Origin of the sequence: Paenibacillus sp. FSL F4-0236 (genome assembly GCF_038000135.1) — a bacterium.
Taxonomy (GTDB): domain Bacteria; phylum Bacillota; class Bacilli; order Paenibacillales; family Paenibacillaceae; genus Paenibacillus_AQ.
This window is the reverse complement of sequence record NZ_JBBOBK010000001.1, coordinates 461,373-519,043: the sequence shown is the minus strand read 5'-3', so window position 1 is coordinate 519,043 and position 57,671 is coordinate 461,373. Positions and strand designations below refer to the sequence as shown.

The following is a 57,671-nucleotide window of genomic DNA, read 5'->3' as shown; positions in this document are numbered from 1 at the left end:
CACGTGCCAAACGAATCGCACTCATCGTCGCTTCCGTTCCGGAGTTAACCATACGTACGATATCTACAGAGGCTACACGTTCGACAACCGTTTTTGCCATTTCAGTTTCAAGTAAAGTTGGTGCACCAAAGCTTGTCCCTTTTACCGCCGTCTCCTGCAATGCCTTTACAACCTCAGGATGCGCATGACCCATAATCAGCGGTCCCCATGAGCATACATAGTCGATAAAGCTGTTGCCGTCGATATCATAAATACGCGATCCGATCCCATGATCCACATAAATCGGAGTCAAGCCTACGGATTTGAACGCCCTTACAGGGCTGTTCACCCCACCGGGAATATATTGTTTTGCTTCATCAAAAGCCTTGCGGGACGCTTCCTCTTTACGCGCCATTGGCTCATTACTCATCTATCTTCACTCCTATTCTGTTCTTGGTCACACAGGTATAGATTAACCACGCAGCCAGCGCGCAGCATCTTTTGCAAAATAAGTAATAATAATATCCGCTCCGGCCCGTTTCATGCCAGTCAGCATTTCCAGCACAACGGCTTGCTCGTCAATCCAGCCTTGCAGCGCTGCTGCTTTTACCATGGAATATTCGCCACTCACATTGTAAGCCACGAGAGGTAAATCGAACTGGTCGCGGATCGTACGAATCACGTCCAAGTAAGCCAGAGCTGGCTTCACCATTAACATATCTGCACCTTCCAGCACATCGGATTCTGCTTCACGGAGCGCTTCGCGCAGATTGGCAGGGTCCATTTGATACGTTTTGCGATTTCCGAACTGTGGTGCTGAATCCGCAGCTTCGCGGAAAGGGCCATAAAATGCCGAAGCATATTTGACCGAATACGACATAATCGGCACATGCTCAAAGCCATTCTCATCTAGTCCCGCACGAATCGCGTGTACGAATCCATCCATCATATTCGAAGGGGCGATAATATCTGCTCCAGCTTTAGCTTGAGATACCGCCGTACGGGTCAAAAGCTCTAGCGATGCATCGTTGATGACATCACCGTGTACCACACCATTTACCGTATGCGTATGCACCATCCCGCAATGTCCGTGATCCGTAAATTCACAAAGGCAGGTATCTGCAACGACCAACAGCTCAGGGTACCACTGCTTGATCAAGCGAGTAGCCTCTTGCACAATTCCATCCTCTGCGAAACCGGAAGAACCGATTGCATCCTTCGTTTCAGGAATCCCGAATAACAGTACAGCCGGAATGCCTAGTGCGGCAATCTCGTCCACTTCTGCTTTTAAAGTATCCAGCGAAAAATGGTACACGCCCGGCATCGAGCTAATCTCATTCTTCACACCTGTTCCATAAGTCACAAATATAGGCTGTACAAAATCCAGCACATTCAGTACTGTCTCCCGCACCATACCACGAATTCCAGCAGAACCGCGTAGACGACGGTGACGTGTAATTGGAAAGCTCATTTGTTCATCCTCCTGAAAATAAAATATATAGACACAACGGACATTTATAGTTTGCCCGTCTAACTGCCAGTTAGTTAACAATCTGATTTCATTGCAGAATGTGCAATAGAAAAGACTTAGAATTGAAATTGATTCTTAATTTAAGAGATTCTATTGTACAAACTACAACCAGTCTAAGATTACTTATATTAATAGGGCTATAGCTCACCTATTTCTATGAAACTAATTGATTCTAGTCTCCGCATTCCATCGACAGAGTTCCTGCACCAGACTATTAATAGTTGCTTCTTCAGGTAGCAGTCCCGGGGTAAGCCCCGCTTCCACGGCAGTCTGCTCGGTTAATGGCCCGATGCAGGCTATTTTCACGTTAGCTAGCAATGGGAGTGGATCTTCGAGCCCCATTCTTTTCAGAATGTGGATGAAATTGCGCACCGTTGAAGAACTGGTAAAAGTCACCGCGTGAACGCGCCCCTCCTCCAGCAGCTTCAGCAACTCGTCGTCATCCTCACCCGTCACAACCGTCTCATAGGTATCGACGTCTGTGACTTGAAGGCCAAGCTCTCTCAGCTTGTCCGGCAGCCAGTCGCGCCCCAGATCGCCGCGCGGCAACAGCACGTTCTGCCCCGGCAGCAGCTGGGGACCGAACTTCTCAATCAGACCTTCCGCCTGAAACTTCGCCGGAAGCTCCTCAGCAATCACCCCGCGCTGCGCCAGCGCGGCGGCTGTACCCGGCCCTACCGCTGCAATCCTTGCCCGGTGAAGCCCCCGAATGTCCGCCCCCTGCTCCGCCAAGTGGCGCCAAAAAAACTCCACGCCGTTCGGGCTAGTGAAGAATACCCAGTCGTACGATTCCAGCGCGCCAAACGCTGCTGCAATCTTCTCCTTCTTCTCTGCGCCTTCCGGCATGATCGTCTCGATCACCGGGAACTCGTAGGGTTCCCCGCCGAGTTCCTCAATCATATCCACCAGCTCGCTCGCTTGGCTGCGAGCCCGTGTTACCACGATGCGTTTGCCGAACAACGGCATCGCCTCGGCCCACTTGAGCTGCTCACGCTGCAGCACCACGTCGCCAACGACGATGACGGCCGGCGGCTGAAAATCCGCCGCCTTCACCTTCGCCTCAATATCGGCGAGGGTTCCCGTCAGCGTCTCCTGATCTGCGCGGGTACCCCAACGCACCAGCGCCACTGGTGTTTCTGGCGGGCGCCCATGCTTGATCAGCTGGGCGCTGATATATCCTATTTTAGCTACGCCCATCAGGAACACTAACGTCCCCGTGGCATTCGTTACTTTATCCCAATGAATGGAATGATCCAGTTTATCTGGACTCTCATGTCCGGTGATAATCGACAGGGAAGAAGCATGATCGCGGTGCGTGACAGGTATACCCGCATAAGCAGGTACGCTGATCGCCGACGTGATACCCGGTACGATTTCGTAATAGATCCCATTTTTGCGCAGCAGCTCCGCTTCTTCACCTACGCGGCCAAAAATCGTAGGGTCCCCACCCTTCAGCCGCACCACTGTTTTCCCCTGTAAAGCCAGATCAACTAACAATTGATTAATCTCTTCCTGCTTCATCGTGTGGCGATCCGGCAGCTTGCCAACATAAATCTTCTCGCCGCCGGGCTTCATGCATTTCAGCAATCTAGGACTTGCCAGCCGATCGTACACCAGCACGTCGCTTTTTCGAATACACTCGAGGCCTTTTACAGTAATCAGCTTTGCGTCCCCGGGACCTGCACCTACCAAATAAACCTTCCCCGTCAATCCCCTCATCCCCTAACGTCTGACAGTATCTTCTCCGCTCCTCTTGCAATCAGCTTCTTAGCGACTTCTTCGCCGAGCTGTACCGGGTCTACCCCAGTGCAAGTTTCTTTCAAAATCGTTGAACCGTCAGGTGTTCCCACCATTCCGGTTAAGGAGATTATTTTGTGCTCCGCAGTAGTGGCTTCCGCGGCTGCGTCAAGCACCGCATAAGCGCCAATTGGCACTTGGCAGCCGCCGTTCAGCGCGCCAAGGAACGTACGCTCCGCCGCCACCGTCAACGCTGTATCGGCGTCGTTGTATAACGCCAGCAGCTTCCGCAGGTCGGCGTCATCTGCGCGGCACTCGATGCCGAGTGCGCCCTGCCCTACAGCGGGCAGGCAAACTTCCGGCGGCAGGTAGGCGCTCACGCGATCCTGCCAGCCCATGCGCGACAGCCCCGCGGCTGCAAGCAGGATCGCGTCGTATTCGCCGCTCTCCAGCTTGCCCAACCGCGAGTCAATGTTGCCGCGCACGGGCTCAATGACCAGATCAGGCCGCAGCGCAGCTAGCTGGCTGGAACGGCGTAGGCTGCTTGTGCCTACGCGTGCGCCCTGAGGCAACTCGTCTAGCGAGACGCCTCCGTTAGAGATCAGTGCATCGCGCGGATCGACGCGCTTCGGCACAGCACCGTTGATCAGCCCCTCCGGCAGCTCGGAGGGCATGTCCTTCATACTGTGCACCGCCATGTCGATTTCCTTTTCCAGCATGGCCTGCTCGATTTCCTTCACGAACAACCCTTTGCCGCCTACCTTGGACAAGGTGACATCTAGGATGCGGTCCCCTTTGGTAACAATCTTTTTCACTTCAAAAGTGAATCCAAAACCATGCTCCTCGCTCAGTCGCTCCAGATCCGCAATCACGTGCCCTGTCTGCGTCAGCGCAAGCGCACTCTGTCTACTCCCCACAATAATCTTACGCATTGTCCATTCCTCCTGATTACGTCTGCCTCTTACTCTTCACCATAGACCGTATATTGTAATCCAAACTAACCAAAAGCTACTCCGCACTATTAAAGGGCATTTTTGCCCTTTATTTAGCTCCTTCGTCGGTTATAGCTCAATTTAGGGGTATTTTTACTCCTCTTTTGGCTGATATGAGCGTTTTAGTGCAATTCAGGGGTATTTATACCCTTCATTTATCTCTATCGGCGACTATTACTCAATTAAGGGGTATTTTTGCCCCTCTTTCGACCATTTCAGCCACTTTCGCTCAATTCAGCGGTACTTATACCGCTCTTTCAACCATCCCAGCTACCTATTGCCGTACTCATACCACAATCCGAACTATCCCGACCAGTAGCTATTTTTACTCATATCATTAATCTAACCTAGTTTTGTAATCTTCACAGTGTCCACGCGCACTTTTACTCTACCCGATGACTAGCAATCCAAGCATCTATATCCTCCGGGCTCCACGCGATAAAGCTACCATTCTTCATCTCATTCAACACATCGAGCGTCCCAAGCTTCCGCAAAAGCCTTCCACGAACTTCAGCAGAAGATTCTTGTTCCTTAATCCGGGTTCGCATGGTATGTATAAAATCCAAATATGGCTCATACGCCGCATCCAGCGCCTCTTCAAGCACACTTTTAATCTTCGCAGCCGCAAGCGGACCAGCACCCGAAGTAGATACAGCTACCGTCAAACGCCCCTTACGTACAACTCCGGGCGTGATAAAATCCCCCGCTTCCGCATGGCTAGCCACATTCACATGAATGCCAAGTCGCCTAGACTCCTGCGCAACCTCTTCATTAACTGCTCTATCGTTAGTGGCTGCATATACGAGAAAGGCCCCACGGAGATCTCCGGGAGCATAAGGGCGGTCATGCCAGGTCATGAGACCCTTTTTCACTAGAGAGGCAAGCGTATCTGTCAAAGAGGGACTAATCATCTTAACCACCGCTCCAGCTTCCAGTAGCCCACTCACCTTCCGTTCAGCCACGGCACCACCGCCAATAACCACAACCTGTTGCTTTTCACAATCCAGCATTATGGGCAAATACCGAGTCATGCTCTTCACTCCCCGCTCCAACCGTGAAAACCAGATAAAGAATTCAACAAAAAATTCAAGATAATAAAAGCATATCCTAAAATCGCCCAGCGAGCCATACTTACTCCACTTTTCCGCCCGGATTTCTTAAATATAATATAAAATATGTAAATTCCAAGGCCAATAAGTGTCGTTAGTACTTTTAAATCCTTCAATAATAGTGTCCGTCCCTCAGAAACAATAGATAAGCTAGCCACCACCAGAGAGATTGCCAGCAAAGGAGTCCCCACCAGAATAGCGGTGTAAGAATATTTATCTGTAGTCTCTAAGTTCGGTAAACGACGAATTCGGTCACTCCATTGCTTACTTTTGAGTCTGGTGTGCAGGAATAAGTACAATATTGCAAATACCGTCCCAAGTGTCAGTGCGGCAAAACTCAAATTGGCCAAAATTACATGCATTGTCAACCAGCCATACACCGAGCTCCAAGTCTCAAGCGTATGTCCCCCCGCCGTCAGCCACACCCGATTTAGGAGAAAAACACAGAATCCAGCCATACTAAGCAGCAGAATCGTAAACTCCCCTCCACGTGTGAAAGCCACCGCAAGCGAAGTCAACACAATACTAAATGCAAACCAGAACAAGAAATCATAAGGTGTGAAAATGGGCAGTCCCTTTTCCTGAGAGAAACGAATCCCGAGTCCTGCAGCTTGCAAAAGACCCACAACAACAAGAAGCCCCGTGCCTAACCGCTTCCCACTCGGGTTGCGATAAAGGCAATCCGAGAAAACAAACAGCAGGCTCAGGGCATATAGCAGCAGAGCGGCATCATATATTCCGTTCAGCAGTTGCATATCACTCACCTACCCAACAGGCCTGCCGGAGCAAGCACCGTCTTAGGCACAGAAAAATCGCCGCTACCGGCAGTACGTTCTGTGGAACTAGACTGCTTAACCGGGGCGGAATCTCCGCCATCTGAATTGGATTCGAGCTGTTCCTGTAGCGCAAAGATTTTGGAGAAATAATCAAGCGCTTCATTTCCCTGCTTACCACCGGACATCTCTTTAATTACATTGATTGGATCATGCATCATCTGGTTCACAATGCTTTTGGTCAAACGACGAATCACCTTGCGCTGATGCTCGTCCAGCTCAGGCAGCTTATTAAACAGACTCTCCATCGTTTCCTCATGAATCGCATTCGACTTATCCTGAAGCGCCCGGATCACCGGTCTTACGCCAAGCGTCTTAAGCCACAGCTGGAACTCATCCATTTCCTCGCTGATCATTACTTCAATCTTCGCAGCTTCACTCCGGCGCATTTCCAGGTTACTCTCCACTATGCCCTCCAGATCGTCAATATCATACAAAAAAACATCTGGCACATTAGCCGACGCAGGATCAATATCACGGGGTACAGCTATATCAATCATAAAAAGCGGCCGCGAAGGGCGACGCTTCATAGCATTCGCTACCTGATCTGCCGAAAGTACATACCCATCAGCTCCCGTTGAGCTGATCACGATATCTACTTCATTAAGAGTTTTTAACGCATCTTCAATCGTGCTCGGCTTACCCGAGAACTTCTCTGCCAGTTCAATCGCACGTGACAGCGTACGGTTAGCGACAATCACCTCAGCCGCACCACTACTATATAAATGCTTTACAGTGAGCTCGCTCATTTTGCCGGCGCCGAGAATCAGCACTCTTTTACCAGTGAACATACCAAAAATCCGCTTGCCCAGCTCCACTGCCGCATAACTGACAGATACTGCGCTTTCGCCGATTGACGTTTCACTATGTGCTCTCTTGCCGAGTGTCACCGCTTGTTTAAATAACCGATTGAACCAAGTTCCAGTTACACCCTCAGCCTGAGCCGTGAGAAAAGAACTTCGCACCTGTCCCAGGATCTGCGTCTCGCCAATCACCATGGAATCCAGGCCGCAGGTCACGCGGAACAAATGCGCAATCGCCTGCTCGTCTTCATATATATACATATGCTGTGCAAATTGCTCGTTTTTCACTCCAAACCACTGCTCCATAAAGCCGCGGAGGAAATAACCTCCCATATGAAGGCGGTCCATGACCACATAAATTTCCGTACGGTTGCAGGTGGCTACTACGACCCCTTCCAGCACACCCTTCGTCTTCATCAGTTGATGAAGCGCTGCCGGAAGATCACTCTCCGCAAAAGCAAACTGTTCCCTAACCTCCACGGGAGCCGTACGATAATTCAGGCCAACGACGACGATGTGCATCGATAGTTCACCATCCTAGTCTCTATTCATTACTGTGTACAGTTATATTAAAGAATATTTTACATAATATTCACTTTCACAACATCTCAAAACACTGTGTTAAGTATATCACACGAAAATACGACTTTTTATAGATTTTTTGAACGCTTTATGAAATCCAGATAATAATTATTATAAATAAAAAACCGCAGGTTCGCTACGGTTAGGATGGGTTATTTTGTGATTAATTATTAGTTGGTGGAAGTGGGTAGGGAATAATATGAGATATTAATTCTAAAAATCGTCTTATATCCTCCAATAATACAGCCCTGAATCAATGAGTCAAAATTTCTCGGGTTTGGTAACTTTTATTGAGGCTACTTCTCCACTTTTTACAAAATGTGAAGATAAATGATGAGCCAAAAGAAAAAGCTTTACCAATGGGGAAAAGTTTGAATCCTCGTTGCTCATTTAGCCTTTGGTGAGATTAACGAAACCAGTTCTTAATCTGATCAAGAATACTTTTTGCCTCTGGCCCATTGTAACCAAAGGTGTTGCCGATCATTTTTACATACTCGTTGAACGTTGTTTCCCTACTCTTTCGGTCACTCCACCAGCGTTTAGCGTTATATCCTGATGCAGGACCCACATACGTCAGCTCAATCTCCGATTTTTTGTACACACGACCAAAAAGAAATTTCACCCTCCGCATGTGAAAGTCAGAGGAAACAACAATCGCAGATTTAAAACTGTATTCTTTCATTATAGGAAGAGTGTACTCGGCATTCTGATGAGTGCTTTTTGCCACATTCTCAGTATAAATAACATCCTGGGGTATGCCTAAGGCTAGGGCGGTTTGGACCATGTCACCCGATTTACTCGTTGCCTCTTTAGCATTGGAAAGAATTACATAAGGAGCATAGCCTGCTTTATATAACTCAGCAGCCTTTTCCACACGACCTTGGCCTCCGCTAAGTACGATGATTACATCTGATTGTTTGGGAGGGTCAGATAGAGCTAAGAAGCGGCCTGCACTGAAGAAACCAGTAATTAACAATAGTAAGCATACGAAAAGGACCAATCTTTTATTCATTAAATTACCTTTTCTTTTCTTAACCGTTAATTCGTGCATAAATCACTTATGCGATTCGTTACTAAGGATTTGTTGCCACCATTCAGCATTATCAATATACCATTGGATCGTCTGCGCAATTCCGGTCTCAAAAGTATAAGTTGGCTTCCAACCTAAATTCTCAAGTTTCGTTGGATCAATGGCGTAGCGTTTATCATGTCCTAATCTATCTGTTACAAATTCAATCAAATCTTCAGATTTCCTCAAGGTACTGATAATCGTCTTAACTACTTCAAGATTAGTTCTCTCATTATGACCACCTACATTATAAACTTCACCGCATACTCCTTGGTGCACGACAAGGTCAATGGCCGCACAGTGATCCCAGACATGGAGCCAGTCGCGAATATTTTTTCCATCTCCATATACAGGAACCTTCTCTTCGTTTAATACTCTTGAGATGGTTAGTGGAATCAGTTTTTCAGGAAAATGATACGGGCCGTAATTATTCGAGCAGCGTGTTATGTTCATTGGTAAACCAAAGGTCTCATAATACGCACGGACTAGTAAATCAGACGCCGTTTTACTAGCACTATAAGGACTGTTAGGCTGCAAAGGTGTTTCTTCGGTAAAAAATACAGTAGGATCAAAATCGAGTTCGCCATACACTTCATCCGTAGAGACATGGAGGAATTTAGTAATGCCAAATTTTTTAGCTGCATCCAATAGTATCTGTGTCCCCATAACATTCGTACGAACGAATATCGCAGGATCAGTAATTGAGCGATCCACATGACTCTCCGCAGCAAAATGAACAACATAATCGAATTTCTCCAACTCAAAAAGAGACAATATTGCCTCTCGGTCAGCAATATCAGCTTGAACAAACCGATAGTTGGATTTGGACTCAATATCCTTATGTTTTGTTAGATCACCCGCATAAGTTAGCAAATCCAAATTCACAATATCATAATGCGGATATTTATCTACCATATACTGTACGAAGTTGCCTCCAATAAATCCGGCACCACCCGTAACCAGCATCTTTTGCTTACTCAATGAACGCACTCCCGATCTATTAGCTTTATTAGTTATTGTAAAAAAAATTCAAATTAGCCTCTTTTAATAAAGGCGCCTTCTCATCTTTGGCAGATAATACCGGTGTAATATGAAGAGGCCATTCAATGCCAATAGAAGGATCATTCCACAGAATACCACCATCACATTCCGGGGCATAAAGCTCATCGCACTTATACTGAACCTCTACGTCTTCTGTTAGCGTCATGAATCCATGAGCGAACCCTTTTGGAATAAGCAGTTGCTTCTTGTTCTCAGCACTCAGTTCAATGCCAAACCATTTACTATAAGTAGGACTACCTTTTCTGATATCTACGGCTACATCAAAAATAGCACCACGTGTACAACGAACCAGCTTTGTCTGTGCTTTAGGATGTAATTGATAATGCAAACCACGTAATGTTCCTTTAGTTGCAGAGTAAGATTGGTTATCTTGTACAAAATCCATCTCAATACTGTGCTCTTTAAACTTAGCTCCGCTATATGTCTCCATAAACCAACCTCGGTGGTCCCCAAAAACAGCTGGCTCAACGACTAATACGCCTTGCAATATGGTTTCTGTAATTTTCATCGCTGCCACACTTTCAGTTATTAGTATTGTATTTTACCTGTAGCTACCTTCATCAAGTATTGACCATACCCAGTCTTACTCAACTTCTCCCCGCAATTCCACAAATGTTCTTTGGTAATCCATCCATTAATATATGCAATTTCCTCAGGAGCGGCGATCTTGATTCCTTGATGATCTTCAATAGTCCGTACAAAATTAGTTGCGTCGACAAGACTTTGATGAGTTCCGGTATCTAACCAGGTAAATCCCCGACCTAGAAGTTCCACATCAAGCTGACCAAGATTTAAATAAGCTTCATTAATGGAGGTAATCTCAAATTCCCCACGTGAAGAGACCTTAACATTCTTAGCAATTTCAATAACTCTATTATCATAGAAATATAGACCAGTAATTGCGTAGTTAGATTTCGGCTCAGTTGGTTTTTCTTCCACGCTCAATACTTTTCCATCATCATTAAATTCCACTACACCAAAACGCTCTGGATCTTGTACATGATAACCAAATACAGTAGCTCCTCGCTCTTTAGAAGAAGCACGTTGTAGCATTTTCCGCATTCCATTTCCATAATAGATATTATCGCCAAGGATCATAGCAACCGAATCGTTACCAATAAAAGACTCACCTAAAATAAAAGCCTGAGCTAAACCGTCAGGACTTGGTTGAACTATGTATTGTAGAGATATACCAATTTGTGAACCGTCACCTAATAAGCTTTCAAATCTAGGTGTGTCCTCTGGAGTTGAAATAATTAGAATCTCTTTAATGCCCGCTAGCATTAATGTGGAAAGTGGATAGTAGATCATTGGTTTGTCGTAAACGGGGAGTAGTTGTTTACTCGTAACCATTGTTAATGGGTATAGCCGCGTGCCACTGCCGCCTGCTAGGATAATGCCTTTCATAACATCCCTCTATTTCTAAAAATAGTTATTAATAATCAGGTATAACTTTTAAAATCGAATTGTACTAACGAATAAATCTATGATTAAACTCTTTTTTATAATAATCTTACCATAATCTCTGATAATTCTTTAACTCGATTTTTCCAGCTAAAAAGATCATTGGCCGTATTTCGTTTTTCATAACTAAATTTTGATTGTAATTCTAATAAAACTTCCTGAATGGAAGATTGACTATTTTCAACTTTCCAATATGTTGTACCACTTTCTTTAAGAATTTCATCAACTGAATCTTTCTCACCATTCAAGTTAGATAAATATATAATTGGAGTTCCACTACCAATATAATTAAATGTTTTTCCAGGAACTTGAATATTATTATTATTTCCAAATAGTAGTAAATAATCAGCGGTACATAAATACTTCATACAATCTCTGTGATTCATCCATGGATGAAATTTAATCAAATCATCTAGTCCCATATTTTTCACAATATCCAAAAAATCTCTGTTAAACACTCCAATAAATTCAAATGAACATTGCCTTAAATGACCACTTTCATATAATTTCTTTAATGTAAGAAAAAATAAATTTGCATCTCTGCTCTCGGGTTCTAATCTTCCAGTATATAGAAAACGAACTTTTTCATTGTTTGCAAGAGGCACCGGTAAAGAAAAATCATCCTTGTCATATCCCATGGGAATCACTTTCAATTTACTTGGCTCAACTTTATATTTATCAATATAAAGTTCTTTCGTCAAATCTGTTGTTACGCTAATAATATTTGAGTTTGATATAACTAAAGATTCGAGGAATCTTTCAATTAAATACCTTACTCCTTTTCTGGGATTTCCGGGATCGTAAACCCATGGATCGCCATAATCAGCTATTAGAGGAGTTTTCCACTTTTTCGAAATAAAAAGTGCGATTAGGTGAGATGTATAGGGAACGGCTGAACTTAATATAATATCGGGTTTCTTTTTTATTTTCTTTCTTATAAATACGTCGACCAATGCTCCTGGAAGCCATTCAATATAAGTATCAGGGATAAGCAACTTCTTTTTCATACTTTTTTTTTTACTCCCTTTAACAGTTCCTGAAACAGAGCGTTTTTTTCTATATGCATATGCATGTAATGGACCAGGGAACGATCTTGTAAAAGACACGTGACTTGGAATACTTTCTTGTAATGAATTATCAATTAGTGGAGTTCCAGGATATATTCTTGTGGTTAATATTTCAATCTCCCATCCTAGCTCAGCTAATTCTTTAATAAAGTATTTAATTCTTGTAGCATGAGAACCACCATTTGGTGGAACAGCTTGCGCCACTATTAATACACGCGGCATTATTCCCCCACCTTACTTTCTTTTTTTTTATCATTTTTTTTAAAAACAACCGCTAAAAATAGTGATAGCGTAATTAAGAAAAGAGAATTGTAAGTAATCCATACATTCTCTCTAAATGAAAAAATCACTCCCATCAGCAAATAACAATATATATATAAAATACTGAATTTCTGGATATTCAAACTATCTTTCGAATAACGCGTCTTATAAAATAAATACGTTATGACATATGCTACTAAAAATATGACAAGAAATGATCCCCAAATTCCGAAATCCATTAAAAAATAATAGTTATAAGGTACGGTATTAAAAGGAATTGGAATATTTACAAAAGCTATACTCATATCAACATTATTAAAATGATATCCTATTGAATTAAATATATTATAAAAATTTGCAAAAGACATATTGCCATTATCTTCTCTTTTTATATTCATTAATATTTCAAATGAGGGAATGTTACCAGTGATATATACGTATATATCTTTCAACCCTCCAAGCAAACCATTGCCCATACTTTTATTCAGCATAAACTGTGAATATGAAAATAAGAACAATAAAAACATAGATAATGAGAACGTTTTTATTGTGATTCTAATTTTTTTCGTGATTAATAATATTAAAAGTACCAAAATAGCTGTTTGAAATAATAAAGCTCTCCTAGGGGACAGTAAGAAAAAGAATTCGACAATGCTAAGAAGAATAATTATTTTTTTTCTGTTTTTTGGAATAAAAGATATTATATATACATTAAAAGGTATGGCTATTTGTGGTAATGTATATAATCGACCCATAAGACCTCCAAATTGACCCAAATTACCATAAGCCACTTCATAGTTCCACTGTCTAAATACCCCTATAATACCAGATCCTAAATTTACGGATTTTAAAACTAGGCTTATATAGCTTAAATATCCAATACCACTTAGCAGAAAAAATAGATAAGATATATAAACTACTTTTTTGGAATAGTTAGGATTATGTGGAGTAGGAGTAGGGTTAAGAACTGAAATATTAATTTTGTTTCGTGAATGGAGTAGCATAAGAGTAGCAGTTATACTTCCTAGTGCAAAAGCAAAATGTATAACTAAGAAATTGAACCATGCTTCCTTAGAGATCTTGATATATCCAATTATGGAGAATATATCATCAAGGCACCAAAGTCCAATAACCAACAACCATATCCCTACATAAACCAGCAAAGGATGATACGGATTTTTTTTCCACAGAAAGACGACTGCAATAAGGAAAACAATTATGACAAATAATACTAACCACATTAATATACTCCATTCCTTTGTTTAACTAATGTTTTTAGTTTTCTCCAATAAAACATTAACAAATATGATATATATATTGTTAAGTACACAATAAATAAAACTAACTTATTAACTATTGTTCCACTGCTAAAACCACATTTTGTAATTAAATAAATACCAATAAGCCCCAAAATTAAAGCTAAAAATATATTAATCCAGATTTTCCATGGAATTATCCATGGAAGAAATTTTTGAGATCCGTAGTATACAAGCCCACTATATAGTAAATAACTTATTAAAGTCGCCCAAGCAGCCCCCACTATACCAAATATTGGGACAAATATTAGATTCAAAAAGATATTTACAACTGCAGTAATTATAGAGTAAATCATCATCTTGAACGTTTTATCAGAAACTTCATACACTTTATGACCATATATGGATAATTGCCATAATACAAATCCTATAGATATAACACCTATCAATTGGTTACTAGTAGCATATTTATTGTTGATAAGAAGTGATACTATTTCATTTCCTATCAAAAAAATCAAAACTATAACAGGTATTGCTCCTAACAAATAATAAGTTGTCATCTTTGAAATAAGATTTTGTACTTTTGAACTTTCATTTAATTTTTTATATTTCATTATGATAGGGGACAAGGCTAATATAAAGGGTGTACTTACTAGTCCAATACCTCCATATATTAAAGTATAATTTGCAGAATATATCCCTACCTGCTCTGAACTATAAAAAAAGCTAATAATAAATCTATCGCCAGAATTCAAAAGTTGAGCACTCAGAAAAAACATAAGCATTGGGAGTCCATAAGAGAAGAAAGCTTTGATTTGCTTGTTTGTCTCTAAATGATTATAAGATCGTAATGCTTTAAGCAGATCAAATTTTATATACATAAACATAGGAATAGTAACGATAATTAAAGCTAACATATTTCCAACCAGTATTTGCTGCGCTGAGTTTTCTAATAACCAAATAAGAAATATCGGAATGATTAACTTTAGCACAGAGAGTAATAAATTAAATAAACTGTACATACCTGCCTTCAATTGGCTCTGTAAAACAACTAAAAATATAAAGTAGAAGATATTAAATATAGTAGAAAATACTATAATTCCATATAAATAAATATTTGAAAAGAATATAGGAGTTAACAACAAAGAAATAACTAGTATTATAACTAATAATAAAAATAAACTAATAAGAATAGAATTTTTTATATTTATTACCTTATCATCTTCCTCCACCCCTGGTAAATATCTTGCGATCGATTGTTTTAACCATTCTGCGAATACAGACGTTAATATGTTTATAGCCGAAAGTCCCAACATATAAATTCCGTATTCAGATGTTGTTAATATCTTTGTAAATACTATTGTCGAAAGAAGTGTTAATAAAGCAGGTATAAGTGTTCCTGGGATATATCGAATAACTTGTTTGATAATACTCATGATTTTTCCACCTTAAGTCTTTCTACTAAACGGAAATCAATTTTACACTCATTTTCCACTAAGAAATCTGATTCCTGCTAAATTTCACGCGAAACTTCCAGGAAATTAATATATATTTCCGTAAAAGTTTATTTTACTTATTAAAATAATTTATTTAATATATATTTTTGTATTTTTTTCGAATTAAAATTTTCAAGCCAAAGTTCTCTTGAGCGTATAGAGTAACCTTCCCATATATCAACTTCCGAACCCAGACTAACTATAGCATCTACCCATTCAGTCTTAGTGTTAATTAGAATACCGTTTCCTTTAGTAACAACATCTTTATTCATTCCCACATTGGATACGATAACAGGCAAACCACATCCTATAGCCTGAACTGCTTTAAAAGCACATTTGCCTAGAGTTAACTTATTTTCTGATAGCGGCATTATTCCAATATGGCTCTTAAGCATTTCGCTAAATGCCAAGGATCTACTCCATTTAATATTATCAACTATTAGATATTTAGTTTTAACCCCTAGCTCTCTATCACTAATAACTCTAAGAATTACCTTTTTATTTGGTATTTTCATCGCTGCTTTATCAAGTTCAATAATTATTTGTTCCAAGAAAATCAAATTACTTTTAGTCCCTACCCATACTAATATCAGTTCATCATTAAATTTTCTTTTTCTTTCTTCATTAATATTCTCTAAGTGTATATTTTCCATCATTTTGTCAGTTGTATTTAAAACTAAAATATTTTTATTTTCTTTCACTTTAGATTCCAAAAAACGGTTACCCACTATAACTAAATCCGCATATTCATTGAGTAATTTCCCTTCAAATTTTGATATTTCCTTGGCATCAAATATGTTATCATCAAAATCCCAATAAACTTTATCTGCTCTTCTAATGGCCCTACCTAATAAAAGTTTCCCGAGAGGTGTTATTGTTCTAGGAAAACATTCTCTTTGAACAAATACTTTATAAGGGGCATTTACTGTAGAAATTTTTAAAAGCGCTATAATCCTCCGGAAATATCCAGGTATAAAAGAAAACAGTATTAAATAAATCAAATTAATAATACGATTTTTCGCCTTAACTTCATAAAATAAATTTGATTCGTATTCAATGATTTTACAATTCACCTCTATAGATTCATCTATATATTGATAAATTCTATAATATGTACTAGGACGATATTTTTTATTTCTTACAAATATATAAGTTCTCATTCTTCCCCCATTTACTAGTTAAAGAAATAAATTCAACGTCATTTTTAAACAATTTATCACAGATTAAACTTATACCAATTCACTGCCAATTCAATACCAGAATTAAAATCATACTCCGGATTATATCCTAAAAGTTTTTTCGCTTTAGATATATCTGCATTCGAATGCTTAACATCACCAGCTCGGTCTGGTCCGAAATTAGGTTGAATATTTTTTTCTAACAATTCAGATAGCTTATTATACAAATCTACCAAGAACACTCTACCACCAAAGGCAATATTATAAACCTCGCCTGCAGCCTCCTTAGGAGCAAGCATCCCTTTTAAGTTTGCTTCTATTACATTTTCGATATAAGTAAAATCTCTTGACTGTCCTCCATCACCATTTATAGTAGAAATCTCATTATTCAATAGTGCTTTTACAAATTTAGGAATGACAGCAGCATAATAACCGTGTGGATCTTGTCTTCTACCAAAGACATTAAAATATCTAAATCCTACTGTTTCTAGTCCATATATCTGAGTGTACAATCTTCCATATTCTTCACCAACTTTTTTAGTGAGTGCATAAGGAGACAATACCTTACCTACCCTATCTTCAACCTTAGGAAGATTTGGTTCATCACCATAAACTGAGGAACTAGATGCATAAACAAATTTCTTTGCTTTATTTTGTCTTGCTGCTTCCATCATATTTAGTGTACCCTTTATGTTAATTTCCTCATAAAGAAGCGGCATTTCAATACTCCTTGGTACACTTCCCCATGACGCTTGGTGTGTAATAAAATCAATACCCTTGCATGCTTGCATACAAGTATCCAAATCTCTAATATCCCCTTCTAAAAGTTCAAATAAGGGGTTTTCTAAGAAAGGAGCTATATTCTCTCTCTTTCCTGTAGAGAAATTGTCTAGACATCTTACAAAGTATCCCATATCTAAAATAGCTTCACATAAATTAGAACCTATAAATCCAGCTCCACCAGTAACTAAAAATCTACTACCTATAGGAAACTCCAAATTTTTATATCCCATTTTTATAATCTCCAATATCGGTAATTTAAGTTTTCTGTTTCTATTCGATCTAGTACTGCCTTTACATCAATAATTATTTTTTTGTTATTGTCTACTTTTTTAAATAGTTTATCTAAATCATTTAAATCCATATCCAAAAACTGTTTATGTGATACCGCAATAATAATGGCATCCATATTATTTATATCTCTAATATCCGTGAATTTTATCCCATATTCTCGTTCTGCTTCTAAACTATCTGCAACTGGGTCATAAATAACAGGATTTATTTTGTATTCTTTTAATTCATTGACTATATCAATAACCTTGCTGTTTCTTGTATCAGGGCAATCTTCCTTAAATGTAAAACCTAATATTGCAACCTTTGCGTCATGTATGGACAAATCTGCTGTAATAAGGTTTTTAACAACATTCTCGGCAACATACTTACCCATTCCATCATTTATTCTTCTCCCAGATAATATGATCTGTGAATGATAACCCACTTCTTCTGCTTTATAAGTCAAATAGTATGGATCCACGCCAATACAGTGACCCCCTACTAATCCAGGACTAAAATTCAAAAAATTCCACTTGGTTCCTGCTGCCTTTAAAACAGCTTCCGTATCAATCCCTAGTTTATTAAATATTATTGAGAGCTCATTCATAAAGGCTATGTTGATATCTCTTTGCGAATTTTCAATTACCTTTGCTGCTTCAGCAACTTTGATACTTTCCGCTTTGTACACTCCTGCTTCTATAACCATACTGTATACATTTGAGATTTGTTCTAATGAATTCCCATCCATCCCTGCGACTACTTTTACAATAGTTTCAAGCCTATGTAATTTATCTCCTGGATTAATTCTCTCTGGAGAATAGCCAACTTTAAAATCAACACCACACTTTAAATTGGAAGTTTCCTCTAATATTGGTACGCATATATCCTCCGTCACACCTGGATATACAGTAGATTCAAAAACGACAATTGAGCCCTTGGTAAGATTTCTCCCCAACGTTCTACTAGCAGAGATAAGTGGTGTTAGATCAGGAGTTTTATCCTTATTTATAGGTGTAGGTACTGCTACTATATGAAACTTTGCATTTTTCAAGTATCTTTCTTCCCATGTGAAATATGCTGATGTTTTAGCTATTTCTTCATTTCCTACCTCTTTGGTTACGTCGATTCCTTGTATGTACTCCTCTACCTTACTACGTGAAATATCAAACCCTATAACATCTGCTACTTTAGCAAAAGCTATGGCGAGCGGCATACCTACGTAACCAAGCCCAATAATCGATATTTTTTCTTCCTTGCTTCTAATACCCTCGTATAGTGAAGTCATATAAGTCCTCCAAACAATTTTATAAATCGATCAAGATTCCAGTCCTAAATGTTTTATTATACTATCATTTACTTTTATTACATCGTACTTCTGTTTACATATATTAAGGCTTTCCTTTGCTTTGCTCTTCAGATCATTTTGATTCTCTATCAAATAAATCATTGAATTAGCAAGACTTTCGACATCTTTAACAGGAACCAGAAAGCCATTTAGACCATCAACTACTGTTTCACGACACCCAGGAGCATTCGTTGTTATAATTGCTCTCCCCATTGCCATTGCCTCCAACACCGTCCTAGGAGTTCCCTCTCTATAAGAGGGGAGGACAAATACAGATGATTGCTCAAGAAATGGTCTAACATCCTTAGTTTCACCAAGATAATTAACAATGTTAGAAACTATATATGGTTGTATGTCATCATAAGCTAACGCATTAGGATTCACATCAAATGGTCCGACTAAAGAAAATTCAACTTTAGGATAAGTTTTTTTCACTATTTCAGCAGCTTTTAAGTATTCTATTACACCTTTGTCTTTGATAATTCTACAAATCATTAAGAATGATATATTTTTAGGTAATGGTACAGGATGAAAATGAGCTAAATTCACACCTGAGCCATTAATTAGACCTGTCTTCCCACTACTAACAAGTTTACTAGATACAAATTCGTTTAAATCATCTGGATTTTGAAATAAAACCTTATCGCAACTTTTCAATGCGCTCCGATATAAAAATTTACTTATAGTCTTAACGATAAAAGCTTTAAAACCACTAGCTATAAAAACATAGCCTAGACCAGTTAGCATTGAATAAATTTTCCCCACACCTGCTACACGCGCTGCGATAGAACCAAATATAACCGGTTTAATAGTGTAACTAAAAACTACATCCGGTTTTTCTCTCTTAATTAATTTATAAATTTCCTTTATAAGAACAATATCATTTAATGGATTAGTTCCAGTTCTTACAATTGGAAGTTGTACAAATCGGGCTCCTAGTTGCTCTATTTCTGCTTCAAATCCAGTTTCGGGCCCTACACCAACTACTTCATGTCCATTTTTCACAATCGCTTTTATTAAGTCTCCTCTAAAGTTAATTAGCGATGGTGTATAACCAGCAATTATTAAAACTTTCATTTAATAAGTACAGAATCGAAAACTTCACTCAATATATTCGCAACTCTTCTAATATCATCTTGAGACATCCCAGTTCCTGAAGGGAGACAGATACCTGTTTCAAAGAGACTTTGAGATACATCTTCAGCATGTCTAAAATAATGATAATTTTGAAATAGAGGTTGTAGGTGCATTGGCTTCCAAACAGACCGGACTTCTATGTTGTTTTTTTCAAATTCATCTAAAATAACTTCTCTAATGCTAGGGTGCTTGGAAAAAATAGTGAACACCGACAACCAATAATTTGGTTCACCTGCATCATCTATAGGCATAAATGCAATCGGTAAGCTTTTCATTAATTGGTTATATTCTAAATTTATAGATTTCCGATTCCTTATAAAGCTATCTAGAGCTTCCAACTGCCCCCGCCCGATTCCCGCACAAATATTGGACATTCTATAGTTATAGCCAACTTCTTTATGCTCATAATACCTTGAAGCTTCTTTTGACTGTGTAGACCAAAAACGTATTTTCTTTATAGCCTCTTCGTCATTGGAAACAACCATGCCACCACCTGAGGTAGTAATAATCTTGTTACCATTAAATGAAAAAATACCAATATGACCAAATGAACCACATTTTTTCCCTTTGTACGTTGCACCTAGCGCTTCTGCTGCGTCCTCTATAACTGGAACATCATACTTTTCACATATCGGAAGTAGCAAATCATAATCAGCACTCTGACCATATAAATCAACTATAATAACTGCCTTAGGCATTTTATTTTCTTTTTTAGCCCACTCAAACGCTTTCTCTAAAGCAATAGGAGACATATTCCAAGTTTCTGGTTCAGAGTCAATAAAAACTGGATTAGCATATTGATATAGAATAGGGTTACAGCTTCCTGCAAAGGTTAGGGCTGAGCAAAACACATAATCTCCTGGACCGACACCAAAATACTTCAGTGCTAAATGAATACCTGCTGTGCCAGAAGATAAAGCCAATCCATGATCTACGCCTACGTACTCGCATAATTCTTCTTCAAATTTATCAACATTTGTCCCCAGGGGAGCTATCCAGTTAGTATCGAACGCTTCTTGTATGTACTTCATTTCGTTCCCACTCATATGAGGGGGGGATAAAAAAATCCTTTCCGACATCGCTTTTCATCTCCAAGTTTTTCTTTATTTTTGCAGGCACTCCTGCCACCATTACATTGTCCGGTATATCCTTTATTACTATGGTTCCAGCAGCTACAATTACATTAAATCCGATAGTTACATTATTTAGCACTTTAGAACCTACACCCAACCAACTACAGCTTTTCACATGAACAGTTCCACAAACATTAACACCTGGAGAGATGTGCACCCCATTTTCTAATATACAATCATGGTCTATAGAAGAAGAAGTATTTAGAATACAACCTTTACCAACTTTAGTACTAGCATTTACTACTACTCCAGCCATAATGACACTGCCTCTTTCTATCTGGCTGAATCTGCTTATTGTACTAGATGGATGAATGATACTCGGAATTTCATAGCCTGCACGTTCAAGTCTTTCCAGCCATATCATTCTTGTCACATTATTTCCTATGGCTACAAACGCTGCTGAATAATCTTCTCTATGATCCATATAACTTTCAAATCCACCCAATACAGCTTTCCCCAATACATCATTAAGCTCTTTATTATTATCTAGGAAGGCTATTTCATCCCAATTGCCAGTACTCAACGCCGCATCAGCAACAACCTTGCCATGCCCACCTGCTCCCAAAATCAATAACTTAGACATCCATACTCACCCAGCTTTCGCTCTTTCTACTTAGATATCTAGTGTACTTCCAGAGAACATCGGCATCGTATCATTCTGAGAATTATTTATTCCTTCTCTTACTAGAACGTTTTTTATGGTTTTAAAGACAATTTTAGTATCCAAACTGAGACTAATATGATCTACATACCAAACGTCATATTGAAATTTTTCTTCCCAACTGATGGTATTCCTACCGTTCACCTGGGCCCACCCAGAAATGCCAGGGACCACTTCATGTCTACGATTTTGTTCAGGAGTATAATGTTTAAGATATTGCACTAGTAAAGGACGGGGACCAATAAAGCTCATGTCGCCTTTGAGAATATTGAATAATTGCGGTAATTCATCTATACTACATTTCCTCAAAAAGGAACCTACTCTAGTCATTCTTAGTATGTCAGGTAATAGATTTCCATCTTGGTCAATCTCTAATGACATTGTCCTGAACTTATACACTGTAAATATCTTTCCCATCTTACCAGGTCGCTTCTGACGAAATAAAACAGGACCTTTCGAACCAATCATGATAGCTATTGTTGCTGCTAACATAATAGGTGAAGATAAAATGATTAAAAAACAAGCTGTGATCCAATCAAGTGTTTTTTTTACAACTAAGTAAGGCTTCATCTATCCCTCAACCTCTACATTTATATTGATAAAGAAACAGCGGATATTTAATCCGCCATTCCCGCAGCCAGATCTTTCCCTAACTGAAGCTGTGATTTAAATTCACTTTTATATTGACTAATAATTTCTGTACTGTACCCATTGCTGTTCAGTTTTTGTTCAGCATCAGCAACTATACTATTGAAGCTAGCAGTGAATGAGGCTAGTTGTTGTACCCCTTTAGCTTTTATACTTTTCTTACTCGCCTCATCTGTTGCTCCAACATACTCAAATGCAATACTCATTAATGTCGATTGACTTTGATTTTTAAGCGCCGTAAGCTTAGCTTCTGTGTCACTAGTGATAGTTTCATATGAAACCTTTCCAGTTCCTGCAGAACCACCACCTGGTGCACCTGTTGTATCCGTTGGCACTGGTGTCGCTACTGGAGATGGGTCCTTGCCATTGTCATTGTTTGTCGACCCATTAGGGGCTTGTTCCTGATAAGCCTTGGAAGCTGCAGTAATGGTCTTCGTCTTCTGATCCCAGCTAATGTTATGACCTACAGATTCCGATAAAAAACGTAGAGGCACATATAAAGAACCATTCAGGATGAAGCTGGATTGACCTGTAGGCAAAGCCTTGATTGCATCGTTAAATACATAACTTGCCTTAACTTGATTGAGGACAATATTCTTCGCTGCTGCTGAAGTACTATTCCCGTTCTTTGCATTCATTAGATATTCTTTAATCACAACAAGCTCTGAGCTGCTAGGCTCTGCTACGGTAACTTTAACGTTTTTAGCATCCCAAGCTACACTCTTCTGTAAAGCATATGACATAAAGCGCAATGGAACATAAGTTGTATTGTTGTACATGAATACATACTGGCCTGCTGGTGGCTGAATACTCACGCCATCAAAAATCATATTCACGGTCATGCTCTGCACTTTAACCGTAGGATTTGCAGTCTTAGTCGTTGCACTTGGAATCACCGCCGCTGCCGATACAGATATAGGTGCGGATGCTGTTAATGGTGCTAAACCTATTGAAGCAACTAATGATAAAGCTACGACTGATAGTGTTGCTTTAGTCATATTTATTCACTTCCCTTTTCTTTAGCTTTTAATTGTTCTTCTTCGGTAATGATTTGGTCACGTGTCTTCCCTTGACTAACGCCGTACTTCTTAGCAATTTGAGAAAGCTCATTGTATTGCTCTGTAGATACTTTACCTAGGATGATACTACGTGCTTCACGTTTCTCATCAGTCGTTAAGCCACCCTTTGCCAAATCTTTAAGACGATTAATATCTGATACACTAAGTTGACCAAGTACGATAGAAGCTACATCAGCTTTATCCTTAATCGTTACATTCTCTTGAATTTGCTTAGCTTTATCCGTGGAGACCTGTGCTGTATAACCATCTTTTTGTTCTGATGATGGAACTTTGGTCGGTTCACTAGTAGTAGAAGCTGTTGTTTCTCCACTAGGTTTATCGTTATTGTCACTACTTTGATTACTACTTCCCTCATCATTTGCTGGTGGAGTAGTAGGTACCGCGGACTCTACAGGTTCGACATTACCATCATCAACTGTATCAGTTGGAGCTGTTCCTTGATCTTGACCACCACCAACATTATCCTCAGACTCCAGATCAAAGCCATCTGCCATTGAATTCATCAGCTTATCCACAGCATAATTAGCAGCGAACAGACCACCTACACCCAGAACTACAATGATTGACAGCGTCCATAAAAGGATCTTTTTCCATCGTTTATTGAACATTTAAGTATCCCCTTTATGAATAAATTAGCTGATAGCAACTTGGGCAACGGGCTGCATCGGTACAATCTGATTGATTATTTCGCGAATAACTTCAGGTTCTTCAGCGAGAACACGTTCCAAACGTTTAAATTCCAGTTCTAGCTGATTCAGACTTATCACATTAGGTCTACCGATAAAGATTCTCCCATGATCTGTAGAGCCTAAATTCTCTTCATCTGTTAATAGTTCTTCATATAACTTCTCGCCCTCACGAATACCGGAGAACTGAATATCAATATCCCTATAAGGTTCATAACCAGAGAGAGTAATCAAATCTTCCGCTAACGTTAGAATCTTTACTGGTTCTCCCATATCCAGAATGAACACTTCGCCACCTTTGGCAAAAGAACCCGACTGGATTACAAGCTGAACAGCTTCTGGAATCGTCATAAAATATCGGACCATTTCCGGATGAGTAACCGTGACTGGTCCACCAGCAGCAATCTGCTCTTTAAAGGCCGGGATTACACTTCCACGACTGCCAAGCACGTTCCCAAAACGAACGGCTGAGAACTTTGTTCTACTTGTGGTATGCAGGCTTTGTACATACATTTCAGCAATACGCTTAGTTGCACCCATCACACTCGTTGGGTTAACCGCCTTATCAGAAGAGATCATTACGAATCTCTCGGCACCATATTTATCTGCACAATCCGCAACATTTTTGGTGCCAAAAACATTATTTTTAATGGCTTCCGAAGGATTACGCTCCATTAAAGGAACGTGTTTATGTGCTGCTGCGTGAAAGACCACATGCGGTCTATGGCCACTGAATACATCCATCATCCGACTGCGATCCTGCACATCTGCTATCACGGTTACAATGTTCAACTCCGGAAAACTCTTACGAAGCTCCATTTCAATTGTGTAAATACTGTTCTCACCGTGTCCAAGTAACATTAGCTTGTCCGGACCAAAAGGAGCAATCTGCCGGCATAACTCTGAACCAATAGAGCCCCCAGCCCCCGTAACTAGCACCGTCTTATGATGTACATAACCTAAAATACTGTTCAAATCAGCTACGATCGGTTCACGACCTAATAAATCTTCTACGCTAACATCCCGAAGTTTCTTAACTGATATTTTCCCAGCGATCAGATCATTAAGAGCCGGTATAATCTTCAGCTTTGCTCCAGTCTTTTTGGCAAGATTAATAATTTCAGAAATCTCAGTACGTGAAACAGAGGGCATGGCGATGATAATCTCATGAATTTCTCTTTCTTTCACAATAGCTGGGATTGCATAACGATTTCCAATTACAGGAACACCCATAATGTACATATGGTATTTATTCGCATTATCATCAATGAAACCTACTAATTTGGTATGCGCAAAAGAGGGTCCCATCATTTCCCGAGCAATTAATATCCCACAATCACCAGCACCTACAATTAGTGTATGGGTCTTAGTGTCTTTGTAATTGATTCGATCATTATGGAGTACTCTCCACAAAAACCGAACCCCTCCTACCAATAAAAGAATAGTCTCCATCGACCGAACTTCTATGGCAAGAGGTACTCTATCCGGCAAAATTAGATACGCCAGTGCAAATGAAAATAAAGACCCTACTACAATAGCTTTAGAAACCGATATAATTTCACCGATACTGGCATATTGCCACATTCTTCGGTAAAGACCGAAGTATATAAGGCTTCCACCAAATGCAAATGTTGCAATCAAACCAAATTGCAGCATCTGTACAACGTATTCCTGAAGAGCATGGTTAGGGTACCGAAACAAATAAGATGTCACAATACTGAACCAAATGATCGCAAGATCAATGAAGAATAAAAGAATCACTCTAGATTTCGCTGTCATTTTCAGTGCCTCCAAAAATAACATTTTTAATTATGAATAAATCAATTTCCATAGTAGTAGTAATAGTACCCTTCACTAGCTTTACGTTTTACATTATTGAGAACAACGCCGAGCATTTTTGCACCCACGCGATCCAGATTAGCTTTAGCTTTTACTGCGATATCGCGTTTCACCTTACCATAGCTGACAACCATAATAACGCCATCACTCTTCGAGGCCACAATTTGTGCATCCGTAACCGCTAATAATGGTGGAGTATCAATAAGAATGACATCATACCGCTGACGCAAGTCCTGTAAAAGAGTGCTCATCCGATTAGATGCCATCATTTCCGCCGGGTTGGGCGGGATTGGTCCAGAGGTCATAATTGAAAGATTATTAACGCCAGAGTCTTGGACAGTGTCCTCAAGAACTGCCTGTTGAGACAGTAGGGAGGATAAACCAAAACGGTTACTTAGTGTAAAAGTCTTATGTGCCGTCGGCTTCCGCAAATCGGCATCAATCAACAATACTCTTTTATCTGCTTGTGCGTAAGCTGCCGCCAGGTTAGCAGATACCGTAGATTTACCTTCTTCCGGTCCGGATGAAGTGACCATAATCACTTGAATGGTCTGATCTACAGAAGAAAAATCAATATTCGTGCGCAATGCGCGAAACGCTTCAGAGACAGGAGAGCGTGGGTTCGTAACGGTGATCAGATGGCGTTGTTTATTTGGAAGCTGTGACATGTTCGAGGTCCCCCGCCTTTCTGGATGATTGTTTCTGTGTTTGTGCGGCACCTTGCTTGCTTTCATCTTGACCCAATCTTGTAATCATAGCTATGGTAGGCAAACCAAGATACTTCTCAATATCAGCTTCTGTCTTCAGGGTGTCATCCATATATTCCAGCAGGAAGGCAATCCCTAATCCAATCATCAAAGAGACGATAAAAGCAATAGCCATGTTCAGTAAAACATTCGGTTCTACCGGCCGTGGCTTAACAGTTGGATTCACTTTAGCTTCATTCAGAATCGATACATTTTCCACATTAAATAGACTTGGAATTTCTTCTTTGAACACAAGTGAAATGGCATTCACGATTTCAGCAGCCCGCTGATAAGAATTATCTCGAACGACAAGTGTCATCACCTGCGTATTATTTACGGAACTCACATTAACCTTTTTTAATAGCTCTTCCGCAGTAATATTGAATTGCGGATAATCCTTTGTAACAATATCAAGGATGGCCGGAGTCTTAATAATTTCCTTATACGTATTAATTAATTGAATATTGGTATTAATCTGGTTTAAATCAAGCTGCCCCACCGCTGACTGCGTCGGTGTTTGGTTAACGATAATCTTCGTGGATGCCTCATATACCGGGTTTTTAATATACAGACTATATACACCAGCAATACCGCACACCAATACAACTATGCTGAAAATGAGCCATAGTCTCTTCCTGACGATCTGAAAATAATCGCGAAGATCCAATTCTTGTGATGACAAGTGTAATTACCTCCAAGCTATTTCTGAAATATTTCGTTACTATATTACAGCACTTCCCTATTGGCAAAAAATTGCCCCCTCTCACCTACATGAGAGGAGGCTGTATACTATACTTTTAAATTTACTTACTTGAAGTTAATAGTACGGTAGATAATTACTGCTGCTTCAGCACGAGTAGCCGTATCGTTCGGGTTGAACTTACCAGCATTTCCGATAACCAAGTTATGATCTGCTGCGAATGCTACGCCATCTCTCAAAGATGCACTGATCTTAGCAGCATCGGAGAATTGGCTAATTGCCGTTACATTCGTTGTTGCAGCTGGATTGATAGATTTCACTGCGCGGGAGATCATTGTTGCCATCTCTGCACGTGTGATGGTTGCATTAGGATCGAACTTAGCCGCACTGCGTCCAGTAATGATTCCTTTTTCTGCTGCAACTGCTACATATGGTGCATACCAAGCAGATGAACTTACATCACTAAAGCTTTGTACGGCAGAGTTGTTCTCCAGATTAAGCGCACGAATCAACATTTTAGCGAACTCTGCACGAGTTACATTGCTCTTCGGTGCGAATTTGCCTTCGCCCACGCCTTCAATCGCGCCTTTTGCAGCTACGACTTGAATTTGTTTGCCAGCCCAAGCTTGTACACTAGCAATATCCGTAAAGTTTACTTTATTCTCAAGCACTGCATAGGATGAGAAAGTATCACGTGGTTCTACGATGAACTCTCCATCAAGCACACCACCTTGGAATTGCAGGCTACCGTATACAAGCTTCGCTACGGACAGCAATTCTTTATCAAGACCATCAGTATTCTTAAGCGGAAGTTTAATGGTAATTGGTTGTTTGAATGTGCTTGTTGCTACACCGTTCACGCTAAGTGCAAATTCATACACATCCGAAGCCAATTTCAGTTTGGTAACAGAAGTTACAACTTCTGGTTTAGCGGTAGTTACTGTCAATGCAATAGCTGTGCTGAACTGACTTACAGGAATCGTTACTGTTACACCATTGAACGTAACCGCGATATTTGCAACACCTTTAGCTTTTGCAGCTTCAATAATTGCTTGGGAAAGCGGAACTTCAACTGTAGTAGCGCTTACTGTTCCCAGATTCAGGGTCAAAGTAAGACCTGTTTTGCCAGAATTCGCTGCAACTAGCTTATCCAACTCTTTAATTACATCGGCATCTACCAATTTCAATGTTGCTTTACCGTCAACAACACTTACTAGCTTGGATACGTCGTAGATTCCTGGAGTTGGAGCAGGAGTTACAGGAGTTGTAACATTTCCATTTCCACCATTGCTACCACCATTACCGTTACCGTTACCGTTGCCGTTGCCGTTGCCATTATCGCCCAATCCATACGCTTTAACGTAAGCAAGTGCAAGTGATTTCGCCGCAGGCTTCGCAGATTTAATCGTATTATTCAGGTTCTTCAATGTTTGCTTCACATCACTAGCAGTAACTCCAAGATTTTGCAACGCTTGGCTTACTGTAAGAGCTCCTGCTCCTGTAGTGTGGCTCAATACTTTCGCAATAGCCTCATCCAACAAAGTATCGTAACCAGATTCAGATTTGAGAATTTCCAACAACTCTGCAGTTGTCTTGCTGCTAACCAGTGTACGAAGTTCTGTTTCTACACTGATTAAGAATTCAGAAACACTATCTACAGTAAGACCAGACACACCCGCTTTAGTTGCAATTTTGCTCAACAGGGCAATATTTTTGTCGTCGTTACGGATAATTTGAATTCCGGAGAAATCGTTCCCATAGACATCATATACTACACTAGTAACGCTTTGGAACAATTTAAGTGATGTCTTTGTTTCTACTTCATCCAATGAAAGCTTGTTCAAGACTGGAGCAAAAATCTCTGCGAAAGTTGCCTCGTCCAGCGCAGCAACCTCATTTTTCAAATTATAGAGGTAAACTACATCTGTTGCAGAGAGTTGCTTGTAAACATTAAGAACTTTCTCCTTAACTGCTGTACTGCTGCTAACTGTAGCTGCAGATGCTGTACCCACTGCTCCAAGACTTCCCAACGGAAGACCCGCTACGGATGCTGCTACCATACTTGCTGCCAATGTTGATACTACTAGTTTCTTTTTCAAAGTCACTAAATATCCACCTCTTTATATGTATTTAAATTCCTTTTGTTACTATAGTCCTAGACTATTTCACCTTATGTCTACACTATTACGTATATCAACGATTCACCCAATAAAACCCATTCTACCACTATTAGGTAGATTAGTCAGCCCTTTCGGGAAAAAATCCCAAACAATTTGTGTCGATTCCCCCTTTTTTGTACGTGATTACCACGAATAACCTCTCCATTTGCCACAATTTGCTGAGAGTTCTCGCGCATATAGTCGCGCATCTCAGGACCTAATTGTTTCTCTAAAACCACATAAGCAGCATTTAATCCAAAAGGACGATGAACACTGTCATGTGCATCAGAGGCCAACACATGTACTGCATTTCTACGACATAACTCCAGGGATAGCTTCTGAAGTTTATTCCCGAAGACGCCTGCAAGACTTTGTGCGGTTACCTGACCAAGTGATCCCAACTCTATCAATCTTTCTAACTTAGAAGGATCGGCAGCTACTTCAGCATTACGCTCCGGATGGGCGATGACCGGAACGAACCCTTGAATGATCAACTCGTGACAGATTTCTTCCATGTTGCGTGGGACTCGTGAAGAAGGCATTTCTAGCAAAATATACCGCGAGTCTGCAAGACTTAGCAGTTGCCCCCGCTCCAGATCATCCAGTAAATCTCCGTACACTCTGATTTCCTGACCTGGAAGAACAAGCAGTGGATTGCCATGCTGACGAAGTTTCTCATTCATCAGATCCACTGCTTCTCTTATACTAGCGGAGTTATTCATATATTGACCGTTGGCGTGATGTGGTGTGGCAATGACGGATGTAATTCCGTCCCTATAGGCGTCTTGCGCCATGGCGAGAGCGGATTCCCAATCAGTAGCTCCGTCATCCATAAAGGGTAAGATGTGGCAATGGATATCTTTCATATGTTATCTATCGGTCCCTTCACATAGAAAATTTAGTTTTACCCACAAAAAAATACAACCATTCCCAAATGGAATGGTTGCTTGATTGTAAATGAGTTCTTGTCTTATGCTTCAGTAGGTTCCTCTTGCTGAGGTTCATTTCCATCTATTTCAGCATTTTCAGAATCTGGAGAGGAGAGAACATACCCATCGATCAATCCCCAAAGTTCTTCTTTACCAAGGCCAATCTCTGAAGAGAATGGAATGAAATTATCCCCTGGCAGCACGCCAAGCTCCTGCTTCATGATCTTGATATGCTTTTGCCAGCGAGTCTTCGGAATCTTATCCGCCTTAGTCGCTACTACACACATAGGAAGATCATAATGCTTCAACCAGTCGAACATCATCTTATCATTGCTGGTCGGCGGATGACGCAGATCCACGATGAGCAGAACAAGCTTCAACGTATCGCGCTCAGAGAGATATTTTTCCACCATCTTGCCCCATGTTGCACGTTGCGTCTTCGACACTTTAGCATATCCGTAACCTGGAAAGTCAACAAAATACATGCTGTCTTCATTGATACGGTAATAGTTCATATGCTGGGTCTTACCTGGAGTGGAGCTTGTCCGAGCCAGATTCTTGCGGTTAATCATTCGGTTAATGAGGGATGACTTCCCTACATTGGAGCGCCCTGCCAGAGCAACCTCTGGCAAAGCATCATCAGGGTATTGATCAGGGCCAACGGCACTGATTATAAATTCGGCAATATTAACTTTCATAGGACTTCCTTTCTAATGCACACTACTCGGTGGCTCACTGCTAATTTCATTATGATGCTCAACTAACGCATGATGCAAGACCTGATCCATGTTAGATACTGGTATGAACTCCACATCATTACGTACGCTCTCTGGAATTTCTTTCAGATCACGTTCATTGTCTTTAGGAAGAAGGATCTTTTTATATCCAGCACGGTGTGCAGCTAAAGACTTCTCTTTCAGTCCACCGATCGGCAATACACGTCCACGCAGGGTGATCTCACCGGTCATGGCCACATCTTTCGAAACATAACGCTTCGTAAGTGCGGAGATCAATGCGGTAGCAATCGTAATCCCTGCAGATGGGCCATCCTTCGGAATCGCACCTTCAGGAATGTGGATATGAATATCGATCTTCTCATAAAAATCGGGCTGGAGTCCCAGCTCCTCCGCCTTCGAACGTGTATAACTGAAAGCGGCCTGCGCCGACTCCTTCATTACATCGCCCAGTTGTCCAGTAAGTGTCAGCTTACCCGTTCCTTGCACGACAGTCACTTCGATCAACAGCGTATCGCCACCAACCTCAGTCCAGGCCAGTCCAGTTACTGTGCCAATCTGATCTTCAAGCTCCGCCATACCGTAACGGTATTTCGATGCACCTAAGTAATCCTTGATGTCATCCGGCAGAATGACTACACTTTCTTTTTCCTTGGACACAATCTGTTTCGCGGCTTTGCGGCATAACGCTGCAATCTGCTGCTCCAAATTACGCACACCGGATTCACGAGTATATTCACGCACGATACGCAATAAACTGTCGTCTTCGATGATCAGCTGGTCTTCTGCAAGACCATGATTCTTCTTCTGCTTCGGCAAAAGATAACGGCTACCGATCTGCAATTTCTCCAGTTCCGTATAACCCGGAATGAACAGCATTTCCATCCGATCGAGTAGCGGACGCGGAATGTTATGCACTACATTCGCTGTTGTAACAAACATAACGTTTGATAAATCAAACGGCAACTCGACGAAATGGTCACTGAACGTATTGTTCTGTTCTGGGTCCAATACCTCAAGCAATGCTGAGGATGGGTCACCACGGAAATCTGCAGCCATTTTATCAATCTCATCTAGCAGGATAACCGGATTAATCGTTCCTGCCGTCTTCATCCCTTGAATGATTCGGCCTGGCATCGCACCCACATAAGTCCGGCGATGACCACGGATCTCCGCTTCATCACGCACACCGCCAAGCGAAATGCGAACGAACTTACGATTGAGTGAACGGGCGATGGAACGAGCGAGTGAGGTTTTGCCCACACCTGGAGGCCCTACAAGACATAGGATCGGACCTTTTAGCTTCTTCACCAACTGCTGAACAGCTAAATATTCCAATACCCGCTCCTTTGGTTTTTCCAAACCGTAGTGGTCCTCATCGAGTACCTGTTCTGCCTTCTTGATGTCAAGGTCATCTTCTGTCTGTTCATTCCAAGGAAGACCCAGCAGCCAATCCACATAATTGCGAATTACGCCACCTTCCGCTGAGCTCACCGGCATTTTTTCCAGACGATCGATTTCTTTCTCCATCTTCTCTTTCACGCGTTCAGGCAAATTCTTCTCTTCCATGAGATTCCGCAGTTCTTCCGCTTCTCCCACCCGACCTTCCTTCTCGCCGAGTTCTTTCTGGATCGCTTTCATTTGCTCGCGCAAATAATATTCCTTCTGCGTCTTCTCCATCTGCTTCTTCACACGTTGATTGATCTTGCGTTCAAGCTCCAGCACTTCACGCTCATTATTAAGAATATCAAGAAGCTTCTCTAGGCGTTTACTAACATCAATCGTCTCTAGAATTTCTTGCTTATCCTTAATCTTTAGCGACAAATGACTCGTAATAACATCCGCAAGACGACCAGGCTCCTCAATATCGGATACAGCAGCCAGTGTCTCTGGTGTCACTTTTTTGGATAACGTTATATAGTGCTCGAACTGATTAAGTACTGTACGCATCAGCGCGTCACACTCTTGATCGCCATCTTCCTCTTCTGGTAGCTCGCGCGCCATAACCTCATAATACTCATCATTATCGATATAATTAATAATTTCGGCTCGTTCTACACCCTCAACCAGTACACGAATCGTACCGTTTGGCAGCTTCAGCATTTGCCGCACATTCGCGACAGTACCGACCCGAAAAATATCGTCCTGACCAGGCTCTTCAATATTCACTTCCGACTGTGAACACAGAAGAATTAAATTATCTTCAACCATAGCTTTTTCTAGTGCCCGAACTGACTTCTCACGGCCCACATCCAAGTGAAGAACCATGCTTGGGTACACAAGAAGACCTCTTAGCGGTAATAAAGGAAAACGACGACCTTTTGTTTTATTTGTCATCATCGCTTTCGCACCTCCCATGGCTCTCAATTAATCTCATATGAATTCATTCTAACAAAAGCAGCCCCAAAACACCAACAAAGTACTTGCAATTTAAGAATAAACAACCTTATTATCCTTAAAAAACGGCAACGTTTCTCCAAGAAATGTAAGGATTATGGAAAGTGTGAATCTATACTTTAAAAAAGGAAGCAGCAGACACGCCTGCGGCTCCCTTTATTTCACAGTGGCAAGTCACGATTTACTTATCGAAACCATAACACCCTAGCTTACATTTTAGGTAATAATTTAAGCTCAACCCTTTGCAGACTCGCCAGCGGCATCAGCCTTCAGAAGTGAAGGTGCTGCTGAGAATAGCTCTCCAGCTACTGCTGGAAGCCTTACATCTGCTGTATCAGCGCCAAACAGATGACGGAATACTTCTTCCACCGTTTCCATTGGAATGACGCGTAATGGGGCGAGGTCAGCGAATAGGGACTGCCAGTTTTCTTTTGGAATAAGCACCGTAGTAGCTCCTGCCTGAAAAGCAGCCTCCACCTTCGCAATTACACCACCAACAGGCTTCACACGCCCATGTATGCCTATCTCACCAGTGATCGCTACGGTATTATCCACGGGAAGACCACGAATGGCGGAGACGATAGCAACTGCCATCGCAACCCCTGCTGAGGGTCCGTCAATAGGTGTTCCACCTGGAAAGTTCACATGCAGATCATAACGGTCTGGTTCCAGATTCATAGTACGCAGTACGGTCAATACGTTCTCAACGGAGCCTTTAGCCATGCTCTTTCTCCGAATCGTGCGAGAACCTCCACCAATCTCTTCCTCATCTACTACTCCGGTTACGTTCAATCTACCTTGACCGTTCTGCGCAGGTGCTGCGGATACTTCGATCTCGAGCAAGGTTCCCATTCCCGGTCCATACACTGCAAGTCCGTTAACCAATCCAATCTGCGGCGCCGAAGGAATCTTGCGCTCTGTTCGAAGTGGAAGCTGGCTACTGCCTGCCACCCATTCAACATCAGCAGCATTTAGCGTATCTCTCTGCTCCGTCAGCGCTAATCCAGCTGCGAGCTGAATCATATTGACCGCCTCCCGGCCATTTGTTGCATATTGCTGCACAACAGTGACTGCTTCAGGGCTTGGCTTCAGTCCGATCTTCTGTATCGCGTCACGCGCGATGACCGCAATCTCATCCGGCAATAGCGGACGGAAATAAATCTCCATGCAGCGTGAACGCAGCGCGGGAGAAATCTCATCCGGGGAACGCGTAGTAGCTCCTACTAACCGGAAATCAGCAGGTAAACCATTTTGAAAAATATCATGAATATAAGCCGGAGTATTATTGTCCTCCGAATTATAATACGCGCTCTCTAGCAGAACCTTCCGGTCCTCCAGCACCTTTAGCAGCTTATTCATCTGAATGGGGTGAAGCTCACCGATCTCATCCAGAAAAAGAATCCCGCCATGCGCCTTCGTCACCGCTCCTGGCTTTGGCTGCGGCACACCTGCTACGCCCATGGCTCCAGCACCTTGATAAATAGGATCATGCACCGATCCGATTAACGGGTCGGCAATACCACGCTCATCAAAACGAGCGGTCGTCGCATCAATTTCAGTGAATTTGGCGTCACTTTTAAAAGGGGAAAGGACATTTTTTTTCGCCTCTTCCATGACCACGCGCGCCGCTGCAGTCTTGCCGACTCCTGGCGGACCATAAATAATCACATGCTGCGGATTAGCACTACATAGTGCGGCCTTCAGGGCGCGGAGCCCATCTTTTTGCCCAACAATATCTCCAATAGAAGCCGGCCTAGTTTTCTCCGACAATGGTTTGGTTAGTGAAATCATACGCATCTTCCGTAGTTTATCCAGTTCCTTACGCGACTCTCGGTCTACCGCCGTCTTGTTTGTCTTCTGACCCCGCAGCAGATTCCAAAAGTATACGCCGATAACCAGCGCGAAAAAGAGCTGCACGATCATCACAACTATACTTAATTCCATAGGTCATCCTCCTGTTTCGTTCAGTCTACCTTTCCACCTTTGGCTACTATTAGGTAGTATAGCCGTTTCGGTAATTAGTAAACGCACAATTGAGGATTTGTTGAATTGTTGGTGTAGGACAAGTAGCAGGAATTTATAAATGGGGGTTGAAAGTTCTAAGGAGTGCTAGATGCACCTCAGATTCTCCCCCCTCTAGCAGAAAGATAGAAGCAAGAACAGCTGTGGACCTTGCAGCTAAGTTCAGTAGGTACCTATTTCCGTCGACTGTTTCGCTCGGGGCGTTGACTCATCTATAGAAGAAACTTAAGTTAGTTCTCAAAGCTGAAAATTAAGGGAATTCCTCCCTGATTATCCGGTGTTTATGACCTCCAAGCTAACAATTAGGGAAAACCTCCTTGATTATTCGCTGATTAGGCTGTAAACAGGGGAAATCGCCTGTTTTTTAGGGAGGTTTTCCGTAAAAAGCTCGACTTGGAGCGATTTTAGGATTATTTCAGGGAGGTTTTCCCTAATTACTTCTTATTGATCCAGACCTCGCTACACACTACGCACCTTATTGCCTACTCTCTCCATACCACGTTACTTATCACGCAATTAACCACATTCCTTATCACATCCCTATATCACGTTCCAAATCAAGCATATTGCCAAGCTCCTATCTCACTCCTACCGCGCTCCATACCAAGCTCCTTATCTCCCCTTACTTCGCACCTTAACGAGCCTTCACATCCCTTCCTCCATTCGCACCTCCAACATCCCATACGTATATTTCGCCTAAATTAACATCCAATCAACCCTCAAACTTATTAGCTCAATCCCAGTAATAAAGGACATCACGAGCCAGCCTATACTCAACATTTTTAACACCGATCCCTCTCCTCACAGGCTTCAACCAGCCCTTTTCACACAACTTCATCAACATCAAACGTACCGTTTTGGGGTCTATAGCAAAATAATCCGCTACATCTTTGGGACGAACTGTCCCTGCTCGGCGAACCACTAATCGCATGATTTCCTTCTCAGCAAATAGTAATTTTCCATGCGGTGCATCTACAATTAAGTAACGGCTTAGCACCACACGCAGCAGTGTAATGCATAGCTCTGGGCGTTGTTCCACATCGTCATAGGCAAATGAAATTACTTGGTAACCCATTCCGTACAGAAACGTCTCACGATTTAGCTCATTACAATACTTCAGCCTGTCCATGTCCCTCACATGCGCTGCATACCCTTTGATCTCAAACAAGAGCTTGATAGGCCCCGGCAAAAAAGCATAATCCGCGAAATAAGATCGTCCGCGCCAATCCAGCACTTCATACTCCGGATGTAGATCATTGAAATCTCCACGAAGCGGCCACCATACATTCTGTAAAAACATTTCTTCGGCATGACGATGCCCTCTTTCTAGCCTTCCTCGCCGTTCCCCATTCCTGCTTGCTAGATGTTTCTCAATAAATGCTTCATGGGCTTGTTCATAATGCATTCAATGTCCCCCCTTAATCATTAATTCCACGCAAAAAAAACGCCCTGTTCCCACCACCGGATATACCGGGGTGTAACAGGGCGTTCTTCGCCACTTATTATGAATTGAATCATTAATTCGTAAAAGACCAAATTACTTTGATTGCACCGGAGGTGCAAGATTAGCGTGAGCACGCCCTGGAATTTCACCAGTTTCCTCATACGCTACAACAATCGCATCGATTTCCTTCTTCAGCTCGTTCACGAGTTCCGCTTCAGGCACCTTACGAATCATCTGACCGTAACGGAACAACAAACCTTCCCCACGGGCACCAGCAATACCAATATCCGCTTCACGCGCCTCACCAGGACCATTAACGGCACAGCCGAGCACGGATACTTTAATAGGCACCTTAAGCTTCGAAATGTATTCTTCCACCTCATTAGCGATGGAGAAGAGATCTATATCAAGTCGTCCGCAAGTCGGACAAGAAATGAGTGTTGCCGCGTTAGAGATCAGACCAAAGGTCTTCAGCAGCTCGCGTGCCACCTTAACTTCTTCCACTGGATCAGCGCTAAGCGAGATACGCAGGGTGCTGCCGATGCCCATAGAGAGCAGTGCACCGATACCCGCGGAGCTTTTTACTGTACCGGCAAACAAGGTGCCGGATTCTGTGATCCCGAGGTGCAGCGGATAAGGAATAACTTCCGCAGCCTGACGGTAAGCTTCGATGGCCATTGGCACATCGGATGCTTTTAAAGATACGATAATGTCGTGGAAATCCAGCTCTTCCAGAATCCCAATATGGTACAGTGCACTTTCTACCATAGCTTCTGGAGTCGGATATCCGTATTTCTCCAAGAGATGATTCTCCAAAGAACCGGCATTTACACCAATCCGAATCGGAATTCCTTTTTCTTTACACGCTTTAACTACTGCTTCTACCTTCTCCCGACGACCGATATTGCCCGGATTAATCCGTACTTTATCGATGCCGTTCTCAATAGCCATCAGCGCGAGCTTATAGTTAAAATGAATATCCGCTACGAGTGGGATATGAATCTGCTTCTTGATCTCCTTAATCGCGGCGGCTGCCTCTTCATTGTTGACAGTAACGCGTACCAGTTGGCAGCCTGCTTCCTCAAGCCGTAAAATTTCGGCTACAGTAGCCTCCACATCAGCTGTTTTGGTTGTACACATGCTTTGAATCGCAACCTCGTTGTTTCCCCCAATAATGAGCCCGCCAACATTGACAGGACGGGTTTGGTGTCTCAAGAACATGATTTTTCTCCCCCATAACGCCAAAGCTCCACCCCTTCGCAACCGCTAGTGAAGCGGGATAAGCGGAAGAAAGGTGGAGACAGTGACATGTATTGTTAAGGTAAGCAGCTTACGCGCTTTCCTCTTTCTTTTTGTCTTTCTTAAGGTTCAATTCAGGCAAAGCCTTCTCTTGAACGACCTGCTCCGTGATCACACAATCCTTAATATCATCGCGTGAAGGAACTTCATACATCACATCAAGCATGATACTCTCAATAATCGCGCGCAGTCCACGGGCTCCCGTATTGCGTTTGATCGCTTCCTTGGCAATCGCTTCGAGTGCCAACGGTTCGAACTTCAGCGCTACGTTATCCATTTCCAGCAGTTTGATGTATTGTTTCGTGAGTGCATTCTTAGGCTCGGAAAGGATACGCACCAGCGTATTCTCATCAAGCGGCTCCAAAGTCGAGATGACCGGTAGACGGCCTACAAATTCAGGGATTAATCCGAATTTGAGCAAGTCTTCAGGCAATACCATCGACAAATATTCGCCAGGCTTGAGATCCTTTTGTCCTTCAACTGCTGCGTTGAAGCCAATGACTTTTTTACCGATACGGCGTTTAATCATTTGCTCCAGACCGTCAAAGGCACCGCCCACGATGAACAAGATGTTCGTCGTATCAATTTGAATAAACTCTTGATGAGGATGCTTACGACCACCTTGTGGAGGTACGGAAGCAACCGTTCCTTCGAGAATCTTCAGAAGTGCCTGCTGTACACCTTCACCGGATACGTCACGAGTAATAGACGGGTTCTCGGATTTACGTGCCACTTTATCAATCTCATCAATATAGATAATGCCGCGTTCGGCTTTCTCCACATCATAATCTGCCGCTTGAATCAGCTTAAGCAGAATGTTCTCAACATCCTCGCCGACATAACCAGCTTCCGTTAGGGAAGTAGCATCTGCAATCGCAAACGGAACGTTGATAATCTTCGCCATCGTCTGTGCGAGCAAAGTTTTACCCGAACCTGTTGGACCGAGCAAAAGAATATTACTCTTCGTCAGTTCAACATCTTCGATTTTGCTTTGGCTGTTCACACGCTTATAGTGATTGTAAACTGCAACAGACAGCGATTTCTTCGCTTGCTCTTGACCGATTACATATTGATCCAAAATATCGCGGATTTCCTTTGGTTTCGGAATATCCTTCAGATCAAGCTCTTCCTCATGACCGAGCTCTTCTTCCACGATTTCCGTGCAAAGCTCGATACATTCGTCACATATATAAACGCCCGGTCCTGCTACAAGCTTACGAACCTGCTCTTGTGATTTGCCGCAAAAAGAACATTTCAATTGCCCTTTTTCATCATTAAATTTAAACATCTAACCACCCCTTTAAGATTTCATCGGTGAAGAAAGAACCTGGTCAATAAGCCCATATTCCTTGGCTTCTTCCGCGCTCATGAAGTTATCGCGGTCTGTGTCCCGTTCGATTTTTTCAAGGGGCTGACCTGTGCGATCTACATAAATTTGATTCAACTTCTGTTTCGTCTTGAGGATCCAATCGGTATGAATCCAAATGTCGGACGCTTGACCTTGAACACCACCGAGCGGTTGATGAATCATAACTTCGCTGTTAGTCAGCGCGTATCTTTTGCCCGGAGCCCCAGCTGTTAAAAGGAGCGATCCCATGCTTGCCGCCATCCCTACACAAATGGTTGAAACATCCGGTTTGATATATTGCATCGTATCGTATATACCCATGCCGGCTGTTACTGAACCACCGGGTGAGTTGAGGTACAAGTGAATGTCCTTCTCGGGATCATCTGCTGCAAGGAACAGCAGTTGAGCAATAACCAGATTGGCGACATCATCGTCAATCGCACTGCTTAAGAAAATAATGCGATCCTTGAGCAATCTGGAATAGATATCGTATGAACGTTCCCCACGACTTGTTGATTCCACAACCATTGGTACCAGACTCATGCCACCAACCTCTTTTCTCTATACAGATTAGTCTTATCGTTTCAAAAATATTTTAACACGTTCACGGCCCGATGTCATTTTTTCACTACAGCAGACCTGTCCACCGCTTGTGATAGTGACGTCATCACGCCAATTTCCTTAATACCATACGCTCATACGGATACCTATGTAATCACATATATCTGTGCCCGAGGATAAAAATAAGGCACGTAACGAAACTTACGTGCCTTATCATATCTGTATGGAGGCCGATTGCTCGGCCGTTCTAGGTAGTTTAAAAAATCTTACTCAGCTTTAGTGTCTTCAGCAGCTGCTTCTTCTACTGCTTCAACTTCTACACTATTGCTAACAAGGAAATCAATGGTTTTGCGCAAAGAAAGTTCTTCGCTCAAGCTGCCCAGTGAACCGTTAGCTGCCAAGATGCTGCGAATTTCTTCTGGAGTACGTTTGTAAGCTTCAGCCATAGTAGCCAACTCTTCGTTAACTTCTTCTTCGGAAACTTCAATGTTCTCTTGTTTAGCGATAACTTCCAGTACCAGGTTGTTGCGAACGCGTTTTTCAGCATCGCCTTTCATTTGGTTCTGCAAGTCTTCACGAGTTTGACCCGAAAAGCTAAGGAACATATCCATGTTCATACCTTGTTGACGAAGACGAGTGTCGAAGTCACGAACCATGTTCTCAACTTCGCTGTTGATCATTGCTTCAGGGATCTCAACTTCAGCGTTTGCTGCTGCTTTATCAACAACTGCGTTCTCGCGAAGGCCTTTCAGTTCATCCTGTTTACGGGATTCGAGCTGAGCTTTCAGATCTGCTTTGTACTCTTCCAAAGTTTCGAATTCACTTACATCTTTAGCGAACTCATCATCAAGCGCAGGAAGTTGTTTGCGTTTGATTTCGTGCAGTTTTACTTTGAATACTGCTTTCTTACCCGCAAGGTTCTCTGCATGGTATTCTTCAGGGAAAGTAACTTCAACATCTTTGAAATCTCCAGTGGACATTCCCACTACTTGCTCTTCAAATCCAGGAATGAAGGAGTTGCTACCAAGTTCAAGAGAATGACGCTCAGCTTTTCCGCCTTCGAACGGTACGTCATCAACATATCCGTCAAAATCGATCACAGCGATGTCGCCGTTAGCTGCTGCTTCTTCTTCAACTACTACGAGTTCAGCATGACGCTCTTGCAGACGAGCAAGCTCAGCGCTCAGCTCTTCTTCAGTCACTTCAGCTTTTTGTACTGGAACTTCCAGACCTTTGTAATCGCCGAGCTTCACTTCAGGTTTAACCGTGATCTTCGCTTTGAAGATAAAGGATTGACCTTTAGCAAATTGCTCAATATCAACTTCAGGACGGTCTACAGGGAAGATGTCAGTTTGTTCAACTGCTTCACCGTAAGCCTCAGGAAGAAGAATGTCGATTGCATCTTGGTACAAGCTTTCTACACCAAAACGGGATTCAAAGATCGGGCGTGGCACTTTACCTTTACGGAAGCCTGGTACGTTAGCTTTCTTAACGACTTTGTTAAAAGCTTTATCAAGTGCTGCTGCAACGCGTTCTGCGTCAACTTCTACTTCAAGAACTCCAAGGTTCTTCTCTATTTTTTCCCATGTTGCTTTCATATTATACTTTTCCCTCCAAAATATAGGTTCACAAGTTTACTTCAAAAAATGATACAATCCACGCACAGAATAACCATTATATTATATACAACATTACTTTATTTATCAAGTAGAGAAGTCTTTACAAAACCCTTGAGCGCACGATATGCCCCCTCAAATTGAAAGCGCATGCCGTCTGTAATGCCGTACATTCCACGAGTCTCCTCCTCTTGCCGTGTACCGTTTAAGCTCTCAGATACAAACTGGTGTAACGCCCCCGCCCAAATATCTAGTAGCGCGTCTTCCCCATCCAGTATTTTCCGATACTCTTCCGATCCATAAATCGACATGACGAACTGGCCCCAGAGCTCCTGTGCAAAATAATACAGCGTAGGCTCATGTACCTCCGCCTGCTCGGCTACCCGCTCGAGCACCTGACTCACCTGTGGTGGAAAATCCTCTGTCTGCAGCGGCACACTTTCAATCTCTACAATTGCTGTTTCGTGACCACGAATCAGATTCACTGTTCCCTGCATCCCACGCCGCCGAAGGGTCTGCAGGGTCCGAAATTGCAGCAGCGGGTGAACATTATCCCCCTGCAGCCATGCCGTCAGCGCCTCATCGACTCCGCCGCCTTCCAGATATGAAAGCTGCTCTAGTGCTAGGATGGTCGCCTCTGACAGCGGCTCATTCATTATCCGCTGCAGCAGCTTTTGAGGATACCCCGCATCCTCAGTCATTTTTGATTTGGCCAAGAAACGGGCCATATCTTCTTCCCTTAAATCTTCGTCTTCGGGGTGAACGGCTCCTTCCGCATCTCCATTCTGAGAGGCGTAGGGGAAAGCTGTTTCGAGCCATTCCAGCAGAGACCGCCATTCCTCGTAATTTCGTTCCTCCTGTCCTTGACACTGCAACAAAAAACGCAGCAGCTCCATCGCTTCCCCGTATCGTTCACTCTCCAGCATCACCGTAAGCTGGATTTGATAATAGTCCAGTGTCTTGGGAAACAGGACGATATTCTCTTTTGTGGCGGGGGAATCTGAATCTTTAATGAGGGCACCTCCTTATAGCTAATTATGTTAATTGAATTCTAAAACGTCATAAATGTTATTAAGACCTTAAGCTTCTTCCGAAACTTAATAATTGTAGATTATAGCATACCCCGTACTCTTTTTAAAAAACAGCTTGAAAAACATCGGCGTACATGATATGATAACTCCTGCTTGCTTTTCAGCCAGCAATCATGTCCCGGTAGCTCAGCTGGATAGAGCATGCGCCTTCTAAGCGCACGGTCAGGGGTTCGAATCCCTTCCGGGACGTCAGAGTAACAGCCTTCCTTCGGGGAGGCTGTTTTTGCGTTCAGGGGATGCGAACCAGTGGGAGGGCCTAGCCCTAGGGACAGAGCTAGGACCAAAGCTAGGAGCAGAGCCTAGGCTTAGGGTTCCATGAGGCTCAGGCTTCGATGTAGCTCTCTCTTCAATCGAGTACAGGCTTCTATGGAGCTCAAGCTTCGTCAAATCCCCTACTACGTTATACACCCACGTAGCAGTCAGAACATTAGGCAACGTTCAATTTTAGGTTCCACCTAACTCGAACACTTTAATTGTATTTTGTGCAACTAAAAGGTTCCCTTTGACCTCAACAACTCGGTTTAACTGCATTCCGTACACTTATATTCTCTGATTTACTCCTAGATTGTCATTTTCTCCATTTTTAGTTGCACAAAGTACAATTAATCCTAAATAAACCCTACACCATGATAAATAGCTGCATAAAGTGCAACTAAAGCCACCCCTAACACCATTACTCATCACTCATTACTCATTACTCATTACTCATTACTCATTACTCATTACATTATCCTTTATCCTTTGAGGAAATCGAGGCACATTACGAAAAAATGTTTTTACTATTCGTATGCTGGGAAGCAGGAGCACGCGGAAGAAATAGTGCAGGATGTGTTTGTGCGAATATTATCAATTTAGACTGAAAGTGAAATGTGCGATATTGTCTCAGCCCTGCCACGAGTGTTTCGCGAGGTTATTCCTTTGGCCTTATCCGGAGGGAATACTACATTAAATAATTCATCTTAAGAAAACAAAAAAACGGCCACCCACCGATATCCATTGCCGGGTGACAGTTTTTACGTACCTTTTGAACGAATTAGTGTCCTTTGCGGCGATTGCTAAGCCACAGCGGAAATCGAAAGACAAAATTGATAAACAAAACTACAAATACAAGTACGGCTGCCGACTTATCAGCAATTTGACGCGCATCTTCTACAATAGCCTCGGATTGTACATACCAAAGATGTACGGCCAGTGTTTCACCCGGCGAGAACAGATTGAAATCCCACATTTCTCCCGAGGTACTGAGACCAGCGGTAAGGATAATAACCGCAGACTCCCCGAAGGCGCGTCCAGCAACGAGACAAATCCCAGTAATAATGGCAGACATTGCAACGGGCAGGACTACCGTGCGGATCACGTGGAATTTAGTCATCCCAAGCGCATAACCAGCCTCGCGGATCTCCCCGGGGACAGCACGTACCGCTTCCTCTGTCACTCGCGCGAGCATAGGTAGATTCAGCAGCGCCAAGCTAACGCCTCCGCCAAGAATCGTCAGACCGATATCGAAATATTCCGCAAAAATTGCGAGTCCGAGCATACCGAACACAATCGATGGAACCGATGAGAGAGATTCTACGCAAATACGTAGTGCGCCTGTAAATTTATTGTCTGGTGCATATTCAGCCATATAGATTCCCGCACCCAAACCAATTGGAACGGAAATAAACAGCGAGATGAACAAAATGTAAAAGGAGTTAAACAGCACCGGGCCAATCCCACCACCTGCGTCAATCTCTTCAGGCTGTTTAATCAAGAAATCGGGCCTAAGTGCCGGTAAACCTTTACTAAGAATCGTGAAGAGCAGCCAGAAGATCAGCAGCATGACTAAAGCCCCAAGCGTATAAAACCCTATGGTTGCAATTTTATTGTTTCTTTGAGCACGCGCTGTATGCTTTGTACTTGCGAATCCGTTCACGCTGCATCCCTCCTTTTTCTACCCAGCACGCGGATGATCAGAATTAATACAAATGATATTACTAGCAGGAGAAATGCCATCATATGTAGCGCATAGTTCCATGTAGAGTCAAACTCTACATTGGAGATTTGCATAACGATGTTACTAGTCAGCACCGATGCTGGCGTGAATAACGTCTTCGCCAATTGCGGTGTATTCCCGATAACCATAACTACAGCCATCGTCTCACCCACAGCACGAGTCATACCTAGAATAACCGCAGAGATAATTCCCCGGCTAGCCGCAGGCAGTACTACACGCATGATAACCTGTAAACGGGTAGATCCAAGAGCATATGCAGCATCCCGATATTTGCGCGGCACAGAGACAATGGCATCATCACTGATTCGGCAAATCGTTGGCAGCACCATTAATGCGAGCACAAGTGCAGCGGCTAACAAACCATCGCCTAAGCTCTCCCCACTAATTCTGCGCAAGAAAGGAAGTAATACCGTTAAGCCTATATATCCGTAAACAATTGAAGGAATACCTACCAATAAATCTAGCACTGGACGGATAAAAGTCTTCATCCATTTTGGAGCAATCTCTGCACAAAGTACTGCCATCCCTACCGAAATAGGAACTGCGATCAGCAGCGTTAATGCAGTTAGTGAAAGTGTATTTACAATGAAGGCAGCCGCTCCAAAAGAATCCTCTTCCGGCGTCCAGTTAAAGGAAAAGAAAAAGTCCGCAGGCGAGAGATGGCCGAACAGAAGCATAGCCGTTTTGCCGATAAATAGAATTACAAGTCCAAGCACGAAGCAAAGCGCAAGAATGCTGAATAAAAAATAAAACTTAAACAATTTGTTGCTAAACAAATGTCTACCATGACGTTTAGGATTAGCGCTAACCTGCGTTACGCTCTCTTTTCCCCTAGTTGCCAAGCCTTGGACTGGTGCCCCCATACTTTCCCTCCTGTAAGCGGCCACCCCCGTATCAAGATCGGAGCTGGCCGCTGTTACCGTTCAATATGATCTTTAGATGTTATTAGCCCTTCATTGCTGCGATCGGAATAAATTTAAGCTTTTTCAGGGAACCTTGTTGGAACTTCTTGCTTTGTACGTATTCGATGAATTCTTTTGTAGCGCCAGTAGGTTGGCCTTTAGTCATGTAGTAACCATAAGCCCAGATCTTATAAGATCCATTGATTACGTTGTCTGTAGTAGCAGCTATACCGTTGTGTTTAACAGCTTTTACGTCGCCACTTACATATACAAGGTCGATATAACCGATAGAGTTAGGAGTTGTTCCTACGGCAGTCTTCATGTCACCGGATGAACCTGTTTCTTTGTAGTTCTTAGCTTTTTTAACGATATCTCCGCCATCCAAAGCTTTAGCTTGATAGTTAACGCGTGTACCGGAACCGAAAGAGCGAGTGATAACCACGATGTCAGCATCTGAACCGCCTACTTCTTTCCAGTTCGTGATTTTACCTGCGAAAATACCTTTAAGCTGTTCAGTTGTAAGGTTATCTACACCAACATTTTTGTTAACGATTGTAGCAAAAGGAATAACTGCTACTTTGTTTGCTACTTGACCGTCAAAAGCTTTGAAGCCTGGTACGTCGATGCTAGCATCCCAGTCGCAAGCACCGATATCAGCGATGCCTTTTTTAACAGCTTGAGGTCCAGTTACTGAACCTTTACCTGAGGCTGCGATTTTCACTTTAGGGTGCAGCTTTTGGAATTCTTTTGCCGCTTGAAGCGTCAATGGAAGAAGTGCGGTTGAACCGTTAACTGTGATTTTACCTTTAAGTGAATCGGCTGCTGCTGCAACCCCTGCGAAAGATGCGGTTACCGCAATTACAGCCGTTAGAGCCGTTACTGTTAGCTTTTTGAAAATCTTCATTTGTATTATTTCTCCTCTCGGCTCTACGCCGTTAAAATATGATTAGGGATATTTATTATTTCGACAGTTGCAATGCTTTACCGCCTTGAACCACCCATACACCGCCATCACTTACGATAGCAAGCTTGCTTCCATCATTCGAAACAGCTACTTCAGATACATCTTCAGTGGAGCGGAACAGCTCAGTCTTAGCTCCATTGTTATCAACGGAATAGACTACTGTGCTTCCATCTGCCGCTGAACCTGCTACAACCAAGCCGTTCTTAACGCCAGTAGACCAAGTTACTTCAACATCAAGTGCAATGTTGCTGCTTTTTCCGTCTGCTTTTAGAACCTTCAATGTGTTAGCTGCGTTACCTTCAGCATCTGCACTCAGGTAAACGACGCTACCATCAGCAGAAATTTCAGGGTACAGTTTGTTATCCGGTGTAGTTGTCAGTGCAGCTGGTTTAGCATCTTTCGTAGCCAGGTCAAGCTTGTAAAGCTGCTCTCCAGCAGAGCTGAAGTCTACAGTAAGAGAATCTTCTGTGCTGTCCGCATCGTTTTTAGCAACACCCGTCAAGTTAACGATATAAACGGCGCTCTTTTCGTCAGCGGAAATGCGCAGTTCGGATTTATTTTCTACTTTGTCTGCCAATACGGATTTAACTTCACCAGTGTCTACAGCGATTTTTGCGAGTTTCTCTTGCTTGTCACCTTGGACGAAGTAAATACTTTTACCATCGTTCGACCACACCAGATCCGTTTTTACACTATTGTCAGTACCAAGTGTCTTAGTAGCTCCGCTAGACAGGTTAATCAGATTCAACAAACCAGTCTCATCATTGAAAGCTCCCCACTGCCCATCCGGCGATACTGCAAAATCCACTGCACTGTCATTTGATGAAAATACTTCGTAGTTACCTGGCTCTGTGCTGAACTTGATAAGTTGAGCAGATTCAGCATCACTTTTGTTTGCAATCAGACTTCCAGCTGCTGTCCAGTGCAAAGTATCAAACAATCCTTCAGGACGAGCAAAGCTTAGAATCGTGCTAGCGTCAGCATCCAGTTCTCCACCTAATGCATAAACTAACTTTGAAAGCTCTACATAGGTTTTACCGTTATAAAATACTGGAGCAACTGTAAATGTCTCGGAATTACCATCTACTTGATAGCTCTTTGAGCCTGTTTTGAGCTTCACATTATGTAATCCTTTGCTGTCATTAAGTTCAAACCCGCCAGCTCCAAGTACTAACTTAGCTCCAATTTCACCAGCTACCTGATTCAGCGAGTACAACTTGTAACCACTGCTATTAATGGTGTTAAACACAATCGGCGTACCATTTACATTCCAAGTGGCTGTACCTTCTTTAACTGCTGTTTTTGCAGCGGTTTGATTGGTAGCCACAGATTTTACATTACTGCCGATGCTAGCTGCAGATACACTCCCAACGCCTACAGTTGCAAGAAGTGCTGAAGCCAACGTTGCGCTAATCCATTTACTGTTTTTCAATTAGATTCACCCTTTTCGTATAGGTAACTGCTAATGTCATTTTCGTCTACAATTGTCAACTCTGTTGCAGAGGAATGTTATGGAAATATTAACTATAATTATTTTTTTGAAAAAGTAGGTATATTAGCGTACTAGACTGCTAAATTCAGATAAACCAAATGGACTAGACACGAAAAAGCCTCATGGGGGATAGCTCTGCGGGGTGCAGTAGCTTTTACTCCATGAGGCTTTTTGTAAATGTGATCTACCCTAACACTTCATTTAAATGCTTTTCCAACGTTCTCCGTACAGCTCCTGGGCCTTTCAGCATCTCATAGAAGTAACTTTCAATCTTGCTACCCAGACCGATTTCATATAACGGTACACCAAAGATCTTCTCATTTTCTAGAATTCTATGCACATTAGAGGTCGAATCTCCCAAAGTCACTCCCTGCAGATGCGCTTGAAGCGACTCCATTAACGGATCGGGACTTAGCTCAAATGAATTTCCTTCATCATCCACTCCGATCAAATAGCGGCACCAAGCAGCAATTGCTAGTGGAATCGCCGTCAATTCAGCTGGATGAAGATTTTCGCGTTGTACATAGGATTTGATTGTTTCCCCATAACGAATGCCTACCTTCTGCGACGTATCTGTCGCAATTCGCTGCGGGGTGTCCGGAATAAATGGATTCGCCAAGCGCTCTTGCAGTACTTCATCCAAGAACTGCTGTGGACGTAGAATGATAGGATCTACAACTACAGGCAATCCTTCCTTATACCCAATCCGCTCGACTAATGTACGAAGAGTCTGATCCTGCATCTCATCCGAAATCTGTGTGTAGCCTAGTAGACAGCCAGTGACCGCTAATGCAGTATGCAAGGGGTTTAGACAGGTGGTAACTTTCATCGTTTCTACCCTGTTCACGGTCTCTCGATCTGTGAATATAATGCCGGCTTCTTCTAATAAAGGTCGCCCATTCGTAAACTTATCCTCAATGACCAGATATTCACTAACTTCTGCGTTAACAAAAGGCGCGGTATGAGCGTTCCTCGAGGTAATAAGTATATCCATGCCGCCAATCCCTTGCTCCTGTAAAGCATTACGTAATACCTCGGATGGACGTGGTGTGATTTTATCGATCATCGACAAGGGGAATGTTATTCGACTCTCGTCTTCGAGGTACGCAACAAAACCTTCCTCCACAATCCCTTTCGCAGCCCATGCCTTGGCGATTGTAATCACGCTATTTTTCAACATATCCCCATTGTGCGAACAGTTATCCATACTGACAAAAGTCATCGGATACTGCCCCTTAAGATATCGACGGTACGCTAGAGAAGCGATCACACTCATGCTGTGGGATGGCTGCTCTGGCCCTTGCTCCATATCCTTCTTCACGATATCAAGGTACATTCCATCAGGACCGGTCAAGGTATAACCTTTCTCTGTAATGGTGAAGCTGGCCATCTGCAGGCTCGGGTTTTCAAAAATTTCAACCAAACGGCAGTAATCCTGCGCTCGATTCTTGTTTGCCATAATAGCTTCGGTAATGCTGCTAATGACCTTTTTTGTAAACTCGCCACTCGCATTCATTAGTACGAGAAGTGTTAAATGATCATGCGGTTTATAAATTTTGTCAATCAGCTCGTAGTCAGAGGAGGTAGCGGCAATAATACCTGTATCTGCTTTTCCAAGCTCCAACAGCTTCTGGTGAGCATTCGCAACAAATCCCCGAAAAATATTTCCCGCTCCAAAATGGACCCATTCCGGCCTAACGCGCGTATTCTCTGCCACCTGCTCATAATCAAACTGAGGAAGCTCCACGTCAGCGTCCTTCCACGCCTCTGCACATGATTGAATACTCTCTCTTGTCAGAAGCAGCATTCACTTCACCCCCATCGTATTGTCGAGACTATCCCACACACCAAGTAAATACATGATCCCCATTGCTCTATCGTACAGCCCGTACCCCGGGCGGCAAGTTTTCTCTTCCCCCCACAAATGACGACCATGATCTGGACGCACATACCCCGTATATCCATTCTCATGATACGCTTTAACAACCTCTGCCACATCCACACTGCCATCCCGTCCACGATGAGAGACCTCAATAAAATCTCCGTTCTCAAAAACCTTAACATTTCGAATATGAGCAAAATGAATACGATTACAGAATTCCTGAATCATAGCCGGCAGATCGTTCTTCGGATTCGTACCGAGCGACCCAGTGCAGAAGGTTAATCCATTATACGGACTATCTACTGCGTCAAGTAAACGACGGATCGTATCACGGCTGCGGACAATGCGGGGCAAGCCAAAGATCGGCCAAGCAGGATCATCGGGATGAATAGCCATTTTGATATCGACTTCTTCACAGACAGGAATAATGCGCTTCAGAAAATAGACCAAGTTCTCGAACAGCTTCTCTTCCGTTACATCTGCATAAGCGGCGAATAGCTCATCGAGCTTCGCAAGACGCTCTGGCTCCCAGCCAGGCATCGTAAATTCGCCTGCCCCCTCGAGAATACGATTTACCATGTCGCGCGGGTTCTCATTAATGGCCGCATTTTCATAAAAAAGAGCATTCGAGCCATCTGGCAATTCCTTGTACAGCTCCGTCCGAGTCCAGTCAAAGATAGGCATGAAATTGTAACAGATCACTTTAGTACCGACCTTGGCAAGCTTCCGTATGGTGTCTATGTAAATATCGATATATTTATCACGCGTCGGGAGTCCAATCTTGATATCATCATGGACGTTCACACTCTCTACTACGGCAGTGCTAAACCCTTTGCTCGTAATTTGATCCGCAACCTTTTGAATGTCATCCATTTCCCACACTTCGCCCGCTACCTTATGATGTAGTGACCAGACAATACCCATTACCCCCGGAATTTGCCGGATATGATCAAGCGTAATGTTGTCATTGCCTTCTCCATACCATCTCCATGTCATGTTCATCTAGATAAAACCTCCTATAATTTCATATGTCGAGATCTTGTATACAAGATAATATACTCAAATATTAGATTTAAATAATACCTTTTGTCAATGACATAAAATCAATAATCCCCAATCTTGTATACAAGATTAAAAAATTATATAATGAAATCACTATCTTATTTCAGGATCCCGTTTCAGATATCCGCATTACAAATTCAACAGCAATGGAGACGCAACCTCATGTCCACCAAAAATGATATTTTGAACCTATTAAAGCACGAAATTCTTAATTTAACGCTAAAACCTGGAACCATTCTAAGTGAGACCGTGTTATCCGAACGGTTTCAGATATCCAGAACACCTTTGCGCGATGTACTAAAGCAGCTATCCCTCGAGTCCTTTATTGATGTGTATCCGAAGAAAGGGAATCTGGTTTCATACATTGATTTGGAATCTGTCGAGCAAATGATCTATTTAAGAAGCGTTTTGGAAAAGGATATTATCAAAGGTCTATGCGGCAGCCTTACTCTTAAAGGAATTATAGAACTTAAGAAGAACCTAGAAGAACAAAGAAATGCCATACATCAAGAACATGCCATTGAGCACTTTTTTGCTTTGGATGACGCCTATCATAAGACGTTATTCACATTAGCAGGACATGAATTTTTGTGGGAGCAAATTAAGTTTTCCCATGTGCATTATGAAAGATATCGACGCCTGCATACCCTAAAGCAAGAAAAGCTGGAGAAAATTTTGAGCGAGCATCACATGATCCTGGATTGTATGACAAACCATGAACCAGACAAAGTGGATGAGCTAGTCCAGCATCATTTGCGTGAAGATATGAACTCCCTATACTTACTGGAGAATTTTGCAGATTATATTAAAGCGTAATAACGCGTATTTACAGAGTTTACATAAAAATAAAAAGACCGCCTCAAGCAGCCATTTTCATGGTTTTTGGGACGGTCTCTTTTTATATAACACGCATTAAGGCATATTCGGATAAATCATTACCTTAATACTTGTATCCTTCTCTTTACGTGCTACTTCAAGAGCTTCTTGAGTATCTGTAAGCGCAAAGCGATGCGTAACTATTTTCTCAATATCTAATGAAGAATGCTGCAACGCTTGGATCGCAGCCGGATAGGTATTCGCGTAACGAAAAACACCATAAGCATCGATCTCACCATCGATAAATTGTCCCATGTCCATCGGAATAGCACTATCGGCTGGTAAACCGACAAATACAATTCTCCCGCCACGGCGAACCCACTTAATTGTATCCGCCATCGCCCTTGCATTACCCGATGATTCTACGACGAGTGTAACTCCAAATCCGTTCGTTAACTCATTGAGGCGCTGTCCAACATTCTCTTTTACTGGATCTAATGCTGCAGTGAAGCCCATCTCCATTGCAAGTTGACGCCGAAAAGGTACGACATCCGTACCATAAATTTCAGAAACGCCAAATAGCTTTGCTGCTTGTCCTGCAAGTAGTCCGATCGGACCAAGACCTGTTATTAGCACTCTATCAAACGGTTGAACCTTACCACGCATCATCGCATGAAAACCAACCGACAATGGTTCCAGCATTGCGCCTTCCTCATAACTCATAGAATCCGGAAGTTTAAATAGATAATCGCTTGGCATGACAATGTATTCTGCCCAAGCCCCATTTACTGGGGGTGTTGCAAGAAAGACCACATCTGGGCACAAATTATAACGTCCTGATTTACAATAGTCGCATTGTCCACAGGTCACTCCTGGCTCAACCGCTACTCGGTCACCTACAGCTATATTTGATACCTGCTTACCAACCTCAACGACTTCACCAGCCAGCTCATGGCCTAATATGATCGGTTCCTTTACTACATAACGACCGATTCTTCCATGCTCATAGTAATGAACATCTGACCCGCAAATTCCGATACAATAAACCTTAATTAGCGCTTCATTATCCTTAGGAACAGGAATATCTATTTGCTTCACAGAAATCGATAATTGCTCATCCATTATTGCAGCATTCATCTTGCCTGTTAACATGTACACGCACCTCATTTATCGTAGTAGTTGAAAGGACAATCGATCATTCAAACCGAAACCAACCGAAATCGAACTGACTTCCAGGCAAGAAGATAAACGTTACCTTCTGCTCCCCTGTCACTTTCTCCAACACAAATACTCGCTCTACATATCCATCTGACTGTGTAAATTCGATCAGTTGATTGTTAGATGCTTCACCCTCTTCGAAGTGAAGATGAATGGTATTCTTATCGATCGGAGATCTCCCACATATGACAAGCTTTGAAGTACCTTCCGTCGTAAAATCCATCTGCTCGAACACGAGAGATACGTTATTCCCGATTCCTTCAACACCCTGTTCCGCGATGGTGAACGTATCACCATAAATGCGATCACAATCCACAGCCCTATTCTGCTCGAACGCTCGGTTCTTTTTCACAAATGAGAAGCCTTTAATGTGCACCTTCTTCTGTAATACGAAACAAATAGAGCTGATACCCGTGAGTCTCTTGGATAATAGATAGGTTGCCTCCTGATAAACATTCCATTGCGATTCCTTCTGATAAATAACGTCTGCCAAAAGCTCACTATGCTCTTCGTCCGGCATGCCTTCCCAAATCTGGAGCTCGTAGGCTTCGCTAGACAATGCGAATAGGGGAATCGTTATCAAATCCGAGCCGTAAGCTCCAAAGTCAATCTCGCGATAAGCAACCTGCGTCTCACCATCTCGACTCGTTGCTACGCCTCGTTCATTTCCGTTCCCGACTTCGCCTTTAACCTCGTCATATAGACCGCCAGATATAAATCCATACGGATCCTTGTAAGCCGTCCCCAGACCGCTCGCTGTAAATTCCAACTGTGAAATCAGCTTTGTCTTTTCCGTACCGTTCTTACTCATACAGCGAATGCGGAAACTCCCATCTCCTAACGCCGTGATCTTGGCTTCTTGTCCCAGTTGTTCGAGCCGCGCTAGATTGGACTCAATCCCTGCATCATTTACAATACTCCACTCCACTTCAGTATAGGAAGTGTCTTTAGGGTAACGGATGGCGTGTACATTCATTTCTCTTCTATTTTCATTAAACTGTTGTCCAGAATGACTTATAATTTCTATCTTTCGTAAAGGAATTTCTTCTACATTTCCCATTACACAGGGCAACTCTAGATTTCTAGTGTTAGCTGAAATGCCTATTCCACGATCTCCCACAGGGAGCGATTGAAGCTGTAGATTACTACCTACTACACCTTTCGAGGTAACCTCAACTGTTATCGTACCCGCTTCTAAACTCGCAGCAACAATCGCCATAAGCTTGCCGCTGAACAAGCGTCTACTCCTTCCTTTGTATGGATCATAGTCCGTGCTGTCTCCATTATCTAAACCGATCAAACGGCCTGCTCCGCCCACCTGAACCTGAACGCGACTGTTTGCATTCTCAACAGCATTACCGTGCTCATCCTCCATCGTAATTTCGATGAAGATTAAATCTGTGCCGTTCGCAAGGAGTGTACCCTTATCAGCCTTTAAGCAGATTCGACTCGCATCCCCGAACGATTTCCTGATGTCTACTGCAATGATTTGGCCAGCCTCATCATAAGCGATTGCCTTGAGCTCGCCTGGTTCATAAGGAAGCTTCCACCAGCCCGCTAGCTGCGTTCCATGCACATGATCGATTTCATAGGTCCCAACAGTCTCACCATTGAACTGCAATTCTATCTTGGGAGCATTCGAGCAGACTCGAACATCGATCATTTGACCGGGATTGAAATCCCAATAGGGAAAAATATGCACCATCGGATGCTCCTTGTAATTTGTCCAAGCCGCTTGATAGATGTAATATGAATCCTTTTTAAAGGTCGCTGTATCAATCTGCCCAAAATACGAATTCTTCGTGTGATACGGTGTAGGTTCACCAATATAGTCAAAACCCGTCCATATAAATTGCCCTAATGAGAACGCTGCATCTCGCTCCGCGATAATACACGCTTCTGCTGACTTCGCTCCCCAGCTTGTAGAGCTATTGCCTAACGCAGAGCACTGCTCATCGTCATCAGCCAGGATGGATTGCTCGAATGGGAAATGATATATTCCTCTGCTCTGCACAATAGAGGCGGTTTCACTACCATAGATAATCCAGTCAGGATGTTCCGCGTGATGCTGATGGTAATATTTTTCCGCATAATTGTAGCCTGCCACCTTTACGATGTCCGCACATTTCTGAGCATTCTCCCATGGCATATAGTTCGATCCAATGGTTACTTTCCCGTTGCCTTTCGGATCATATTGAAGCACGGCTTCCATCAACATGCTCGTCAATTCTTGCCCTCGCTTGTCAGCATGCGTATCATAAATTTCATTGCCAATACTCCACATTAACAAGCTTGGATGATTACGATCTCGCATGACCCAGCTTCTTACATCTTTTAACGCCCAGTCCTTGAAAAATCTTGCGTAATCATATGTGGTCTTCGATCGCTCCCACATATCAAAGGCTTCTGAAACCACAAGCAGCCCCATTTCGTCCGCCAGATCCATAAGCTCTGCAGCAGGCATATTATGAGCGGTGCGTATTGCATTTACGCCCATGTCCTTTAAGATCTCAAGTCTTCTTCGCAATGCTGCTGTATGAAACGCCGAACCCAATGCTCCAAGATCATGATGCTCACAAACTCCGTTAAGCTTAATCTTTACCCCATTCAGAAGCATTCCCTCTTGCGGATCTAGTACAATCGATCGAAAGCCTATACACTGTGTTACTTCTTCTATTGTTGTCCACACTTCATCAGAACCCTGATCAGGTGCCTTATGCTGCAATTCCGTTTTTAGCTGATATAAATGCGGCTCACCGGGGCTCCATAATAAAGCATTCTCTACAGTCAGCACCTGACTTACACGTGAGGTGGCTTGTGTTTGATCTCCAGCCGAGATTTTCTCAACACAGGTCTTTATCTCTCGATCCATGTACAAAATGGTTTGGGAAAGCCGCATATCTCCTGTAATGCTCACATCGGTGTCGATCTCCACTCGCCAAACGTCATTTTTTTGTACTGTATGAATGTAAATTCCATCTGTCACGATGTGATTGCAATCTCTTGTCTTGAGCCATACATTCCGATAGATACCCGCTCCTGAATACCATCTACTATTCGGACTCTGATGCACAACCTTCACTAGAATTTCATTTTCCCCATCTATGAGCATATCTGTAATCTCGTATTCAAAGGAAGAATAACCGTATTTCCACTCCCCAACCCATTGATGATTCACATAAATCGTGGAGTCCATATAAATACCATCAAAACACAGCAATAGCTGCTCATCGTTCTTCGTATTTATAAAACACTTTCGATACCAGCCAATACTATTCTCATATAAGTCTAACGTGTTATAAATCAACCAATCATGCGGGAGATCGACGGGATGGAAATCCAAGGACTCAGCATTCGTCACTTCTAAAGTACTCTTGGCGAATTCCCAGCCCTCATTAAATAATCTTTTCTGATTCAAGGTGTATCTTCCTTTCTTCTCATAGGATTATGAAACAAAGGGATGGAGCAATAGAAGGAGTGGCCCTGCTGGACACACTCCTCCTAATGCTAATATTTAGTATATTGTACGTTGATGCTGGTCTAGGATACCGCTTTTTCGATAGAAATACGTATTGATGATATCTCTCCACTCGCGGGCATGTAGTACCTGTTCGTGCAGACGGTCTGCCACCTGCCCAAACCTGCTGCCGTCCATTTTCCCCTCAAGGGATTGCCACTTCTCTTTCAGCCCTGCTGCGCGATCCACGCCATCAAAATGCGTATCATAAATATGCTGGATGACCGTTTTACCAGATTTAAGAGTATGCGTATACGGTACATGATGAAAGAACAGTAATAGCTCATCTGGACAAGTAGCTACCGATTCATACAAATCTACATTCGCTCCTTGATACTGAGCAACATATCCCGTACCCGTCTTTATTGTCCGGTCTACGCCAATACCTTGTAAGTCTGCAAAATGATACGTTCCCCATTTCGAATATTCATATCCATCCACATTTGGACCGTAATGATGATCAGGATTGACCATCCAGCCTACCCCAAGCGGCGAAGTATAAGATTCATAGATATTCCAGGAGGTTAACAAGATCTCACGAATCGTATCTATTAACTGCTCATCCTCTGCACTGAACGTGAGCATAATCCATTCCTTCGCGATTTGCTCTGCACTTAATTCCGGATTCCAAGCGAGACGACCGTAACCATATAGATTGGCCTGCGCTAACAAATGCCCCGTCCAGTTATGATCATTACCAATATTTGAAACAGCAGCGAAGCCGCTATATTTATAACCGTACATGGATCCATCGACGACCCGTTTCACCGATGACT

General features: G+C 42.5%; 47 protein-coding genes and 1 tRNA gene (2 of these 48 cut by a window edge). 2 read left to right on the top strand and 46 right to left on the bottom strand.

What is annotated here, in order from left to right; all coding sequences use genetic code 11:
- From hemL to NSQ29_RS02210, 37 genes are all read right to left on the bottom strand, one after another.
- Positions 1-409, bottom strand: partial view of a glutamate-1-semialdehyde 2,1-aminomutase gene (hemL, locus tag NSQ29_RS02390; RefSeq protein ID WP_341124309.1) — the 5' portion only. Its footprint begins 893 nt before the window's first position; the window shows 409 of its 1,302 coding nt (coding positions 1-409); its start codon is at positions 407-409; the stop codon falls past the left edge of the window.
- A gap of 42 nt (positions 410-451) precedes the next feature.
- Positions 452-1,450, bottom strand: coding sequence for a porphobilinogen synthase (gene hemB, locus NSQ29_RS02385; RefSeq protein ID WP_042191201.1), 999 nt, complete (start codon positions 1,448-1,450; stop codon positions 452-454).
- 222 nt (positions 1,451-1,672) lie between these two features.
- Entirely contained in the window at positions 1,673-3,220 is a 1,548-nt protein-coding gene (gene cobA / locus NSQ29_RS02380; RefSeq protein ID WP_076300730.1) for a uroporphyrinogen-III C-methyltransferase, read from the bottom strand.
- Positions 3,221-3,225: 5 nt separating this feature from the next.
- Positions 3,226-4,179 carry a hydroxymethylbilane synthase gene (hemC, locus tag NSQ29_RS02375; protein WP_339266742.1) on the bottom strand — a complete coding sequence of 318 codons (954 nt, stop codon included), beginning with the start codon at positions 4,177-4,179 and terminating at the stop codon, positions 3,226-3,228.
- Between the two features lie 443 nt (positions 4,180-4,622).
- The gene (locus NSQ29_RS02370; protein ID WP_341124308.1) at positions 4,623-5,270 is read right to left on the bottom strand and encodes a precorrin-2 dehydrogenase/sirohydrochlorin ferrochelatase family protein; all 648 of its coding nucleotides are present in this window, start codon (positions 5,268-5,270) and stop codon (positions 4,623-4,625) included.
- A 5-nt stretch (positions 5,271-5,275) separates the two neighbouring features.
- Positions 5,276-6,103: a cytochrome c biogenesis protein CcsA gene (gene ccsA, locus NSQ29_RS02365; RefSeq protein ID WP_341126719.1), complete on the bottom strand. Its 828-nt coding sequence runs from the start codon at positions 6,101-6,103 to the stop codon at positions 5,276-5,278.
- A gap of 5 nt (positions 6,104-6,108) precedes the next feature.
- Entirely contained in the window at positions 6,109-7,506 is a 1,398-nt protein-coding gene (gene hemA, locus NSQ29_RS02360; protein WP_341124307.1) for a glutamyl-tRNA reductase, read from the bottom strand.
- Between the two features lie 466 nt (positions 7,507-7,972).
- Positions 7,973-8,617 carry a YdcF family protein gene (locus tag NSQ29_RS02355; protein WP_341124306.1) on the bottom strand — a complete coding sequence of 215 codons (645 nt, stop codon included), beginning with the start codon at positions 8,615-8,617 and terminating at the stop codon, positions 7,973-7,975.
- Positions 8,618-8,620: 3 nt separating this feature from the next.
- A complete protein-coding gene (rfbB, locus tag NSQ29_RS02350; RefSeq protein ID WP_341124305.1) occupies positions 8,621-9,616 on the bottom strand; it encodes a dTDP-glucose 4,6-dehydratase in 996 nt (331 codons plus the stop codon).
- A gap of 28 nt (positions 9,617-9,644) precedes the next feature.
- Entirely contained in the window at positions 9,645-10,205 is a 561-nt protein-coding gene (rfbC, locus tag NSQ29_RS02345; RefSeq protein ID WP_341126718.1) for a dTDP-4-dehydrorhamnose 3,5-epimerase, read from the bottom strand.
- Between the two features lie 20 nt (positions 10,206-10,225).
- The gene (gene rfbA / locus NSQ29_RS02340; RefSeq protein ID WP_341124304.1) at positions 10,226-11,104 is read right to left on the bottom strand and encodes a glucose-1-phosphate thymidylyltransferase RfbA; all 879 of its coding nucleotides are present in this window, start codon (positions 11,102-11,104) and stop codon (positions 10,226-10,228) included.
- Between the two features lie 95 nt (positions 11,105-11,199).
- Positions 11,200-12,450: a glycosyltransferase gene (locus NSQ29_RS02335; RefSeq protein ID WP_341124303.1), complete on the bottom strand. Its 1,251-nt coding sequence runs from the start codon at positions 12,448-12,450 to the stop codon at positions 11,200-11,202.
- Entirely contained in the window at positions 12,450-13,730 is a 1,281-nt protein-coding gene (locus tag NSQ29_RS02330; RefSeq protein WP_341124302.1) for an O-antigen polymerase, read from the bottom strand. The genes NSQ29_RS02335 and NSQ29_RS02330 overlap by 1 nt, the downstream gene beginning before the upstream one ends.
- Positions 13,730-15,181 carry a lipopolysaccharide biosynthesis protein gene (locus NSQ29_RS02325; protein ID WP_341124301.1) on the bottom strand — a complete coding sequence of 484 codons (1,452 nt, stop codon included), beginning with the start codon at positions 15,179-15,181 and terminating at the stop codon, positions 13,730-13,732. Before NSQ29_RS02325 ends, NSQ29_RS02330 begins: the two co-directional genes overlap by 1 nt.
- 140 nt (positions 15,182-15,321) lie before the next feature.
- Positions 15,322-16,401: a glycosyltransferase gene (locus NSQ29_RS02320; RefSeq protein WP_341124300.1), complete on the bottom strand. Its 1,080-nt coding sequence runs from the start codon at positions 16,399-16,401 to the stop codon at positions 15,322-15,324.
- A 56-nt stretch (positions 16,402-16,457) separates the two neighbouring features.
- Positions 16,458-17,432, bottom strand: coding sequence for an SDR family oxidoreductase (locus NSQ29_RS02315; protein ID WP_341124299.1), 975 nt, complete (start codon positions 17,430-17,432; stop codon positions 16,458-16,460).
- Positions 17,433-17,434: 2 nt separating this feature from the next.
- A complete protein-coding gene (locus NSQ29_RS02310; RefSeq protein WP_341124298.1) occupies positions 17,435-18,757 on the bottom strand; it encodes a nucleotide sugar dehydrogenase in 1,323 nt (440 codons plus the stop codon).
- A gap of 30 nt (positions 18,758-18,787) precedes the next feature.
- The gene (locus NSQ29_RS02305) at positions 18,788-19,894 is read right to left on the bottom strand and encodes a glycosyltransferase family 4 protein (protein WP_341124297.1); all 1,107 of its coding nucleotides are present in this window, start codon (positions 19,892-19,894) and stop codon (positions 18,788-18,790) included.
- A complete protein-coding gene (locus NSQ29_RS02300; protein WP_445739152.1) occupies positions 19,891-21,000 on the bottom strand; it encodes a DegT/DnrJ/EryC1/StrS family aminotransferase in 1,110 nt (369 codons plus the stop codon). The genes NSQ29_RS02305 and NSQ29_RS02300 overlap by 4 nt, the downstream gene beginning before the upstream one ends.
- Positions 20,954-21,670 carry an acetyltransferase gene (locus NSQ29_RS02295; protein WP_341124295.1) on the bottom strand — a complete coding sequence of 239 codons (717 nt, stop codon included), beginning with the start codon at positions 21,668-21,670 and terminating at the stop codon, positions 20,954-20,956. Before NSQ29_RS02295 ends, NSQ29_RS02300 begins: the two co-directional genes overlap by 47 nt.
- Before the next feature lie 30 nt (positions 21,671-21,700).
- Positions 21,701-22,318, bottom strand: coding sequence for a sugar transferase (locus NSQ29_RS02290; protein WP_341124294.1), 618 nt, complete (start codon positions 22,316-22,318; stop codon positions 21,701-21,703).
- A 47-nt stretch (positions 22,319-22,365) separates the two neighbouring features.
- Positions 22,366-23,394, bottom strand: a complete 1,029-nt coding sequence (locus NSQ29_RS02285; RefSeq protein ID WP_341124293.1) for a stalk domain-containing protein — start codon at positions 23,392-23,394, stop codon at positions 22,366-22,368.
- A 2-nt stretch (positions 23,395-23,396) separates the two neighbouring features.
- A complete protein-coding gene (locus tag NSQ29_RS02280) occupies positions 23,397-24,083 on the bottom strand; it encodes a hypothetical protein (protein WP_341124292.1) in 687 nt (228 codons plus the stop codon).
- Between the two features lie 24 nt (positions 24,084-24,107).
- Complete coding sequence (locus NSQ29_RS02275) at positions 24,108-25,940, bottom strand: polysaccharide biosynthesis protein (RefSeq protein WP_341124291.1); 1,833 nt, start codon at positions 25,938-25,940, stop codon at positions 24,108-24,110.
- A gap of 41 nt (positions 25,941-25,981) precedes the next feature.
- A complete protein-coding gene (locus NSQ29_RS02270; protein ID WP_036685074.1) occupies positions 25,982-26,668 on the bottom strand; it encodes a CpsD/CapB family tyrosine-protein kinase in 687 nt (228 codons plus the stop codon).
- Positions 26,649-27,428, bottom strand: a complete 780-nt coding sequence (locus tag NSQ29_RS02265; protein ID WP_341124290.1) for a YveK family protein — start codon at positions 27,426-27,428, stop codon at positions 26,649-26,651. Before NSQ29_RS02265 ends, NSQ29_RS02270 begins: the two co-directional genes overlap by 20 nt.
- 125 nt (positions 27,429-27,553) lie before the next feature.
- Entirely contained in the window at positions 27,554-29,551 is a 1,998-nt protein-coding gene (locus tag NSQ29_RS02260; RefSeq protein WP_341124289.1) for an S-layer homology domain-containing protein, read from the bottom strand.
- 137 nt (positions 29,552-29,688) lie between these two features.
- Positions 29,689-30,471, bottom strand: a complete 783-nt coding sequence (locus NSQ29_RS02255; protein WP_076300707.1) for a tyrosine-protein phosphatase — start codon at positions 30,469-30,471, stop codon at positions 29,689-29,691.
- Between the two features lie 104 nt (positions 30,472-30,575).
- On the bottom strand, positions 30,576-31,232 hold the full coding sequence (yihA, locus tag NSQ29_RS02250) for a ribosome biogenesis GTP-binding protein YihA/YsxC (RefSeq protein WP_341052086.1): 657 nt from the start codon (positions 31,230-31,232) through the stop codon (positions 30,576-30,578).
- A gap of 12 nt (positions 31,233-31,244) precedes the next feature.
- A complete protein-coding gene (gene lon, locus NSQ29_RS02245; protein WP_042191259.1) occupies positions 31,245-33,608 on the bottom strand; it encodes an endopeptidase La in 2,364 nt (787 codons plus the stop codon).
- Between the two features lie 291 nt (positions 33,609-33,899).
- Entirely contained in the window at positions 33,900-35,609 is a 1,710-nt protein-coding gene (gene lonB, locus NSQ29_RS02240) for an ATP-dependent protease LonB (protein WP_341124288.1), read from the bottom strand.
- Positions 35,610-36,420: 811 nt separating this feature from the next.
- Positions 36,421-37,092 carry a type IV toxin-antitoxin system AbiEi family antitoxin domain-containing protein gene (locus tag NSQ29_RS02235; RefSeq protein ID WP_340972554.1) on the bottom strand — a complete coding sequence of 224 codons (672 nt, stop codon included), beginning with the start codon at positions 37,090-37,092 and terminating at the stop codon, positions 36,421-36,423.
- Between the two features lie 132 nt (positions 37,093-37,224).
- Positions 37,225-38,352: a flavodoxin-dependent (E)-4-hydroxy-3-methylbut-2-enyl-diphosphate synthase gene (gene ispG / locus NSQ29_RS02230; protein WP_060621818.1), complete on the bottom strand. Its 1,128-nt coding sequence runs from the start codon at positions 38,350-38,352 to the stop codon at positions 37,225-37,227.
- Between the two features lie 109 nt (positions 38,353-38,461).
- Entirely contained in the window at positions 38,462-39,718 is a 1,257-nt protein-coding gene (clpX, locus tag NSQ29_RS02225; RefSeq protein WP_042130648.1) for an ATP-dependent protease ATP-binding subunit ClpX, read from the bottom strand.
- A 12-nt stretch (positions 39,719-39,730) separates the two neighbouring features.
- Positions 39,731-40,321 carry an ATP-dependent Clp endopeptidase proteolytic subunit ClpP gene (clpP, locus tag NSQ29_RS02220; RefSeq protein ID WP_036685049.1) on the bottom strand — a complete coding sequence of 197 codons (591 nt, stop codon included), beginning with the start codon at positions 40,319-40,321 and terminating at the stop codon, positions 39,731-39,733.
- Positions 40,322-40,605: 284 nt separating this feature from the next.
- The gene (gene tig, locus NSQ29_RS02215) at positions 40,606-41,937 is read right to left on the bottom strand and encodes a trigger factor (protein WP_042191266.1); all 1,332 of its coding nucleotides are present in this window, start codon (positions 41,935-41,937) and stop codon (positions 40,606-40,608) included.
- 98 nt (positions 41,938-42,035) lie between these two features.
- Positions 42,036-42,881 (bottom strand): hypothetical protein, encoded by an 846-nt coding sequence (locus NSQ29_RS02210; RefSeq protein WP_339243322.1) that lies wholly within the window; start codon positions 42,879-42,881, stop codon positions 42,036-42,038.
- Between the two features lie 280 nt (positions 42,882-43,161).
- On the opposite strand from NSQ29_RS02210, the gene NSQ29_RS02205 reads away from it, so the two are divergent.
- Positions 43,162-43,235: transfer RNA gene (locus NSQ29_RS02205), tRNA-Arg, on the top strand.
- A gap of 844 nt (positions 43,236-44,079) precedes the next feature.
- On the opposite strand, the gene pstA is transcribed toward NSQ29_RS02205, so the two are convergent.
- The 6 genes from pstA to uxuA form a co-directional block, all read right to left on the bottom strand.
- Positions 44,080-44,961, bottom strand: a complete 882-nt coding sequence (pstA, locus tag NSQ29_RS02200; protein WP_341124287.1) for a phosphate ABC transporter permease PstA — start codon at positions 44,959-44,961, stop codon at positions 44,080-44,082.
- Complete coding sequence (gene pstC, locus NSQ29_RS02195) at positions 44,958-45,905, bottom strand: phosphate ABC transporter permease subunit PstC (protein ID WP_042191272.1); 948 nt, start codon at positions 45,903-45,905, stop codon at positions 44,958-44,960. The genes pstA and pstC overlap by 4 nt, the downstream gene beginning before the upstream one ends.
- A gap of 82 nt (positions 45,906-45,987) precedes the next feature.
- Positions 45,988-46,848 carry a phosphate ABC transporter substrate-binding protein gene (locus NSQ29_RS02190; RefSeq protein ID WP_076286457.1) on the bottom strand — a complete coding sequence of 287 codons (861 nt, stop codon included), beginning with the start codon at positions 46,846-46,848 and terminating at the stop codon, positions 45,988-45,990.
- 55 nt (positions 46,849-46,903) lie between these two features.
- Entirely contained in the window at positions 46,904-48,340 is a 1,437-nt protein-coding gene (locus NSQ29_RS02185; protein WP_341124286.1) for a stalk domain-containing protein, read from the bottom strand.
- Between the two features lie 244 nt (positions 48,341-48,584).
- A complete protein-coding gene (locus NSQ29_RS02180) occupies positions 48,585-50,207 on the bottom strand; it encodes a mannitol dehydrogenase family protein (protein ID WP_341124285.1) in 1,623 nt (540 codons plus the stop codon).
- On the bottom strand, positions 50,208-51,284 hold the full coding sequence (gene uxuA, locus NSQ29_RS02175) for a mannonate dehydratase (protein WP_341124284.1): 1,077 nt from the start codon (positions 51,282-51,284) through the stop codon (positions 50,208-50,210).
- Positions 51,285-51,506: 222 nt separating this feature from the next.
- Here uxuA and NSQ29_RS02170 point away from each other — a divergent pair, with 222 nt between their 5' ends.
- The gene (locus NSQ29_RS02170) at positions 51,507-52,160 is read left to right on the top strand and encodes a GntR family transcriptional regulator (protein ID WP_341124282.1); all 654 of its coding nucleotides are present in this window, start codon (positions 51,507-51,509) and stop codon (positions 52,158-52,160) included.
- Between the two features lie 96 nt (positions 52,161-52,256).
- On the opposite strand, the gene NSQ29_RS02165 is transcribed toward NSQ29_RS02170, so the two are convergent.
- The 3 genes from NSQ29_RS02165 to NSQ29_RS02155 all read right to left on the bottom strand — a co-directional run.
- Positions 52,257-53,312, bottom strand: coding sequence for an NAD(P)-dependent alcohol dehydrogenase (locus NSQ29_RS02165; RefSeq protein ID WP_076300700.1), 1,056 nt, complete (start codon positions 53,310-53,312; stop codon positions 52,257-52,259).
- 43 nt (positions 53,313-53,355) lie between these two features.
- Positions 53,356-56,796, bottom strand: coding sequence for a glycoside hydrolase family 2 TIM barrel-domain containing protein (locus tag NSQ29_RS02160; RefSeq protein WP_341124281.1), 3,441 nt, complete (start codon positions 56,794-56,796; stop codon positions 53,356-53,358).
- A gap of 96 nt (positions 56,797-56,892) precedes the next feature.
- On the bottom strand, positions 56,893-57,671 hold the 3' portion of the coding sequence (locus tag NSQ29_RS02155; protein ID WP_341124280.1) for an alpha-glucuronidase family glycosyl hydrolase. 1,312 nt of this gene lie beyond the right edge of the window; 779 of the gene's 2,091 nt are visible here — the last part of the coding sequence; its start codon lies beyond the right edge, outside the window; it ends in the stop codon at positions 56,893-56,895.

Excerpts from the sequence above, each read along its gene's own strand:
- NSQ29_RS02330 (WP_341124302.1), bottom strand. The coding sequence starts at position 13,730 with ATGTGGTTAGTATTATTTGTCATAATTGTTTTCCTTATTGCAGTCGTC.
- NSQ29_RS02180 (WP_341124285.1), bottom strand. The coding sequence starts at position 50,207 with ATGCTGCTTCTGACAAGAGAGAGTATTCAATCATGTGCAGAGGCGTGG.
- clpP (WP_036685049.1), bottom strand. The coding sequence starts at position 40,321 with ATGAGTCTGGTACCAATGGTTGTGGAATCAACAAGTCGTGGGGAACGT.
- clpX (WP_042130648.1), bottom strand. The coding sequence starts at position 39,718 with ATGTTTAAATTTAATGATGAAAAAGGGCAATTGAAATGTTCTTTTTGC.
- NSQ29_RS02275 (WP_341124291.1), bottom strand. The coding sequence starts at position 25,940 with ATGACAGCGAAATCTAGAGTGATTCTTTTATTCTTCATTGATCTTGCG.
- NSQ29_RS02305 (WP_341124297.1), bottom strand. The coding sequence starts at position 19,894 with ATGAAAGTTTTAATAATTGCTGGTTATACACCATCGCTAATTAACTTT.
- ispG (WP_060621818.1), bottom strand. The coding sequence starts at position 38,352 with ATGTTCTTGAGACACCAAACCCGTCCTGTCAATGTTGGCGGGCTCATT.
- hemA (WP_341124307.1), bottom strand. The coding sequence starts at position 7,506 with ATGCACATCGTCGTCGTTGGCCTGAATTATCGTACGGCTCCCGTGGAG.
- NSQ29_RS02280 (WP_341124292.1), bottom strand. The coding sequence starts at position 24,083 with ATGTTCAATAAACGATGGAAAAAGATCCTTTTATGGACGCTGTCAATC.
- NSQ29_RS02290 (WP_341124294.1), bottom strand. The coding sequence starts at position 22,318 with ATGAAGCCTTACTTAGTTGTAAAAAAAACACTTGATTGGATCACAGCT.
- NSQ29_RS02235 (WP_340972554.1), bottom strand. The coding sequence starts at position 37,092 with ATGCATTATGAACAAGCCCATGAAGCATTTATTGAGAAACATCTAGCA.
- hemB (WP_042191201.1), bottom strand. The coding sequence starts at position 1,450 with ATGAGCTTTCCAATTACACGTCACCGTCGTCTACGCGGTTCTGCTGGA.
- NSQ29_RS02335 (WP_341124303.1), bottom strand. The coding sequence starts at position 12,450 with ATGCCGCGTGTATTAATAGTGGCGCAAGCTGTTCCACCAAATGGTGGT.
- ccsA (WP_341126719.1), bottom strand. The coding sequence starts at position 6,103 with ATGCAACTGCTGAACGGAATATATGATGCCGCTCTGCTGCTATATGCC.
- lon (WP_042191259.1), bottom strand. The coding sequence starts at position 33,608 with ATGATGACAAATAAAACAAAAGGTCGTCGTTTTCCTTTATTACCGCTA.
- NSQ29_RS02320 (WP_341124300.1), bottom strand. The coding sequence starts at position 16,401 with ATGAGAACTTATATATTTGTAAGAAATAAAAAATATCGTCCTAGTACA.
- NSQ29_RS02370 (WP_341124308.1), bottom strand. The coding sequence starts at position 5,270 with ATGACTCGGTATTTGCCCATAATGCTGGATTGTGAAAAGCAACAGGTT.
- NSQ29_RS02270 (WP_036685074.1), bottom strand. The coding sequence starts at position 26,668 with ATGTCACAGCTTCCAAATAAACAACGCCATCTGATCACCGTTACGAAC.
- uxuA (WP_341124284.1), bottom strand. The coding sequence starts at position 51,284 with ATGAACATGACATGGAGATGGTATGGAGAAGGCAATGACAACATTACG.
- NSQ29_RS02165 (WP_076300700.1), bottom strand. The coding sequence starts at position 53,312 with ATGTTAACAGGCAAGATGAATGCTGCAATAATGGATGAGCAATTATCG.
- NSQ29_RS02300 (WP_445739152.1), bottom strand. The coding sequence starts at position 21,000 with ATGAGTGGGAACGAAATGAAGTACATACAAGAAGCGTTCGATACTAAC.
- NSQ29_RS02325 (WP_341124301.1), bottom strand. The coding sequence starts at position 15,181 with ATGAGTATTATCAAACAAGTTATTCGATATATCCCAGGAACACTTATA.
- NSQ29_RS02315 (WP_341124299.1), bottom strand. The coding sequence starts at position 17,432 with ATGGGATATAAAAATTTGGAGTTTCCTATAGGTAGTAGATTTTTAGTT.
- hemC (WP_339266742.1), bottom strand. The coding sequence starts at position 4,179 with ATGCGTAAGATTATTGTGGGGAGTAGACAGAGTGCGCTTGCGCTGACG.
- NSQ29_RS02295 (WP_341124295.1), bottom strand. The coding sequence starts at position 21,670 with ATGTCTAAGTTATTGATTTTGGGAGCAGGTGGGCATGGCAAGGTTGTT.
- NSQ29_RS02210 (WP_339243322.1), bottom strand. The coding sequence starts at position 42,881 with ATGCTGGAGAGTGAACGATACGGGGAAGCGATGGAGCTGCTGCGTTTT.
- NSQ29_RS02190 (WP_076286457.1), bottom strand. The coding sequence starts at position 46,848 with ATGAAGATTTTCAAAAAGCTAACAGTAACGGCTCTAACGGCTGTAATT.
- NSQ29_RS02310 (WP_341124298.1), bottom strand. The coding sequence starts at position 18,757 with ATGACTTCACTATACGAGGGTATTAGAAGCAAGGAAGAAAAAATATCG.
- NSQ29_RS02170 (WP_341124282.1), top strand. The coding sequence starts at position 51,507 with ATGTCCACCAAAAATGATATTTTGAACCTATTAAAGCACGAAATTCTT.
- tig (WP_042191266.1), bottom strand. The coding sequence starts at position 41,937 with ATGAAAGCAACATGGGAAAAAATAGAGAAGAACCTTGGAGTTCTTGAA.
- pstC (WP_042191272.1), bottom strand. The coding sequence starts at position 45,905 with ATGGGGGCACCAGTCCAAGGCTTGGCAACTAGGGGAAAAGAGAGCGTA.
- lonB (WP_341124288.1), bottom strand. The coding sequence starts at position 35,609 with ATGGAATTAAGTATAGTTGTGATGATCGTGCAGCTCTTTTTCGCGCTG.
- NSQ29_RS02355 (WP_341124306.1), bottom strand. The coding sequence starts at position 8,617 with ATGCACGAATTAACGGTTAAGAAAAGAAAAGGTAATTTAATGAATAAA.
- NSQ29_RS02285 (WP_341124293.1), bottom strand. The coding sequence starts at position 23,394 with ATGACTAAAGCAACACTATCAGTCGTAGCTTTATCATTAGTTGCTTCA.
- rfbC (WP_341126718.1), bottom strand. The coding sequence starts at position 10,205 with ATGAAAATTACAGAAACCATATTGCAAGGCGTATTAGTCGTTGAGCCA.
- yihA (WP_341052086.1), bottom strand. The coding sequence starts at position 31,232 with ATGAAAGTTAATATTGCCGAATTTATAATCAGTGCCGTTGGCCCTGAT.
- NSQ29_RS02255 (WP_076300707.1), bottom strand. The coding sequence starts at position 30,471 with ATGAAAGATATCCATTGCCACATCTTACCCTTTATGGATGACGGAGCT.
- rfbA (WP_341124304.1), bottom strand. The coding sequence starts at position 11,104 with ATGAAAGGCATTATCCTAGCAGGCGGCAGTGGCACGCGGCTATACCCA.